The organism is Mesorhizobium sp. WSM4887 (assembly GCF_029625865.1).
Taxonomy (GTDB): Bacteria; Pseudomonadota; Alphaproteobacteria; order Rhizobiales; family Rhizobiaceae; genus Mesorhizobium.
This window is the reverse complement of sequence record NZ_JARTVP010000016.1, coordinates 1-55,429: the sequence shown is the minus strand read 5'-3', so window position 1 is coordinate 55,429 and position 55,429 is coordinate 1. Positions and strand designations below refer to the sequence as shown.

Below are 55,429 nucleotides of genomic sequence, written 5' to 3'. Positions count from 1 at the left end.
TGATGCACGCCGCCAAGCGACAGCATCTGCGAGCCATATTCGCCAGTGGTGACGTGGCCGATCGCCTCGCCTTCCGAGCGCACCGTCGCCGTCTCGTCGCCGATGTGGCGGTCCGTATCGATCTTCACCTTGACGCCGCAATAGGAGAAGATGCCCTCGGTGACGACGGTGACGAGATCGACGCCCTCGACCTCCTGGCTGACGATGAAAGGTGCGGGCTTGTAATCCGGGTAGGTGGTGCCGGCCCCGATCGCGGTGACGAAGCGGCGGCCGGTGTTGACCAGCTCGCCACCCCACTCCTCGCCCTCGGCGACGAATGGCACGACCGCGCCGCCGGTCTCGGCCGCGTGGTCGAGGATGGTCAGGGGATCCATGCGCACGATGCGCCCGCCGACATTGCCGTAGCGGTCGCAGGCGCCGGTGCGGCCGTCGGCGATGTAGCACATCACCGGACAGGCATCGCAGCGGATCTTCTCCGCCACCTGCTTCTCACCGGGATCGTGGGTTTCGAAACGTTCGGCAAGCTCGCTCATCGGCGCGCCTCCTTTTCGCGGATCGCCGCCAGGATGCGGCTCGGCGTCGCCGGCACTTTGGTGACCAGCACGCCGGTGGCATGTCGGATGGCGTTGAGGATCGCCGGCGCGGTCGGGATCAGCACATGCTCCCCCAAACCCTTGGCGCCGAAAGGTCCTTCCGGGTCCGGAACTTCCACCAATATGTGCTCGACCGGCGGCACGTCGCCGATGGTCGGGATGAGGTAGTCGTGCAGGTTCTCGGTGCGGCCGGGGATATATTCCTCCATCAGTGCCATGCCGATGCCTTGCGCGATGCCGCCCTCGATCTGCCCCTCGACCAGTACCGGGTTGATGGCCTTGCCGACATCATGCGCGGCGGTGATCTTGAGCAGCTTCACCGTGCCCAGCTTGAGATCGACCTCAAGCTCGGCGATCTGGGCGCCATAACCATAGACGGCGTAGGGCTTGCCCTGGCCCTTGGCGTCGAGCGGCAGCGTGGGCGGATCGTAGGTCTCTTCCGCGACGAACACCAAGCCATCGGCATCGATCTTCAGTGTACGCAGATCGATGCGTCGCGTCGCATCCACCTCGCGGATGGAGATGCTTGCGCCGTCGAGCGCGATCGTTGCTTGATCGGACACATTGGCGAAACGCAGGATCTTTTCGCGCAGCGCGCGGCCCGCCTTCTCCGCCGCCTTGCCGGTGACAAAAGTCTGGCGCGAGGCGGATGTCTTGCCGGCGTCGGGCGTGATGGCGGTGTCGGCGCTCTTCAGCCTGAACTTGTCCAGCGGCAGGCCGAGCGCGTCGGCGCAGATCTGGCTGATGACCGTGTTGGAGCCTTGGCCGATGTCGACGGCGCCCTGGTGCAGCACGACATCTCCGGAGGCCGAGACGCCGACCTTGATCGTCGAAGGATTGGGCAGCGAGGTGTTGCCGCAGCCATACCAGCAGGAGGCGACGCCGACGCCGCGCTTGCTTGCCGTGTTGATGGCGTTGAAGGCTTCCGCATCGCCAAGCGCGCGCGCCCAATGCTGCTGAAGCCTCTCCAGGCATTCACTGATGCCGACGCCCGACTCCAGCCGTTGGCCCGTGACCGTTTCGCAGCCGTTTCGAAGGCAGTTCTTCAGCCGGAAATCGAGGCGATCCATGCCAAGCTTGCCAGCGAGCGCGTCGTAGAGCGTTTCCTGCATAATGGTTGCCTGCGGCACGCCGAAGCCGCGGAAGGCGCCGGCGATCGGGCCGTTGGTATGGATGGCCCTGCCCGTCGCCCGATAGTTCGGCGTCTGATAGGGGCCGGAGGCATGCACCGGCACGCGGTTGGCAACCGTCGGGCCCCAGCTTGCATAGGCGCCGGTGTTGAAATCGCCCTCAAAGATCATTCCGGTGACGCGGCCCTCGGAATCGGCACCGATGGTCGCCTCCATTTCGGCCGGATGGCGCTTGGTGGTCGACATCATGGATTCGTTGCGCGTGTAGGCGAGTGCCGCCGGCCTGCCGGTCTTCATCGCCACAAGGCCGATCAGAGGCTGAAGCGAGACATCGAGCTTCGAGCCGAAGCCGCCGCCAGTGGCGGTCGGCACGATGCGCACCTTTTCGACCGGGAGGCCTAGCACCTTGGCCGTGTCGTCGCGATCCATGTAGGGCGCCTGGGTGCAGGCGACGATGACGAGCGTGTCGCCATCCATGTAAGCGAAGCCGGCCTCCGGCTCGATATAGGCATGCTCGACGAAGGAAGTCTCGATGGCGCCGGAGACGGTGACAGCAGCGGCGGCAAGGGCACCGTCGGGATCGCCACGCTCGACATAGCCGGAGGTGAGCAGGTTCGCCGGGCGATGCCGGTGGATCAGCGCCGCGCCGTCGGCTTTCGCCTCACGGGGCTGCAGCACATGCGGCAGCTCCGTCCAGGCGATCGGAAAATCCGTCAGGTCGAGGTCGAGGATGGCTTCGCGCTCGCCCGCCACCAGAGCCACCGCCTCGCCGCGCAGGCGCGCGAAACCTTCGGCGAGAGCCGGCTGATCAGCAAAGGGGCCGATGACCCCGAAGCAGTTCTTGCCCGGAATGTCGGCGGCGGTGAAGACGCCGGCAATGCCGGGAAGCGCTTTGGCCCAGGCGTCGAGATCCCCGAAGCTGAAACCGGCATGATAGTAGGGCGAGCGGACGACCAGCACCGACAGCGCGTCGTGCGGAAAGGAATCGCCGCCGAATTTTTCGTCGCCGGTAACCTTCGGCACGCCGTCGAGCCGGATCGGCGAGGCGCCGACGGCGCGGCCGACCTCCGGCAGGCGACGGTCGAAACCGTCCATATGCTGCGAGGCATGCATCACCGCCGCGACGATTTTCCGATACCCCGTGCAGCGGCAGAGCACGCCGCCCAGCGCATCCTGCGTCTCGGCCTCACTCGGCGTTGGGTTGCGCTCCAGCAGCGCGGTAGCCGCCACCAGCAGCCCCGGCGTGCAGATGCCGCATTGCGCGGCGCCGTGTTCGAGGAAGGAGGCCTGCAAGGCCGACAACCTGCCGTTGGCGAGGCCCTCGACCGTCGTGACGGCCGCGCCGGAGACCGAGGCCGCCGGCACAAGGCAGGCGCAGACGGGATTGCCGTCGACCAGCACGGTGCAGGCGCCGCAATCGCCGGCGTCGCAGCCGACCTTGGTGCCGGTCAGCCGCAACTCGTCGCGGAGAACCTGCGAGAGCCGCCGCACCGGCGGCACCGACACGCTGACAGCCGCGTCGTTGACCTCGAAGGCAATGTCGGTGCGCTCCATTGTCATGCGGCCACCTTGCCTTCGCCCAGGCTGGTCGCAGCGCACACTGCGCGGACAACGATCTCGCGCGCCGCATGCTCCCGGTATTCGGCGCTGCCGCGCACATCGGCGATTGGCGACAGTTCGTCGATCGGCGCGGACAGCACCGCATCGGCGAGCGCGGCGGTAACCGGCTGGCCGCGCAGGGCCGCCTCGACGCCGGCAAGACGACGGGCGACGGCGGAGCAGGCGCCGACAGCGATAGCAGCATCGGCGACCACGCCATCTTCGATCACGAGACGCGCCGCCGCCATGGCGATCGAGATCACGAGATAACGCCGCGCGCCAAGCTTGACGAAGGCGGACGAGCCGACAGCCGAACGTTTCGGCACACGAATGGCGGTAACCATCTCGTCCTGCTGCAGCGCCGTGCGGCGATTGCCGAGAATGAACCCGCCAAGCGGCAGGTAGCGCGTGGCTTTCGCCGACCGCAATTCGACTTCGGCATCGACCACCTGCAGCGCCGGAACGCCGTCGGCGGCGGGCGAGGCGTTGCAGAGATTACCGGCGACCGACGCGACGTTCTGGATCTGGACCGAGCCGACTTCGCGCGCGGCCGCCTTCAGCGCATCGAACGCCCTGGGCAGGTTGTGGCGCACGACGTCGGTCCAGGTGGTGCGGGCGCCGATCCACCAATAGTCGTCCGTCTCGGCGATGCCGCGCAGCGCGGCGAGACCATTGATGTCGAGAATGTTGTCGCGGAATGGTTTCGCGCCCTGCGCCGGATAGAAATCGGTGCCGCCGGCCAGAATGCGCCAGCAGTCCTCGCCAAGCAGAGCGAGCGCCTCGTCGACCGTGGTGGGTTTCGCGTAACGGATCACGCTTTGCCTTCCCAGAAAGGGGCCTTTCCGAGGGAATCTGCCGCCGTCCAGCCGGGCAAATTCATTCGTATGCAAATGATATCAACTTCGCCGCGATTGTCAAAGCGAAGTGGTCGGCCACGGCTTTGTTATGCCTGTGGAGGTTGACGCAGCCGGCCATCTGGTCAAGGTTCCGTGTCCGGTCGCGTCAACTGGAGCCCAAGCCGAGAAAGAAGGGAGGCCGCATGGCCGACGAAGCGCTCATCGTCATCGACCTGCAGAACGACTTTTGCCCCGGCGGCGCGCTGGCCGTGGCCGGGGGCGACGAGATCGTGCCGCTGGTCAACGACCTGATCCGGCGGACCGATCACGTGATCCTGACGCAGGACTGGCATCCGGCCGGCCATTCGAGCTTCGCTTCCAGCCATCCAGGCAAGCAGCCCTTCGAAGCGATCGAGATGCCCTACGGGCCGCAGACGCTTTGGCCGGATCACTGCATCCAGGGCAGCCTTGGATCCGATTTCCATTCCGGGCTCGCCTGGACCAAAGCGGAACTGGTCATCCGCAAGGGTTTCCGCACCGCGATCGACTCGTATTCGGCTTTCTTCGAGAACGACCACACGACCCCAACCGGCCTTGCCGGCTATCTCAAGGAGCGCGGCATCGACACCATCACCTTGGTCGGCCTGGCCACCGATTTCTGCGTCGCCTTCTCGGCACTCGATGCCGCCAAGCAAGGTTTCAAGACGACGGTGCGGCTGGATGCCTGCCGGGGCATCGATCTCAACGGCTCGGTCGGCACGATGCTGAAACGGATGCGCGAGGCCGGGGTGATGCTCGAAGATCACCTTTCGGACTGACCGCGCCGTGAGGCATCGAGGGGGCTTTGCGACATTGGCGAAGGCGCTGGCGGCAACCATGACGGCCGCACTCCTTCTCGCCTTTCCACAAGCGGTTTTCGCAGCCGAGGCGCATGAGCTGCCCGGCGCGGCGATGTCGCTCTGGTGGGCGCTGCCCTTTGCCGGCCTGTTGCTGTCGATCGCGACCGGGCCGCTGCTGTTCCATCATGTCTGGGAGCATCATTACGGCAAGATCGCCGCCGCGTGGGCGGCACTTGCCGTGGTTCCGCTGGCGATCGCTTTCGGCATGCCGGCGGCAAGCGAGGCGGTGCTGCACACGCTGCTCACCGAATATCTGTCCTTCATCATCCTTTTGTTCGCGCTGTTCACCATTTCCGGCGGCATCCTGGTCGCCGGCAACATCCACGGCACGCCGCTGGTCAATTCAGGCTTGCTGCTGATCGGCGCGATCCTCGCCTCGGTCATCGGCACGACGGGCGCCTCGATGATCCTGATCCGGCCGATGCTGCGCGCCAACGATAACCGCCCGTTCAACGCGCATGTGGTGATCTTCTTCATCTTCCTGGTTTCGAACATCGGCGGCTCGCTGACCCCGCTCGGCGACCCGCCGCTCTTCGTCGGCTTCCTGCGCGGGGTCGACTTCTTCTGGACGACCGCGAACCTCTGGCGCGAGACGCTGTTCACCGGCGGGCTGGTGCTGATCATCTTCCTGGCGCTCGACATCGTGCTGCATCGCCGCGAGGGCGGCTTGCCGAAGATCAAGGACCCGACACCGGACACGAAGGTGCGCCTGCGCGGCCTCGCCAACCTGCCGCTGCTGGCCGGCGTGATCGGTGCGATCCTGCTTTCCGCCAGCTGGAAGCCGGGCATCAGCATCCCGATCCTCGGCATCGGCCTGGAACTGCAGAACCTGGTCCGCGACGCGATCATCCTGGCGCTGGCCTTTCTGTCGCTCAAAGTCTCGTACAAAAACCACAGGCAAGCGAACGGCTTCAGTTGGGGGCCCATCGCCGAGGTGGCGAAACTGTTTGCCGGCATCTTCATCTGTATCGTGCCGGTTATCGCCATCCTGAGAGCCGGGCACGATGGCGCGCTGGCGCCGCTGGTTTCGCTGGTCACCTCGGCGGACGGCCAGCCTGACGATCTCGCCTATTTCTGGCTGACCGGAGCGCTGTCGTCCTTCCTCGACAACGCGCCGACCTATCTGGTGTTCTTCGAGCTTGCCGGCGGCGACGCCAGGCACCTGATGACGGAGGCGGCCTCCACGCTCGCCGCGATCTCGGCCGGCGCCGTGTTCATGGGCGCCAACACTTATATCGGCAATGCGCCGAACTTCATGGTCTTTGCTATCGCCAGACATCGCGGCTTCAAGGTGCCGGGCTTCTTCGGCTACATGGCGTGGTCCGGCCTGGTGCTGATCCCGACGTTTTTGATCGCGGGGTTTTTGTTTTTTAGATGAAGCGGTGCAGAGCTTTACCTCCCCTTGTGGGGAGGTCGGGCCAGGTCCGGGTGGGGGTCGGCGCCAGCTCCCGCTGCTTCGCAGTGACCTTCAGCCCACGCCCACATAGCGCCGAACCGCGGAGGGGTCGGCGCGCAGTTCCTCGACATCGACGGTCTCGCGGTTGCGGCCGTTCTCGATGAATGAGATGCGGTCGGCGACCGACAGCACGGCGTCGACGCGCTGCTCGACCAGGATCGTCGAGACGCCCAGATCGCGCAGCTTCGCCACCGTCTCGCGGATCTTGGCGATCATCGACGGCATCAGCCCTTCGGTGGGCTCGTCGAGAAGAAGCACCTGCGGCTCGAGGCAGAGCGCACGCGCCATGGCAAGCATTTGCTGCTCGCCTCCGGAAAGCGTGCCGGAGCGTTGCTTCAAGCGCTCTCGCAACAGCGGGAAAAGCTCGACGACGCGTTCCCGCGTCGCCTTGCCCTTGCCGCGGGCCATCAGGCCGATCTCGACGTTTTCCGCCACCGTCATGTCGGCGAATAATCGCCGGCCCTGCGGCACATAAGCGACGCCCGTCTTCGGCACGTCATGCGCGGCAAGCCCGGTCAGCTCCTTGCCGGCCAGTCTGATCGAACCGGCAGCGGCCGGAACCAGCCCCATGATCGCCTTCAGCGTCGTCGTCTTGCCGGCGCCGTTGCGGCCGAACAGGCAAAGCACTTCGCCCTTGTTGAGGACAAGGTCGAGCCCGTAGAGCACCTGCACCTCGCCGTAAAAACAGTCGAGGCCGGAAATGGCGAGCAGCCCGCTCTCGGTGCCGGGGAGATCAGCCATGGGTCGCTCCCAGATAGGCATCCTGTACCTCGGCATTGGCGCGGATCTGCTCGGGCGTGCCCTCAGCGAGAATCTTTCCCGAATTGAAGACGGTGATGCGGTCGGCAAGCTGCATGACCACCGGCATGTTGTGCTCGATGAGCAGCACGGTGGCATGCTTGGCGATCTCGCGCACCAGTAGGACGAAATTGTCGATCTCGCTGTCGGCCAGCCCTTGCGTCGGCTCGTCAAGGATCAACAGGCGCGGCCTCAGCGCCAGGCCCATTGCCACCTCCAGCAGGCGCTGGTGGCCGTAGGAAAGCTGGCCGGCCGGCGTGCCGGCGCGGTCGGCGAGGCCGGTGCGTTCCAGCGCCGCCATGACGCCGCTCCTCACCTGCCCCTTCGAGCGGCCGTCGGTCAGCGTGCGCTGCACCGGCAACGCGACATTGTCGTAGGCCGTGAGATTGGCGAAGACGCTGGTGATCTGGAAGGTGTAGGCAACGCCGAGGCGAACCCTTTTGTAAGCCGGCATGGTCGTGATGTCGGCGCCGTCGAAGACGATCATGCCGGAGGACGGCTGGATGCGGCCGCTGAGCAGACTGACGAAAGTTGTCTTACCGGCGCCATTGGGGCCGATGATGGCGCGGATTTCGCCCGGCATCAGCGCGAAATCGACGCCGTCGACGGCGCGCAAGCCCCCGAAACGGCGCGAAAGACCCTTGGTGGTGAGCAGCGGCATCACGGCAACCATCCGAGCCAGCGCTGGCGGACGCTGCCCAGAACGCCCTTCGGAAAGAAGAGCACCAACACGATCAGCGCCACGCCGACGATCAAAAGATAGGCGGAGGTGAAGCCGCTGGTGATGTCGGTGACATAATACATGAACAGCGTGCCGATGAGCGGCCCGAGAATGGTCGCGGCGCCGCCGAGCAGCACCCACAGCAGTGGCAGGATCGAATACTGCACCGACGCGAAGCTCGATCCAATATAGCCGAACAGCAGCGCGTAAGCCGCACCGGACGCGGCGCAGATGGCGCCCGAGGCAATGACGGCGACGAGCTTGTTGGCGACGGTGTCGTAGCCCAGCATCTTCGTGCGCTCCTCATTCTCGCGAATGGCGACCAGCACGCGGCCGAAGCGGGAGCGAACGACGGCAAGCGTGATGAGCAGCACGACCGAGAACAGCGCCAGAGCGCTCATGTAGCGCACAGTCGGATTGGTCAGGTCGAGCGATGCGCCGCCGATCGCGATTATTCTCGACGGCTGCTGGATGACAAGGCCCTGGTCACCGCCGGTCCAGGCGGCGAAATAAAGGATGAGCAGATAGAAGACCTGCGCGAACATCATGGTGACGATCATGAAGGCCACACCCGATGTGCGCAGCGCGAGCAGGCCGATGACCAAGGCAAGCAGGGCGCCGCAGGCAACCCCGGCGACGAAGGCTTCCGGCACGCCCCAGCCCAATTGATAGACAGCCAGCCCGGCACCATAGAGGCCGGCCGAGAAGAACATGGCGTGACCGAGGCTGAGCAGGCCGACATAGCCGAAGAGCAGGTTGTAGCCCATGGCGAAGACGGCAAGCGCCATGATGCGCGCGAACAGGCCCTGATGATAATCGGGCAGGACGAAATTCAGCGCGAACAGGAGCGCGATGACGCCGATATGCAGCGCGTAGGTCTTCGCGGGGGAAGCATCCTTCATCGTGCCGTCGTCCCGAACAGGCCTTGCGGCCGGAACACCAGCACCATGGCGACCACCAGCGTGGCGATGATCTTGGCCAAGGTCGGCGAGAAGAACACCGAGACAATGCCGTCGGAGAGGCCGATCAGAATGGCGGCGACCACCGTGCCGCGCAATGAGCCGAGGCCGCCGATGATGACGACGATGAAGGACAACAGCAGCGGGTCCTGCCCCATCAGGTAGTGCGCCTGGCTGATCGGCACGATCAGCACCGCCGCGATTGCCGCCAGCATGGCGCCGATGACGAACACGCCGGCATAGACACGCTCGACGGGGATGCCGAAGGCCTGCGCCGTCTCGCGGTCATACTGGGTGGCGCGCATGATCAGGCCGATTTTCGTCCGTGTCAGCACCAGCCAGGTGATCACCAGCAGAACCGCGGAGGCGGCAATGACCGAGAGCTTGTAGCCTGAATAGCCGAACCACGGCAGCAGGATGCGGTAGTTGAAGGGCGGCTCGACCGGGCGCGCTTCCGGGCCGTAGAAGGTCAGCGCCAGCTGCTGGATGATATAGAGCATGCCGATGGTGGCGACGATGGTGCCTTCTGGATTGTAGTTCAGCCGGCGCAGCACCAGCCATTCGGCAAGAAACGCGACCAGCCCGACCAGCAACGGCGCGATCACCAGCGCGGCGACGAAGCCGATCGCGGGATGGCCGGAAATCGCCGTCGAGATCGCCCAGGCAAGCACTGCGCCCAACATGAAGAACTCGCCATGCGCGACATTGACGATGCGCATGACGCCGAACACCAGCGACAGGCCAAGCGCCGTCAGCGCCAGCACGGCGGACGTGACGAGGCCTTCCAGGGCGGCGAGCAGGAGGTGGGGTCCGAAGTGCATGGGCTAGATACCGGCGGATGCGCGAGGCATCCCCCACTGCCCTGCCGGACTGTCCGGCAGGACAGAGGGGGGTGGCTTGGCGCTCACGCTCGGTGAAACGTCGAAGCTCACAGCGCTTGCGTCGTGTAATCCCCTTCCGGCTCGTAGAGGCCGTCCTCGATCTTGGTCTTGTGGACGACCTTCAGCTTGCCGCCTTCGACCTTGGAGATGTTCTGGATGCCGAAGCATTGGTGGATCTTGCCGTTAAAGGTTTTCGGACCCTGCGGATGCTCCGGCCCTTCGGCGAATTCCTTCAGCGCTTCGGTTGCCTCGACCAGCTTGGCGCGGTCTTCCGGCCCCTTATAGCCGGCATCCTCCATCGCCTTCTTGATGACATAGAGCGTCTCCCAGCAGCCGAACATGTGGGCAGCGGTGGAGACGTCCTTGGGATCGCCGACGGCGGCGCCATTGTCGTCGATGCCGACGGCGGCGCGATAGGCCTTCTGCGCGGCCGAGTCATCGGGCTGCGCGTAGCGCGGCGAGCCTTCCCAGAAATGGCTGCCGTCGAGGAATTCGAGGCCGGGGCTGTTGATGTCGACGGCTTCGAGGGAGTCGATGAAGCCGAAGAGCTGCGGCCTTTGCGAGCCGTAGAACTCGCCGAGCTCCTTGACGAAGGTGAGCACGGCCGGACCCACCATGACGTGGTAGATCACCTCGGTCTCGGCCGGGATCTGCGGGAAGTATTTGGTGAAGGACGACTCCGTCGGCGGGATGGCGATCTGCGCGATCACGTCGGCGCCTTGCGCCTTCAACGCCGGCGGCAGGTAGTCGCGATGGTCGTAGCCGAAGGCGAAGTCGGGGAAGATCTGCGTCACCTTCTTGCCGGCATTCGCCGCGATCCACGGCGCCATCGACTGGATCTGGCTCTTCACGTCGGTGATGCCGGGCTGGAAGACGTAGCGGTTGAGCTTGGTCGAGGCGACGTGGTGGCCTTCGCTGACCACGAAATAGGGGATCTTGTTTTCGCCGGCGGCGGGCGCCGAGCCGATCACCACATGCGAGAACAGCGTGCCGAAGATGATATCGGTCTTATGCTGCGTGGCGAACTTGCCGACCACCTCGGCGCCGCGGGCAGGATCGGTGCCATCATCTTCGATCACCAGCTCGACCTTGCGGCCGCTGATACCGCCGGCATCGTTGATCGCCTTGACGGCGGCAGCGCTCGTCTTCTCGTACCAGCGGCCGTAGGCGGCGCCGATGCCGGTGCGGTGCGACTGGAAGCCGATCTTGATCGGCGCCGAACTCTGCGCCTGGCTGTAGCGAACGAAGCCGGGCGCGAGCGCCAGGCCGGCGCCGGCGGCGATGCCTTTCAGCGCTGTGCGGCGGGAAAGCGTGCTTTTGGAGAGGTCGAAAAATCCGTTCTTGTCAGCCATGTCCGTTCCCCTGTTTTCAGTTTTTTGACCAGCGATAAGGCGGCTCGATCCTCCGCGCTCGGAGGACGCGAAAATTGCATGTGTACAAACTAAATCACCAAAGCTGTGACGTGGCAAGCGAGCTTCCACCCGACCCGATTTTCGGGGCCATGCGCGCGTCATGACGGGCCCTTGTCTCATCCTGCCGTCGGCGTGGCAAGCAGCCATAGGCCGAATATGGTGTAGGCGATCATCAGAAGCGTCAGCGGCAGCTGGCTGAGCGCCGCGCGCGACGGCTGCGGGTGGAGTCGCCAGGCTAGGCCGTGTGCGATCAAGACCGCCAGCACATGGCCGACGATGATGACGCCGGCCTGCAGATTCCAGAGCCACCAGGCCGACTCGGCGCCGACGACAACGCCCGCCTCGACCATCCTGTCGGCGGTGCCGAACAGGTTCCAGCCGAGTGCGAACGGGTCGGACAAAGCGACCAGCGCGTATTGGCCGTCGACGAGCAGCGCCGTGAGGTAGTGGGCGATGTGGTAGGCGAGCGCGATCGGCACGATGGACCAAATCAGGAGGCCGGCGGCTTTCTCGAAGGCTTGCCCGTCGCCGGCAAGGCGCTGGCCGAGTGAAACGGCAAGCGCGAACACGGCCGCCAACAAGATGAATGTCAGCACCAAGCCAAAGCTGCCGATGCCGATCAACGCGGTACGGCCGGGAAACTCCAGCGGATTGACGCCGAACAGGCCGAGCCAGAAGAAGGTTTTGGAAAGACCGTCGAAGGATACGGACGAGAGCGCCAGCAGCAGGAACGCCGTGCCGCTTGCCGGCAGCGACGAGGCGGAAAGCAGCTTCGCACCGGGCCAGCCGAGGTCGAGCCGGCCTTTTTCGCGCTGGACCGGCGCGAAGCGGGCGACGATGGAGAAAAAGACGGTCAGGAATTCGCCGCGCCGACTCCAGTCTTCGTAGCCGAAGACGCATATGGCGGCGAAACTGAGCAGCCAGTAGATGCCGGCGGCGAAGGCCAGGCGCGACGGATCGTCGGGCGCGGGATCGATGAGCTCGAACCAGGCGAAGCCGAAGAACAGGACGAACGCCGGCCAGTAGCCGAGCCATTTGGGAAGGCGCGATGGCTCGGCTTCGTCAGTGCGAAGGTTGAAGACGCGAGTTGCAACGCGCCAGGGGCCGTACCACGGGTTGAGCCAGGACCAGAGATCGCCGAATACCCCCTGCAGCAGCGTGAAACCGGCCCAGAGCAGCGTCCAGATCACCAGAGGCAAGGGGTTGGAGAGTGGATCACGGCTGCCGAACAGGCCGGTGGCGATGAGAAGCACGAAGCCGGCAAAGGAAAGCAAGCTGAGGACGGTGCGCGGGTGGTCGCTGACAGTGAACAAAGAGAGGCGTCGGCGCCAGAAGCGGTCAAGAGCGGCGGGCGGCAGCAGCGCCAGCGTCAGAAAGCTGACAGCCACCGCAAGCGCGCCACCAGCGATGTAGTAGCCCGTGGGAAGAAGCAGGACATGGCCGCGGTCAGAGGCGTGGGCGAAGGCGGGGGTGGGGAGGAGAGGTATGAATGAGGCCGCCATTGCGAAGGACGTATTTCGAAGCCGTCGATTTCCACCGACGTGCTCCTTCGCACCCCCCTCTGTCCTGCCGGACATCTCCCCCGCAAGGGGGGAGTTCGGATGTCGCGCGCGATTTCGCCAATTTTGACCGCCGCAGAAAGAGGCAGATTGCGCGAAACTGCCAATCTCCCTCCTTGCGGGGGAGATGTCCGGCAGGACAGAGGGGGGTGGGCGGGAACTCAAGTTATCCGGTTATCCGAAATTCTATTCGAGCAGTCCTCACACCTTGACCAGCTGCTCCACCCGCCCCTTCTCGCCGAAGATGCGCAAATAACGCTTGATCTCCTTCTCATCGCCGGTCGACTTGGCGGGGTTGTCGGAGAGCTTGACCGCCGGCCGGCCATTGGCTTCGCTGACCTTGCAGACCAGCGAGATGGCGTCGAGGCTGTTGGTCTCGGTCGGCGCGCAGCCTTCGAAATCATTGGTGAGGTTGGTGCCCCAGCCGAAGGACATGCGCACCTTGCCGCGGAAATGCTTGTAGGTCTCCTCGATGGTCTCGACCTCGAGCCCGTCGGAGAAGATGAGCAGCTTCTGTTTCGGATCCTTGCCCTTCTCGCGCCACCAGGCGAGGATCTTCTCGCCGCCTTCGATGGGCGGCGCGCTGTCGGGGCGGAAGCCGGTCCAGTCGGCGATCCAGTCCGGCGCGTCGCGCAGGAAAGCGGACGTGCCGAACGTGTCGGGCAGCACGATCAGCAGATTGCCGCCATAATAGCGCTGCCAGTCCTGCAGCACCTTGTAGGGCGCCTGCCTCAGCTCCTCAACGGAATTGGCAAGTGCCGCAAACACCATAGGCAGCTCGTGCGCATTGGTGCCGAGCGCCTCGAGGTCGTTGTCCATGGCCAGAAGCACGTTCGACGTGCCGGTGAAAGCCTCGCCGATGCCTTCCTTCAGCGCCTCGACGCACCAGCGCTGCCACAGGAAGGAGTGGCGGCGGCGGGTGCCGAAATCGGAAATGCGGATGCCGGGCAGTGCCTTCAGCCGCTCGGTCTTGGCCCACATCTTGGCCTTGGCGCGGGCGTAGAGCACGTCGAGCGCAAACTGGCCGAAGGAGCGCATGGCGGCGCGCGAGCGCAGTTCGTTGATGATGGCGAGCGCCGGTATCTCCCACAGCGTGGTGTACATCCAGGGACCGGGGAAGGACAGTTCGTACTGGCCGTCGCGCTTGGTGAGTTCATAGTCGGGAAGGCGGAAATCCTCCAGCCAGGCGAGGAATTCCGGCTCGAAGATCTGCTTGCGACCATAGAAGGTGTTGCCGCCGAGCCAGATCATCTCCTTCTTGGTGAAGCGCAAGGTGCGAGCGTGGTCGAGCTGCTCGCGCAGTTCGCCTTCGTCGATCTCGTCGGCGAGCCGCACCGAGGTCGTGCGATTGATCAGCGTGAAGGTGGCGTCGACGTTGGGGTACATGCCCCAGATCATCTGCAGCATCAGAAGCTTGTAGAAATCGGTGTCCAGCAGGCTGCGGACGATGGGGTCCAGCTTCCAGGTGTGGTTGTAGACGCGCCGCGCTATATCGGTTCGTGCCATATCTGCTCACCCAAAAAGCGCGTCGCGCTTGCGTGATTCCAAGCGCGGCGCCTCAAGTCCCTGTTATGAAGCATTCCGGACGGAAAACCGCCGCGCAGCTCCCAGAATTGTTAACCAGCTGCGGTCTTAGCATTGTATTTTTGAAAGCGCTTCCTGCTTTGCAAGCTGGCCCGACAAAAAGCAGCTATGCAAGTCCAGCGATCATGACGCTGCGCCAGAGCATTTCACCGTTGCACGGCAACCGCGAAATGCTCTTGGCTTTCTTGTTGTTGACGCGAATCTCCGGACGGAAGACCGCTCACACTTTTCCTGGAATCGCTCTAGCCCCGATCACCTTGAGCGCCGGGCGCTTCCTGCGGCTCGGCACACGGCCGGCGACCGGGGCATCGGCGCGGCCCTCGTCCTGCTCCTTTTCGGCAAACAGCCAGTCGATGAAAAGCTGGACGATCGGCGCCGAGCGCATCTCGTTGCGGCAGACGACATAGAAGTCATCGACCGCCGGCACCGACAAAGCGAAGGGCGAGACGAGCATGCCTCTGGCGAGCAGGGCGCGCGCGGTCACGGAATCACCGAGCGCCACGCCGTGGCCGTGGACGGCGGCCTCCACCGCTATGCGCGCGTCGCCGAGGTGATGGCGGCGGCCGCGCTCCAGGTCGAGCGCGTCGGCGGCGGCCAGCCAGGTGTGCCACTCGCGGCCGTCGTCGCCATGCAGGAAAACGTGGTCGGCAAGGTCGCGCACACTGCGGATCGGGCGGTTGTTGATCAGCGTCGGGCTGACCACCGGAAACAGCTCGAGACCCGACCATTTGCGTATCCAGCAGTCGCTCCAGCTGCCATCGCCATAATGCACGCAGACGTCGATGTGCGGCGCGCGGATGTCCCTGGCGTCGTTGGAGGGGATCAGCGTCAGCTGGATGTCGGGATATTGCGCGGTGAAGGAGCCGAGCCGCGGCGTCATCCACAACAGGAGCAGCGCCGGCACGCAGGACACCGACAGCACACCGGTGCTTGCGGGGCGTGTCATGCGTTGCGTCGCGGCGGCGATGCCGTCGAAGGCCGCCGAAACCGCCGGCAGGAACTCAGCGCCGTGCGGCGTCAGCTTCACGCGCTGACCCGCGCGCTGGAAAAGCTTTACGCCGAGCGATTGCTCGAGCGCCTTGATCTGGTGGCTGACCGCGCCATGCGTGACGTTGAGCTCGCCTGCCGCCTTGGTCAGCGAGGCATGTCGCGCCGTCGCCTCGAAAGCGCGCAACGGGTTCAACGGCGGCAAGCGCTTGGCCAAGGACAGCTCCCGACTTTGTGAGATTTTCTCACAGCAAAGACCCTAACAATATCAATTGATTTTTCAATACAGTTGCCCGACACTTTTGCCCGGAACAGCTCAACAGACGTAGATTTCGCAGGCGCCGGCGGGCAACGATCAGCCGGATGACTGCTGGCTTGGCAGCCGTCGGTGCAGCCGCCGCGCTGCAAGCAGTCACGGAGGAGGACCGGACATGGGTTACGATCGCGGCAAGCTCGAAGCGTTGCGCCGCAAATATGGCGAGAGCCATGGCGGCGAGATGTTCGATCCGAAATTCCGCAAGGTCGCCGACAAGATCTTCAGCAAAAGCGGCACCCGGCTAGCGCCCTATTCCGGCATCCCGACCTTCCTTGCCGCGCCGTACCGGCAGGTGGCGGCCGACAATCCGGATTTCGGCGACTTGCAAGTGGCGATGATCGGCGTGCCGATGGACCTTGGCGTCACCAACCGGCCGGGCTCACGCTTCGGGCCGCGGGCGCTGCGCGCCATCGAGCGCATCGGCCCCTACAATCACGTGCTGGAATGCGCGCCGACGCATGAGCTGCGCGTCGCCGACATCGGCGACACGCCGTTCCGCAGCCGTTACCGGCTGGAGATCAGCCACGAGGACATCGAAAAGCGCACCAACCAGATCGTCGACGCCGGTGTGCTGCCGCTTTCGGTCGGCGGCGACCACTCGATCAGCCATCCGATCCTGAAGGCGGTCGGTAAGCAGGCTCCGGTCGGCATGATCCATATCGACGCCCATTGCGACACCAGCGGGCTGTTCGACATGACCAAGTTCCACCACGGCGGACCGTTCCGCAACGCGGTCCTGGACGGCGTGCTCGATCCCACCCGCACGATCCAGATCGGCATTCGCGGCTCGGCCGAGTATCTGTGGGAGTTCACCTATGAATCCGGCATGACGGTGGTCCATGCCGAGGAGGTGACCGGCCTCGGCATACCCGCCATCATCGAGAAGGCGCGGAAGATCGTCGGCGACGGCCCGACCTACATCTCCTTCGACGTCGACAGCATCGATCCGGCCTTCGCCCCGGGCACCGGCACGCCTGAAGTCGGTGGGCTGACGACGCGCGAGGTGCTCGAGCTGCTGCGCGGCCTGAAGGGACTCAACATCGTCGGCGGCGACGTCGTCGAGGTGGCGCCGCAATATGACGCGACCACCAACACCGCCCATGTCGGCGCGCAAGTCCTGTTCGAGATCCTGAGCCTGATGGTGTTCAGCCCGGCAATCAAGAAAGGCTGACACGAGAGCGTTTCACCGCTTCATGGAATCGGCGAACCGCTCTAACGCTTTGTTTCTACGCAATTCCGGACGGAAGCTATACGAAGTCGCCAAGCGTAGACCGCTTCCCGCTTTTCCTGGAATTGCTAACCAGTACGGCCGTCGCGCTGGAGCCGGCGGCCGGTTTCAACAACAAGCTTCCAGCAGGGGAACTAAAATGACTCTTCGAAACACACTGAAATCCGCACTTGCGGCACTCATCATGCTCGGCGCCGCCGGTCTTGCCTCGCAGGCCAAGGCCGACGCCATCGACGACATCACCAAGGCCGGGGCCATCAATGTCGGCATCTTCTCCGACTTCCCGCCTTTTTCCTCGGCCAGCGCCGACATGAGCATCAAGGGCTATGACATCGACGTCGCGCAGGCGATCGCCGATTCCTTGAAGGTGAAGCTGAACCTCGTCAGCGTCACCGGCCAGAATCGCATCCCGTATCTCACCGACAAGCGCGTCGATATCCTGATGAGCGTCGGCTATTCGAAGGAGCGCGAGCAGGTGATCGATTTCGCCGCCGCCTACGCGCCCTATTACATCGCCGTCATCGGCCCGGCCGAGCTTGCCGTCAAAGGCAAGGACGACCTTGCCGACAAGTCGATCGCCGTCAATCGCGGCACGCTGGAGGATACCTCGCTCACCCAGGCGGCGCCCGCCTCGGCCGACATCCGCCGCTTCGACAACTACAATTCCGTCATCCAGGCCTTCATCTCCGGACAGACGCAGCTCATGGTGGTCGGCAACGATGTCGGCGCGCAGGTGCTGGCCAAGCAGGTTGCATTGAAGCCCGAGCAGAAGTTCCAGCTGCTGACCTCGCCCTCGCATATCGGCCTCAACAAGAACGAGGATAGGCTGAAGAAGGCGGTGAACGATGCGGTCACCAAGATGCTGGCGGACGGCAAGCTGGACGAGAGCTCGAAAGCCTGGCTGAAGACGCCGCTCAATCCCGACAACCTCAAGGATTGATCTCGCTTGGCGGTTCAGCGCGCATGAAGCGCTGAACCGCTCCCGTACTTTTTTCTTGCGCTACACGCTTTCCAACAGGGCCAATCGCGATGGGCTACAGCCTGGACTTCGGCTGGCTTGCGGGTGCAGCGGGCGTGATCGCGCGCGGCGCGGCGATGACGCTGCTTCTGATCGTCGTCACCACGCTGGCCGGCACTTTCCTCAGCATCCTGGGCGCCGCCGGACGCCGGAACGGCCCGAGGCCGCTCAAGCTGGCGATCGGCTGGTATGTCGAGGTGATGCGCAACACTCCGTTCCTGGTGCAGCTGTTCTTCATCTTCTTCGGACTGCCCAGCCTCGGCATCCGACTCGATCCGATCCTGGCCGCCATGCTGGCGATGACGCTCAACATGGCGGCCTACACGATCGAGATCGTCGGCGCGGGTCTGGACGCGGTGCCGCGCGGGCAGACGGAGGCAGCACTTGCGCTCGGGCTCAGGCCCAGGCAGGTGTTCATCAAGATCGTGCTGCCGCAGGCGCTGAAAGTGATCTATCCGGCGCTGACCAGCCAGATCGTCATCATGATGCTGGAATCGGCCGTGGTGTCGCAGATCGCGGTGCGTGAACTGACCTACGAGGCCGACATGCTGCAGGCGCGCACCTTCCGCGCCTTCGAAACCTATCTGGTGGTGACCATGGTCTATCTCGGCCTGTCGATGGGGCTGCGCCGGCTGCTGGTCAGCGGCGGACGCCGCGCACTCGGAGCCGGCGTGTCATGATCGAATTCACCCTCTGGGACATATTGCGCAACCTTCTGCTCGCCGCGCGGTGGACGGTGCTGTTGTCGCTTGCCGCCTTCGTCGGCGGCGCGCTGGTCGGGCTGGTCGTGCTGTTCTTCCGCATAGCCAAGAACAAATGGATCAAGCGGATCGCTTCCGGCTATATCGCGCTGTTCCAGGGCACGCCGCTCCTCATGCAGCTTTTCCTGATGTTCTTCGGCCTGCCGATGTTGGGGCTGCGCATCGAGCCATGGACCGCCGCGGCGCTCGGCCTCACCTTCTTTGCCAGCGCCTATCTCGCCGAGATCTGGCGCAGCGGTGTCGATGCGCTGCCGCGCGGCCAGTGGGACGCCGGCGCCAGTCTCGGACTGCATTATCTGCAGGAACTCAGGCTGATCATCCTGCCGCAGGCCTTCGCCATCACGCGCGCCCCGACCGTCGGCTTCCTGGTGCAGCTGATCAAATCGACGGCGCTGACCTCGATCATCGGTTTCGAGGAGTTGGTCAGGACCTCCAACGCCATCAACAACGCGACCTTCGAACCCTTCACCGTCTACGGGCTGGTGGCGCTGATCTTCTTCGTGATGTGCTTCCCGCTGACGCAATATGCGCGGCGGCTTGAGCGTGTCGCCGCACACTGAAGGTCGACGAGGGCCGCCGCCTGACCGGCGGCCGCTCTTCTCAATGGCTGAACGACAGCGCCGGCGCGATGCGATCGCGCCGCAGCCAACGGACGAGCAGGAGCACCGCCACCACCGCCAGGCCTGACGAAAGGCCGATCCAGATGCCGACGCCGTTGAAGCCGAAATGGAAGGCGAGCAGCACGCCGAGCGGAAGGCCGACCCCCCAATAGCCGATCGCGGCATAGATCATCGGCACCTTGGTATCGTGCAGGCCGCGCAGCATGCCGGCGGCCACCGCCTGCGCGCCGTCGAAGATCTGGAACAGCGCGGCAAACACCAGGAAGGACACGGCAAGCGTGATCAACCTGGCATTGGCCGGATCGGCGAGATCGATGAAGGCGCTGATCAAAAGATGCGGCCATAGGATCATCACCAGCCCCATCAGCGCCATGAAGGAGACGCCGATGACAAAGCTGGTCCAGCCGGCGCGCGAGACGCCCTCGGGATTGCCGGCGCCATGTGCCAGGCCGACGCGCACGGTGACCGCCTGGTTGAGGCCGAGCGGCACCATGAAGGAGATCGAGGCGATCTGGATGGCAATCGCGTGGGCTGCCAGCGAATCCGCGTCGATCAGACCCATCAGCAGGGCTGCCGCATTGAAGATCGTCACCTCGAAGGCGAGGATGCCGGCGATCGGCAGGCCGAGCCTCAGCAGGCCGCGGAAGCGCGGCCAGTCGGAGCGCCAGAAGCGGCCGAAGAGGTGATAGCGGCGGAATTTTTTCTCCAGCACCACCACGGCCGCCAGTCCAACAAACATCAGCATGCTGGAAAGCGAGGTGGCGAGGCCCGAGCCGGCGATGCCCATCGGGCGGACGCCGAGGTTGCCGAACATGAAGACCCAGTTGAAGAAGGCGTTGCAGGCGACGGCGACGAAAACGATGATCAGCGCCCAGCCGGGCCGCTCCAGCGCCGAGATGAAGGAGCGCAGCACGATATAACCGTAAAAAGGCAGCACCGCCCATTGCAGCCAGTGCAGGTAGATGCCTGCCTGGTGCGCGAGGTCCGGCTTCTGCCCCATGGCCAAAAGCACTTCTTCGCCATGCCAGAGGAACAGCCAGATCGGGATCGAGACGAGGACCGCCAGCCAGAGTCCTTGGCGCACGGTGCGGCGCAGGTCGCGCACCGAATGGCGGCGGCGGCCGAGCTCGGTCGCCATCATCGGCGAGGTGGCGAGCATCAGGCCAAGCCCGAAGATCAGCGGCATGAAATAGAGGTTGGAGCCGAGCGCGCCGGCGGCCAGCGTGTCGGGTCCCAAACGGCCCATCATCATGACGTCGGTCGCGGTCATGGCGGTCTGGCCGAGATTGGTGAGCACCATCGGCCAGGCAAGCGACAATGTTGCCCTGATTTCCTGACGCCAAAAATTTTCCGGCGCGCGAGCGCCGGCTTCGATCGCAGACATTTTCCGCTCTTCAGACCACGGCGCGTCGGGACTCGCCCGGAAGCCGCACGCAAACGGCGCAAAATGGCGCCGTTTGCGCCGTCTTGTGAACGAAATGCGACATATTGGCAAGGAGGAGGAGCGGCGACCTATTGAGCCAGCGGGAAGCGCAAGAGCCGGGCCTTCTATTGGATGGTGTCGAGCGCCTGCCGCTGGCGGTGCATTTCGAGGAAGATGCGATAGTCGCGGTCGAAGCGAGCGCCGGCGGCCGGATTCGGGGGCCGCGTCCTGCCGCCCTGCTGCATGGCCACGCAAGCGGCGTTCAGGTCGGGGTAAAGCCCAGCGGCGGTCGCAGCGACCATGCCGGTGCCGAGCAGCACCGCCTCGTCGGCCAGCGGCTCGATGACGGTGCAGCCGGTGGCATCGGCATAGAGTTCCATCAAGAGCGGGTTCTTGGTGTGGCCGCCGGTGACGTGCAGCGTGTCGATCAAATAGCCGTTCTCGTTCAGCGCCTCGAGCACATGGCGCACGCCGAGCGCGATGCCGACGGCGGTGCGCCAGTAGAGCTTGCACAGGCTGTCGAAGGAGGAATCGAGTGTCAGCCCGCTGACGACGCCAACCGCGTGCGGGTCGGCGAGCGGCGAGCGATTGCCGTGGAAATCCGGCAGCACATGCAGCCGCGCCGCCAGCGCGTCGCCCTCGGCGGCGCGCAGTTCGGCGACGCGCTTGGCGATCCTGGCATGCATTGCCGCATCCGGCTCGCCGCCGGCGCCGTGCCAGCGGATGATGTGGTCGAGCAGAGCGCCGGTCGCCGACTGACCGCCTTCCGACAGCCAGAGCTTTGGCAACGCCGCGCCATAATACGGTCCCCAGACGCCGGCGAAGGGCTGCGGATCCTGCGACATCGCCATGACGCAGGACGAGGTGCCGGCAATCAGCGCCAGGTGCCGGCTGATGTCCTTCTCGTCGCCGGCAAAGCCGCCGAGCACGCCGAGCGCGCCGGCATAGGCGTCGATGACCCCGGCGCCGACCCGGCATTTCTCCGTCAGGCCGAGATCTGCCGCTGCATCGGCCGTGAGTTGCCCGATATCGGTGCCGACGGGGCTCGCCTTGTCCGGGAGATTGCCATGCTCGAAGAGATCGCCGATGCCGACGAGCTTGAAGAAATCGCGCCGCCAGCCCGTCTCCTCATGCGCGAGATAGGTCCATTTGGCCGTAAGCGTGCATTGCGAGCGGGCGAGCGATCCGGTCGCTTTCCAGGTCAGGAAATCGGCGAGATCGAACAGATAGCCGGCTTCATTCCAGGTTGCGGGCAGGTTGCGCTTCAGCCACATCAGCTTCGGCGTTTCCATTTCCGGCGACATCACCCCGCCGATATAGTCGAGCACCGCATGGCCGCTTCTGGTGCATTCGTCGGCTTCGGCGATGGCGCGATGGTCGAGCCAGACAATGGTGTCCCAGCGCTTCTCGCCGGTGACCGAGACGCTCAGCTGATCGCCCTGCCTGCCGCGCACCACCAGCGAGCAGGTGGCGTCAAAAGAGATGCCGACAATATCCGATGCGGCGACGTTCGTCTTCTCGCGCGCGGCCCGCACGGCGGCGCAGACTGCCGACCAGATATTTTCCGAGTCGTGCTCCGCGTGATCGGGCTTAGGCTGGTGCATGGCGATCGGCCGCTCGGCGCGGCCGAGCAGATTGCCATGCGAGTCGAGAATGCCCGCGCGAGCGCTCCCGGTGCCGACATCGACCGCGCAAACGAAACTCGTCAAGATGCTTTTACTCTCGCTCCCAGGTCTGCAATCAGGTCGGGCAATTGCAGCATGTCAGCGAATATAAAGTCCGGTTCGGTCGACGCAAGCCGCGCCTTGAGCGCAGGGTTGTTTGCATGCGATCCGCCGGTGAAGGCAAAGACACGCATCCCCGCCGCCCGCGCCGCGGCGATGCCCGCCGGGCTGTCCTCGATGACAAGGCATTTGCCCGGATCAGCGCGCATCGCGGCGGCGGCATGGAGGAACAGGTCCGGCGCCGGCTTGCCGCGCTTGACCATGGCGGCGCTGAAGAGGTGCGGCTCCAGCAGGCCCAGCAGGCCGGTGACCTCGAGCGCGTAGCGGATGCGCTCCAGCGTGCCGGAAGAGGCGACGCAATGGGGCAGGCCAAGCTTCGGCAGGATCTCCTTGATGCCGGGGATCGGCTTCAGCTCCTCGCGGAACTTGCGCATCAGCTCGACGCGCATGGCGGTGAGATGCTGGTCGCTGATCTCAAGCCCGAAATCGCTGCCGAGGATCTCGCGCACGCTCTTCATGCTCTTGCCGAGGAAATGCTCGTAGGCGGCGTCCTCCGAGACCGTGCCGCCGGCGAGCTCGATCATGCCCAGCAACGCGGACACCGAAAGCGCCTCGCTGTCGACCAGCACGCCGTCACAGTCGAAGATGACGAGCTCGGGCGTCATTGCGGCTGCGTCCAAAGAGCTTCAGAGCTTATCGGCGAGATAGCGCGTCAAGGTTTCGCGCGCGCCGTTCGCCCACAATTCGTTCAGCGCATGGGCGAAGGCTTCGGCAAAGACGGCGGAGCGGCCGACATCGCCATAGATGTCGTCCATCGCCAGCCAGGCCTGGGGCGAGTTCTTCGCCGCTTTGGCGGTCGCCTGCATCCGGTCCCAGCTCGGATCGTTCGGCTCGATGACGGCACCGCTGTCGGTGGTGCCGAAGCAGTAGCGGCACCAGAGCGCGGACTCCAGAGCCAGGCCGGCAACACCTTTCCCCGCCTTCAGTCGGTCCGCGGCGGTCGGAATTATGAATTTCGGCTGGCGGTTGGAACCGTCGAGGCAAAGCCTTCGGATGGTGTCGCCGATCTTGGGGTTGGAGAAGCGGCGCTCGATGAGCTGGTAGTAATCCTCGAGCACCGTGTCCGGCACCGGCGGCACGGTCGGGATGATCTCGTCGCGCTCCAGCTTGGCGAGGAAGCCGCGCACCAGCGGCTCCTGCATCGCCTCATGCACGAAATGGATGTCCATCAGGCCCGCCGGATAGGCGATTGCTGCGTGGCCGCCGTTCAAGATGCGGATCTTCATCAGCTCGTAAGGCGAGACATCCTTGACGAACTGGACGCCGGCCCGTTCCAGCGGCGGCCGGCCGGCGGTGAAACGATCTTCCAGCACCCACTGTTTGAACGGTTCGCAGAAGACCGGCCAATTGTCCTCCAGTCCGAAATCATTGGCCAGAATGCTGCGCTCGCGATCGGTGGTGGCCGGCGTGATGCGGTCGACCATGCCGTTCGGGAAAGCGACGTTGTCCCTCACCCAGTTGGCCAGAGCCTCGTCGATCAGCCGGGCAAGGCCGATGACGCCGTCGGAGGTGACGTGGCCATTGTGGGGGATGTTGTCGCAGGACATGACCGTGAACGGCACGATGCCGTCGGCGCGCCGGCGCACCAGTCCGGCAAGAATGATGCCGAAGACCGTCTTCGGTGCCGCACCGGGCTGGGCATCGGCGACAATGTCGGGATGGGCCGGATTGAACTTTCCGGAGGCCGGATCGATGAAATAGCCGCCCTCGGTGATGGTCAGCGACACAATCTTGATCGCAGGGTCGGCGAGCTGCTCGACGATCGCCTCAGCATCGCCCGGCATCAGGAAATCGACCATGGCGCCGGTGACGCGGGCGCTCATATGGCCCTGGTCCTGCTCGACCACGGTGGTCAGCCAGTCCTGCTCCTGCAGCCTGGCGCGGCCGGCCTTCTCGCCCTCGAACACGCCGGCGCCGATCAGCGCCCAGTCATGGCCGAGGCCGGAATTGAACAGGTCGTCGAGATAGACAGCCTGGTGCGAGCGGTGGAAGTTGCCGACGCCGAAATGCACAATGCCGGCCTTCAGCGCGGCGCGATCGTATTTCGGACCGGAAACCTTCGACGGAAGCTTTGCGAGGTTCGAGGAAGAGAGTTTCACGGTCATCTTACTTACCCTTTGGCCGAGTGCAGCAATCCAACCCCCAAGTCACCCGCTTGGGGCGAGCGGTGAGGGGCAGCATCCGTTTGCCGGTATGCGCCCCTCACCTGCCCCGCGACGCGTCCTCCCCGGAGGAAGGGGGGGCGCGCTTCCCCCTCAACTCATCCATTGACCGCCATCGACGTTGTAGGTCTGGGCGACAATGTATTCGGCTTCTTCACTGGCGAGGAAAACCGCCATGCCAGTCAGATCTTCGGCTCGACCCATGCGGCCATAGGGCACGCTTTCGCCGACGAGCCTCTTCTTCTCGCCCTTCGGCCGGTTCTCATATTTGGCGAACAGCGAATCGACGTGATCCCAATGCTCGCCGTCGACGACGCCCGGTGCGATGGCGTTGACGTTGATGCGGTGCTTGATCAGGTCGAGTGCGGCCGACTGGGTAAGCGAGATGACGGCGGCCTTGGTGGCGCAATAGACCGCGACCAGCGGCTCGCCGCGGCGCCCGGCTTGGCTCGCCATATTGATGATCCTGCCGCCCCGGCCGGCAGCGATCATCGAGCGGGCCGCCGCCTGCAGCATGAACAGCGTGCCGGCGACATTGACGGAGAAGAGCTTGTCGTAGCTCGCGCGGCTGATCTCGACGATGGGCGCAAGGTCGAACAAGGCGGCATTGTTGATCAGGATGTCGAGGCCGCCCGCCTTCGCTTCGACGGCTTTCACGCCGGCCTCGATCGAGGACTGGTCGGTGACGTCGAGGCGGATCGCGTAGGCGGCAGAGCCGATATCCTTCGCCGTCGCTTCCGCCGCTTCGAGATTGATGTCGGCAATCGCCACCCTGGCGCCTTCGCGAATATAGGCTTCGGCGAAGGCCCTGCCGATGCCGCGCGCCGATCCGGTGATCAGCGCCGATTTGCCTTTGAGCCTCACTGCGCCAGCGCCTTGCCGTCGGCGCCGAAGCGATGGAGCTTGGCCTTGTCGGGCGTCAGGTAGACGGTGTCGCCGTGCTTGACGGCAACCTCGCCGTCGGCGCGCACATTGATCGTGCCGATGCCGTCGGTCTGGACATGCAGGAAGGTGTCGGAGCCGAGATGCTCGGCAACGCCGACCGTCGCCTTCCAGTCGCCGGCAGTGGTCGAGATGTTGATGTGCTCGGGCCGGATGCCGATGGTCTTGGCGCCGTATTTGTCGGCCGGCGCGCCTTCGATCAAGTTCATCTTCGGCGAGCCGATGAAGCCGGCGACGAACAGGTTCTTCGGCGTCTTGTAGAGTTCCATCGGCGAGCCGACCTGCTCGATGTTGCCGGCATTGAGCACGACGATCTTGTCGGCCATGGTCATGGCCTCGACCTGGTCGTGGGTGACGTAGATCATCGTCGTCTTCAGCTGATGATGCAGCTCGCTGATCTCCAGCCGCATGGTGCCGCGCAGGGCTGCGTCGAGGTTGGACAGCGGCTCGTCGAACAGGAAGGCCGAAGGCTGGCGCACGATGGCGCGGCCGATGGCGACACGCTGGCGCTGGCCGCCGGAGAGCTGGCCCGGGCGCCGCTCGAGATAGTTGGTGAGGTTCAAGACACGCGCCGCGTCCTTGACCTTCTTGTCGATGGTCGCCTGGTCCTCGCCGGCCATCTTCAGCGGGAAGGCAATGTTCTTGGCGACCGTCATATGCGGGTAGAGCGCGTAGGATTGGAAGACCATGGCAAGCTTGCGCTTGGCCGGCGCCTCACGGGTGACGTCGCGGCCATCGATGCTGATGGTGCCGCCGCTGGTGTCCTCCAGCCCGGCGATCAGCCTGAGCAGCGTGGACTTGCCGCAACCCGAGGGGCCGACGAACACGACGAACTCGCCGTCCTCGATGGCGAGGTCGATGTTCGGAATGATCGTCGTCGACCCGAAGGACTTGGAGACGTTCTTGAGCGTGATGTTTCCCATGGTTTCCTCCCCGGATTTCGCCCGCCGCTTACGGTTTACTTCACGGCGCCAAAGGTCAGGCCGCGCACCAGCTGCTTCTGGCTGAACCAGCCCATGATCAGAATCGGCGCGATCGCCAATGTCGAGGCGGCCGAGAGCTTGGCCCAGAACAGGCCCTGCGGACTGGAGAAGGAGCTGATGAAGGCGGTGAGCGGTGCGGCCTCGGTGGTGGTCAGGCGGATCGTCCAGAACGCCTCGTTCCAGGCCAGGATGATGTTCAAGAGCATGGTCGAGGCAATGCCGGGAACGGCCATGGGCGTCAGCACATAGATGATCTCGTTCCACAGCGAGGCGCCGTCCATGCGCGCCGCTTCGAGGATCTCGCCCGGGATCTCGCGGAAATAGGTGTAGAGCATCCAGACCACGATCGGCAGGTTGATCAGCATCAGCATGATGGTGAGGCCGATGCGGCTGTCGAGCAGGCCGGTGTCGCGGAAGATCAGATAGATCGGGAACAGCACGGCGACGGCCGGCATCATCTTGGTGGAGAGCATCCACATCAGGATGTCCTTGGTCCGCTTGGTCGGCGAGAAGGCCATCGACCAGGCCGCCGGCACGGCGACGATGAGCGCAAGGACGGTCGAGCCGACCGACAGGATCACCGAATTGAGGAAGAACTTGAAATAGCCGCTCTGCGCCTGCACTTCCGAATAGCTTTCGGTGGTGCCCGACGGGATCAGGGCGAAGCCCTGGATCGCCTCCTGCTCCGACTTGAAGGATGTGATGATCGTATAAAGGATCGGGAAGAAGATCAGCAGGGCGACGACCCAGGCCGCGACTGTTGCGATCGTCTTGTGCTGGGTGGTGACTGCGCGTGCCATGTCAGGTCCTCCCGTATCGGCGATGTTGGCGGCAGGGTCGACCCCCACTCCGGTTTGCTGCGCAAACCACCTCTCCCCCGATCGACGGGGTAGAGGAAGCGCGGGGCTTCGATGCAGGCGTTTCCTCTCCCCCGGGCAGGGGGAGAGGTGTCCCGCGCAGCGGGACGGAGTGGGGGTGGTTCAGCGCAAGTGGCATCGTCTTGCCCCTACTTGTCCAGGTTCCTGCCGACCGCGCGCATGACGAAGAAGGCGACGATGTTGGCGAGAATGACCGCGATGACGCCGCCTGCCGACGCCTGGCCGATTTTGAATTCCAAGAGCGCCTTCTGGTAGACGAGGAACGGCAGGTTGGTGGAGGCGTAGCCGGGACCGCCATTGGTGGTGACCAGGATCTCGGCATAGACCGAGAGCAGGAAGATGGTCTGGATCAGGATGACGACGGTGATGGCGCGCGACATGTGCGGCAGCGTCAGATACCAGAAGCGGCTGAGGAAGCCGGCGCCATCCATCTCGGCCGCCTCTTTCTGCTCACCGTCAAGCGATTGGAGCGAGGTGAGCAGGATCAGCGTCGCGAAGGGCAGCCATTGCCAGGCGACGATCAGGATGACGGCGGTCAGCGGGTGCTGACCGAACCAGTCGATCGGGTTGGCGCCGAAGAAGCGGGCAATATCGGCAAAGACGCCGTATTGCGGGTGCATGATCATGTTCTTCCAGACAAGCGCCGCCACCGGCGGCATGACGAAGAACGGCGAGATGACCAGGATGCGCACGAAGCCCTGACCCCAGATCGGCTGGTCGAGCAGCAGCGCCAAAAGGATGCCGCCGATCACGGTGATGACCAGGACACTGACGACGATGGTCAATGTGTTGAGGATCGACTGCAGGAAGGCGGGGTTGGAATAGAAGAGCTTGTAATTGGCGAACCAGACGAACCCATCGCGGATCGGATTGAGCGGGTTGTACTGGAGGAACGAGAACCACAGCGTAAAGACCAGTGGCACGATCATCCAGACGAACAGCAGGATCACCGACGGCGCCATCATGAAACGGGCAAGCGAACGGGTTTGCTGAGTAGCCATGACGGTCACCCTCCCAAGGTCAGCCGGATTTTAGACTTGTGCCAGAATTCCTGATTGCAAAGGTGGCCGCCCGAACTGGGTTTCGGGCGGCCTATGCCGGTCATGATCCGCTACCGGCGTTCGGCACCGGGAGGAGCCTTACTTGAGGTAGCCGCCTTCGGTCATCGCGGCAGTCGCCGCGTCCTGGGCCTGCTTCAGCGCATCATCGACGCTCGACTGGCCGGCAAGAGCGGCGGAGAAGAGCTGACCGACGGTGGTGCCGAGGCCCTGGAATTCCGGAATGGCCACGAACTGCACGCCGACATAGGGCACCGGCTTGACGGTCGGATGCGTCGGGTCGGCGGCATTGATGGAGTCCAGCGTCATCTTCGCGAAGGGCGCTGCCTTCTGGTACTCCGGATTGTTGTAGAGCGAGGTCCGCGTTCCGGGCGGAACGTTGGCCCAGCCTTCCTTCGAAGCCACAAGGTCGAGGTAGTGCTTCGAGGTCGCCCAGGAGACGAACTTCTCGGCGGCGTCCGCCTTCTTGGTGCCGGCGGGGATGGCGAGAGACCATGCCCACAGCCAGTTGCCGCGCTTGCCGAGACCCTTGTCGGGCGCCAGCGCATAGCCGACCTTGTCGGCGACCTGCGAGGCCTTCGGGTCGGAGACGAAGGACGCGGCGACGGTGGCATCGATCCACATGCCGCACTTGCCCTGCTGGAACAGCGCAAGATTCTCGTTGAAGCCGTTGGAGGACGCGCCCTCAGGACCATCTGCCTTCATCAGGTCGACATAGAACTGCAGCGTGTTCTTCCATTCCGGCTGGTCGAATTGCGGCTTCCAGTTCTCATCGAACCAGCGGGCGCCGAAGGAGTTCGACATGGCGGTCAGGAAGGCCATGTTCTCGCCCCAGCCGGCCTTGCCGCGCAGGCAGATGCCGTTCACGCCATTGGCCCGATCGGTCATCTTGTCGGCGGCCTCCTTGATGAAGTCCCAGGTCGGCGCGTCGGGCATTTTAAGCCCCGCCTTCTCCATCAGGTCCTTGCGGTACATGACGAAGGAGCTCTCGCCGTAGAAGGGCGCGGCATAGAGCTTGCCGTCGACCGAAAGGCCGCCGGCAATGGCCGGGATGATGTCCTTGACGTCGTAGTCGTCGCCGAGCTTCTCGAGCGGCAAGAGCCAGCTCTGCTTGGCCCAGATCGGAACCTCGTAGGTGCCGATGGTCAAGACGTCGTACTGGCCACCCTTGGTGGCGATGTCGGTGGTGACGCGCTCGCGCAGCACGTTCTCTTCGAGCGTGACCCAGTTGAGCTGGATGTCGGGATTGGCCTTCGTGAAGTCGTCCGTCAGCTTCTGCATGCGGACCATGTCGCCGTTGTTGACGGTGGCGATGGTGATGGATTCGGCATGCGCGGCGAATGCAAGGGCGCTGGCCGACAACAGGCCCAGGGTGAGCGTGCGAAGTTTCATCAATTCCTCCCTAAAACCAAGATGAGCATTTGCCTTGGCTGTGGGCAATTACTCACTAAGTGTGAATTATGTCAAGCCGGAATCGATGCTGCAGCGCAGCACAAATCGATGCCGCGCCCGTCTGGGCGATGCGTAGCGGAGACGGCAGGCTGTGATGCCGGTCTACTGACAGGCGATCTCGGCGAGAATCCAATCGCGGAAGGCGCGGATCTTCGGCACGTTGCGCCGGGCCGTGGGATAGACGAGCCAGTAAGCGTGGCCGTCGTCTCCTACAAGGTCGAAGGGCTGGATCAGCCTGCCGTCGGCAAGCTCGTTCTTAAACAGGGCGCTGGTGACGATCGCAACACCTTGCCCGGCCATCGCGGCATTGGCCTCATAGGCCTGCGCGCCCATGCTGGTGCCGGGGCGGATGGCTAGTTCCTCCGCGGGCAGGCCGGCGAGCGCGAACCATTCCTGCCACCAGATGTCGCCGGGATCGAGGATGGGGAGCTTGAGCAGGTCGGCCGGCTCCTTGACGCCGCCGATGCTCGCCGCAAGCCTGGGGCTGAGCACCGGGGTGAAGTCGGCCCTGAACAGCATATGCGTTTCCACGCCGGGCCATTTGCCGCCGCCGGAACGGATGGCGATGTCGACGTCCTCACGGGCGAAGTCGACGACCCGGTTCGAGGTGTCGACGCGCACGGCAAGCGAGGGGTGCGCGACCTGAAAGGATCCCAGATGCTGCGCCAGCCAGTTCGAGGCGAAGGTGAGCAGGGTGGAAACGCAAAGCACGCCGTCGGCGCCGGCTCGTGCGGCCGCATAGGCGCCGCTCAGCAGCGCGAATGCCTCGCTGACAGCCGGCGCAAGACGCTGGCCGGGTTCGGTCAGCTCGATCTGCCGTGGACGGCGCAGGAACAGCGGCGCGCCGATGCGCTCTTCCAGAAGCTTGATCTGATAGCTCGCGGCGGCCTGGGTCATGCCGAGCTCCTCGGCGGCCTTGGTGAAGGAGAGGTGTCTGGCCACGGCCTCGAACACCCGAATCGCCTGCAGGGGCGGGAGCTGGACATTCTGCCGGGAGCTCAGATCGGGCATAAGGCCTCTTTATGGGTCATGATCGACGTTTGATTGGAAGCACGTGCCGATCAGCCCGATATTTGGGGTCGACGATCACTCCAGTTCAAGCATAGCGAAGGCTGACGATCATGACCCCGATGCAGGAAAAACTCGATTCGACCCCGATACATGGATGGATTTCGCTGCTGGCGCGGGAATTCTCGTGGTTCGCCAGCCGCAGGCGCGGCTATGTCGATGTCCGAGAACTGTCGGAGCACCTGCAGCGGGACATGGGCTTCCTCGATGGCAACGATCCGCATGGACGCTACAAATAGCCGGGTTTCTTTTTATCGCCAACGGCTCGTCGCGTCAGATTCGGCCCGAGCCCAGCATCACGATCACGCGCCGCCGAGCAGGGCGGTGGCTGTCCGTTCGTCGGTGATGAGGCCGTTGACCAAACGCCGGTTCACGGCGGCGAGGATGCCCGGCAGCTTGCGCTCGCCCATGGCAAGCGCGATGACCAAGGACTTCTCGCGTGACGGCAAGGCGGCGGACGAAACGCGGTCGTTGGTGATGCCTTCGATCATGCGGCCTTCGCGGTCGAAAACCCAGCCGACGATCTCGGCGACGCCGCCGGCTTTCTGCAGCGCCTTCAGTTCCCTCTCTGAGATGAAGCCGTCCTCATAGAGCGGCGCCTTCGGGCCGAGATCTCCGATGCCGACGAATGTGACGTCGGCCTCCGCGGCCAGCGCCAGCGTCGGCTGGATCATCGGCTGGCTGAGCAGCATGTCGCGCTCTTCCGGCGAGGAGGCGATGACCGGCAGCGGCATCGGGAAGGAGCGCGCCTTGACCCGATCGGCCATGGTGAAGATGACGTTGTAGAAGGCGGCCGAGCCGTCGGGCGAGATGTTGCCGGTCAAGGACACCACCTTGTGCTGCGGGCACTCCATCGGCGGCAACAGCTCGATCGCCGCCTTCAGGGTGCGCCCGGTGCCGATGGCCATGACGATGGGGGCGGCGGAGCGCAGCCGCCGCTCGATTTCGGCAGCCGCCGCCTCGGCGACGCCGATCGTCGTCGAGGACGAGGTCGGATCGCTCGGCACCACCTCGACGAGATCGAGCGCGAAACGCGACTTCAGCCGCGCGGCAAGGTCGAGGCAATTGGCGATCGGATGATCGACGCGGACCTTGATCAGCCCTTCCGACATCGCCAGCGAGACGAGCCGCTGCGCCGTCTGCCTGGAAATACCGAGCTTGGCGGCGATCTGATCCTGGGTGTTGCCGGCAACATAGTAGAGCCAGCCGGCCCGCGCGGCGTCGTCCAACCTGGTGCTGCCGGTTTCCTGTCGCGCGTTCACATTCTGCCTCCCCAAGCCCGACAATAGCGGGCCCTCTAGATTACAGCGAAAGCGGCCCTGCGCAATTGTCAAGTTGAAAGAGCAATTGCTTGCGCCGCTGCCGACCAAGGTTGGCCCTGTTCGGGACTCGCTTCAAGCATTTGCCGGGAGAGCGGTTTATCTCTGACCGGAAACCCATTAAGGGATCGGCAAAAGGAGCCTTGCATGACGCCGAAAGCGGTTTTCTGGGACATGGACGGCACGCTGGTCGACAGCGAGCCGCTGCACGAGGCAGCACTTGTGGCCGCTTTGCGCAGCGTCGGCATCACGCCGCCGACCGACCTGCACGAACGCGTGCTGGGCGTCGCGGCATGGCCGGTCTACGAAATGCTGCGCGACCAGTTCGGCCTCGACCTGCACTTCGATGACTGGATCGTGCGCAAATACGACCACTATCTGCCGATGGCCGAGACGCTCAAGCCGCGGCCCGGCGCGATCGAGGTGTTCAACCAATTGCGCGCGCTAGGCGTCGAGCAGGCGGTGGTGTCCAATTCCGACCGGCTGATCGTCGACGCCAATCTCGGCGCGGTCGGTCTCGTCTATCCCGGCATGCACACGGTGAGCCGAAACGACGTACGCCAAGGCAAGCCGCATGCGGAACCCTTCCTGCGCGCGGCTTATCTCGCCGGCGTCGATCCGGCCGACGCGGTCGCGGTCGACGACAGCCGCACCGGCGCGATGGCCGGCCTGGCTGCCGGCATGAAGACGATTTTCTGGCCGGAAGCGCCGATGGAAGGACCGCCCGGCGCAATCGTCATCAACAGCGCCGAGGAACTGCGGGCGCAATTGGGTCTCTAAGAAGACGTGCCAACGCCGGCGCTGCCCCTCATCCGCCTGCCGGCACCTTCTCCCGTGACTACGGGGAGAAGGGACACGCTCCGACGCTGGCGATCCCCCTCTCACCGCCCTTCACGGGGAGAGGGTAAGGGTGGGGGCAGCGCCCGGCTTCGAAAATAGGCGAAGCCAAGCCTCCAGTGTCACCCACAACCGCGGCTCAGTTCCTGTAGACCGGCTCTTCCTCGTCGAGGATTGCCTTCAGCTCCGCAAGGTGGCGCTCGGCCTGGCCGGGATAGTCGTCCATCTCGCTCGCCGTCTTTTCCGCGATCTCATCGGAGAGCGTGCGCAGCGGCCGACCGGTCCACAGCGCCTTGATGTAGGTCTCGGCGGCACGCTCGAAATAGAACATGCGATTGAAGGTGTCGGCGACAGAATCCCCGATGACCATCACGCCGTGATTGCCCATGACCATCACCTTGACCTTGGGATCGACGAGCAGTCTCGAGCAGCGCTCGCCCTCCTCTTCGAAGGCCAGCCCGCCATAATGAGGGTCCACGACATGGCGGTTGAAGAACATGGCCGAGTTCTGGTCGATCGGCGGCAAGGTGGAGTCGGCCAGCGAGGCAAGCACCGTGGCGTGGATCGAATGCACGTGCATGGCGCAGCGCGCATGCGGCACGTTGCGGTGGATGGCGCCGTGCAGGCCCCAAGCCGTCGGGTCGGGCGCGTTAGGGCCGGAGAGCGTTTCGGGATCGTTGGCGTCGATCAAAAGCAGATCGCTCGCCTTGATACGCGAGAAATGCACCTGGTTCGGGTTCATCAGGAACTTCGTGCCGTCCTCGTTGACCGACAGCGAGAAATGATTGGCGACCGCCTCATGCATGTTGAGCCGCGCCGTCCAGCGGAAGGCGGCGGCGAGATCGACCCGCTCCTGGTAATAAGGCAGGTTGGTCAGCGTTTCCTTCTGTAGACGGGCAAGGCTCATCGAAAATCCTCCGGTTTGGCCGAGCATGCCGTGCATGGCGGCTGCCAGCAACCGCAAACTGATGGGTCAGACGGCAGGCCGCGCCGTTTGCAGCCCGCCCAACTCGACGATGAACTCGATCACTTCCTGCAAACCCTTGCCGCGCGACAGATCGGTGAAGCCGAAAGGCCGCTTGCCGCGCATGCGGGCGGCGTCCGCCTGCATGACGTCCAGGTTGACGTTCACATAGGGCGCCAGATCGCTCTTGTTGATGACGAGGAAGTCGGAGCGGGTGATGGCCGGGCCGCCCTTGCGCGGTATCTCCTCGCCCTGGCAGACCGAAATGACATAGAGGGTCAGATCGGCAAGGTCCGGCGAGAAGGTGGCGGCGAGATTGTCGCCGCCGGATTCGATGAAGACGATGTCGAGGTCGGGGAATTTGCGGTTCAACTCGGTGATCGCCCGCAGGTTGATCGAGGCGTCCTCGCGGATGGCCGTGTGCGGACAGCCGCCGGTCTCCACGCCGACGATGCGCTCCTCCGGCAGTGCCTGCAGGCGCGCCAGCATCATGGCGTCTTCCTTGGTGTAGATGTCGTTTGTGACGACGGCGATCGAGAACCGGTCGCGCAGCGCCTTGCAGAGCTTTTCGGTGAGCGTCGTCTTGCCGGAACCGACGGGGCCGCCGATGCCGATGCGCAGGGGACCATTGGGTTGGCTCATGCCGGAAACTCCGTGATGGCGAGGATTGCGAAGCCCAGCCCGATCAACAGGCAGAGCGGCGAGTAGATGCGCTGGTCGAGCCGGGCGAAGGGCTGCTCCGGCGTCAGCCCGCGCCACCAGGGCGTGAAGCCGGCGATGCCTCGCCCGAAGAAAACGATGCCGAAAAGCAGCGCCGTAGCGGCAAGGCCCTGCCTGGGAAAGGGCGAGGCGAAGACGCCTTCAAGGGCCAGTGGCCATAGGGTGGCGAGCGCCAGGCACGCGGCGACGGCAAAGCTCGCGACGGGCGAGGGCATGTCATCGACGCCGCGAAAGCCGACGACCGCGCGGGCGCAGGATTTCGCGTCCTTTCCCGGCCAGATGCCGCCTATGCCCCAATAGACATGCAGCGTGGTGATCAGCAGCAGGATGAGGGAGAGGAGAAAGGCAAGAATGATCATGAGCGGAACAGACGCGAATATTGGGTTTCGTGCTTCATCGCCGCAATGTCGGATATCAAGGCCGAGCCGCCGAGATCATCGAGCGTGGAGTTCGCGGCGCGAGCAGCTGTCGCGAGCGCCAACGGTTCGAAGCCGGCTAACAACGCTGTGGCATCGACCTGTCCTACAACGCCGAGCCGGATAGCGGCCTGCACGAGGTTGGAGAAGAAGGCCTGCAGGAAGGCCGACAGCGCTTCCGCCAGGCCGATGCCATGGCTGCCAGCGATCGCGCCGACGGCGACGCAATAGGGGCAATCCGCAGGCAGGCGCTCGAGTGCGGGACAGGGCCAGGCAGAGGCGGCTTTTTGGAAGGCGGCGCCCTGGAGCATGGTTTCCATGTGACGCTGCTGCGATCCGGCAAGCGCCTCGGCAAGCGCGGCGACTTCCGCGATATCGCCGCCGTCACGCGCGCGCCGCCAGCTTTCGGCAAAGAGCACCGCATCGTTCCAGCCCGAGCCCATCTCGACCAGCGTCTCCAGCCACTCGGCGAGATCCCCGCGATCGGCGACAAGTCCGTCATGCACGGCCCTTTCGAGGCCATGACTGTAGGAGAAGCCGCCGACCGGAAAGGACGGCGACAGCCAGGCCATCAGCCGCAGCAGTGCGGTACCGGACGGCTGGTCAGCCATGGTGATCGTGGTCGTGGTCATGATGGCCATGCGCGTGATCATGATCGTGATGGTCGTGGCCGTGATGATCATGCGCATGGCCATGGTCGTGGCCATGTCCGGAATAGGCGCCGCGCACGGGACTGAACGGTTCCAGCACCTCGCTGACCGTGGCGCCGAGCCCTTCCAGCATCGCCTTGATGACGTGGTCGCGCAGGATGAGGATACGGTCCGCCTCGATTGCCGCCGCGAGGTGGCGGTTGCCGATATGCCAGGCAAGCTCGGTGAGATGCACGGTGTCGCGGGCGCGGATGTCGTAGACCTCTTCGGGCGCGGCGACGATCTCGAGCTGGCGGCCGTCCTCCAGCACCAGCCGGTCGCCATTGCCGAGAGCCACCGGCTCGGGCAGATCGACCAACAGCCTGTCGCCGCCGGCGGTTTCGATGGCGCGACGGCGCAAATGCCGCTCGTCATGCGGCAAGATGGCCTTGTCGAAAGGTGTCGCCGCTCCGCCCTCGCCGGCCGGGAGCACCGAGACGGCGCGCGGAAATTTGGTGAAATCGGTGTTGATGTTGAGCTTCATTTCATGGCTCCGCCATTGGCTTGCGCCCGCGCCCGGGCGGGTCGCGACAGCACGCGATCGAAATAGGCGTTGACGCGATCTGAGTCGACCGAGAACCGGCCGGCGCGCGCCCAACCACCCATATCGCCGAGCAGAACGTCGACGGCGGAAAAGCGGTCGCCGAGCGCAAAAGGCTTGTCGCCGAGCCGGCGGTCTAGTGCCTTGACTTCCGAAGCGAAATCATGGGCGGCGGCAGGGCCGACATCGACGCGCAGCTCCTTGGGCAGGATGAAGCGGTGGCGCAATTTGTTCCACAGCGGCGCTTCGAACTCGCTCTGCGCGAAATGCATCCAAGAATCCAACTCGGCGCGGCCGGCGAGCCCGGGATCGGCGCCCATTCCCTTATCGGCATGCTTGTGCGCCAGATAGACGCAGATCGCCGCCGAATCAGTGATCGTCAGCTCGCCGTCGATCAGGATCGGCACCTTGCCGGAAGGGTTCAGCGCATAGGTCTCGGGCGAGCGCAGCTTCACCTCTACGAACTCATAGGATTGCCCGAGCTCCTCGAGCATCCAGAGCACGCGGCTGACCCGGGAACCTCGTGATCCGACGGCCTTGTACATGGTTCGAATCCTGCCTTTTCCCGGAGCCTAGACCATCCAAGCCATCAGCCCAATGACGATCAGGCGATGAGGTCGAAGAGCCGCAGGAATGAAATCCGGTAGCTAAAACAGAAAATACCGCTGCGCCATCGGCAGCACCGTCGCCGGCTCGCAAGTCAAGAGCTCGCCGTCGGCGCGCACCTCATAGGTTTCAGGGTCGACCTCGACATGCGGCGTGGCGTCGTTGAGCACCATCGAATGCTTGCCGATGCCGCCGCGCGTGTTCTCGACCGCGACCATCGCCTTCTCTACGCCAAGCCTGCCCTGCAAGCCGGCATCAAAAGCCGCCTTGGAGACGAAGGTGACCGAGGAGTTGGTCAGCGCCTTGCCGTAGGCGCCGAACATCGGCCGGTAGTGCATCGGCTGCGGCGTCGGGATCGATGCGTTGGGATCGCCCATCGGGGCGGCGGCGATTGTGCCGCCTACCAGCACCATCTCCGGCTTCACGCCGAAGAAGGCCGGGTTCCACAGCACGAGATCAGCGCGTTTCCCGGCCGTCACGGAGCCGATCTCCTTCGACAGGCCATGCGCGATCGCCGGGTTGATGGTGTATTTGGCGATATAGCGGCGAACCCGGAAATTGTCGTTGTCGCCCGTCTCCTCAGCCAGCGCGCCGCGCTGGCGCTTCATCTTGTCGGCGGTCTGCCAGCAGCGGATGCCCACTTCGCCGACGCGGCCCATGGCCTGGCTGTCGGAGGAGATGATCGAGAAGGCGCCGATGTCGTGCAGGATGTCCTCGGCCGCGATCGTCTCCTTGCGGATGCGGCTTTCGGCAAAGGCGATGTCCTCGGGAATCGACGGCGACAAATGATGGCAAACCATCAGCATGTCGAGATGCTCGGCCAGGGTGTTGACCGTGTAAGGCCGCGTCGGGTTGGTCGATGACGGGATGACGTTGGGCAGGCCGCAGACCTTGATGATATCGGGCGCATGGCCGCCGCCGGCGCCCTCGGTATGAAAGGCGTGAATGGTGCGGCCCTTGATCGCTGCAACCGTGTTCTCGACAAACCCGGACTCATTCAGCGTGTCGGTGTGGATCATCACCTGCACGTCATAGTCGTCGGCGACCGAAAGGCAGCAGTCGATCGCGGCCGGCGTCGTGCCCCAATCCTCATGCAGCTTCAGCGAGCAGGCGCCGGCGAGCACCATTTCCTCCAGCGCTACCGGCTTTGAGGCATTGCCCTTGCCGGACAGCCCGATATTCATCGGGAAAGCGTCGAAAGACTGGATCATGCGCGCCATGTGCCAGGGGCCGGGAGTGCAGGTGGTGGCCAAGGTGCCATGCGCCGGACCGGTGCCGCCGCCGAGCATCGTGGTGATGCCGCTCATCAGCGCTTCCTCGATCTGCTGCGGGCAGATGAAGTGGATATGCGCGTCGAAGCCGCCGGCCGTCAGGATCTTGCCTTCGCCGGCGATGATCTCAGTGCCGGGACCGATGATGATGGTGACGCCATCCTGGGTGTCCGGATTGCCTGCCTTGCCGATCGCGGCGATGCGACCGTCCTTCAGGCCGATATCGGCCTTGACGATCCCGGCGAGCGCGTCGACGACCAGCGCGTTGGTGATGACGGTGTCGACGGCGCCGCCCGCCCTAGATACCTGGCTCTGGCCCATGCCGTCGCGGATGACCTTGCCGCCGCCGAATTTCACTTCCTCGCCATGGACGGTAAAATCCTTCTCGACCTCGATGAAGAGTTGGGTGTCGGCAAGCCGCACCTTGTCGCCGACCGTGGGGCCGTACATCTGCGCATAGGCGGCACGGGAAATTCTTGCCATCAGCGATTGCTCCCAAAAGCGAGTTTGTGTGGGCGCGGAGCGCACATTGTCGCCATCCAATGGTCATGCAATGACCCGCTCGACGACACCTTCCGATCCCATTTGGCGGTTGAGGTGACCGAGTCAGCCCAAAACGACCGTTTTCCAAACCGAGGGAAGGAATATCCATGCGAAAGACGATACTTTTGGCGGCCGCCGCCAGCTTGATGATGGCGGGTGCGGCCGGCGCGCAGCAGCAGCCCGCGCCGCAGCCGAGCCCGGCGCCTGCGGCACCTGCTGCCGCCGCACCCAAGGCGCCGGCGATCGAGAGCGTCAGCATCGTCGATATTACGGAACTGCCAAAGGACACGCAGACGCAGGTCAATCAGATCGTCGCCCAACGCGGCGACGCCGGCCTGCAGACCCTGCGCAAATCGATCGACGCGACACCCAAGGTGAAGTCCGCGCTCGAAGCCAAGGGAATGAGCTCGGCGCAGGTGATCGCCGCCAGCCTGCAGCCCAATGGCGCGCTGACGCTGATCACCAAGAAGGCGAGCTGACGACCAACGCTGGCGGGCCGGTTGCAGGCCCGTCAGCATCATCGCGAACGGAACCTCCCGCAAACAAGACTCGTTTCGCCTTTTTCGCCCCGCCACAAGTTCAACCAGGAGCGAGCGATGGCGAGCGCCCCGTGCCCCGGAACAGGATTTCCAGCCCTTGTCTTTCCAGCCCTTGTGGTGGCCATGCTTCTCGTGGTCGCCGCCCCAGCGTTCCCCGCGCAGCCGGCGGACGGCAAGCCGCCACTGGACAGCACCAAGCCGGGCGCGACGATCGTCGATTCCGATGTGCGGCAGGAGGAGGCGCTGTCGAAGACGGAGGCCGGCAAGGTCATCACCGCCATCGACCGCACGCGCGACAATATCGGCACCGTGCGCAAGACGACCAAGCTGGATACCGTCGATATCGTTTTCCTGACGGATGCCGCGCGCAGCGAAGGCGGGCCGCCGCCTGCGATCGAGAACAAGGTAAAGCAGCATCAGGAAGACGTCGCGGAGCTGCGGCAGGAGATCGAAGCGAACGCCCTGCTCTTCAACGCCATCGATTCGCGGCGCGTGCAGGCCGAGGACGTGCTTGCCGTCGAGTTCGACAATCCCGGGAAGGTCGTCATTTACGCGGCCGCCAAGCCGCCGAAGTGATTTGAGCGCGCCGCCACGCCTCACAGCTTGCCCATAACCTTCTGTTGAAATCCATAGACCTCGCGCCTGCCGCCGAGCGGCACCAGCGTGACGTCACGTTCCTGGCCCGGCTCGAAGCGCATGGCCGTGCCGGCGGCGATGTCGAGCCGCATGCCGCGGGCGCGTTCGCGGGCGAATTTCAGTCCCTCGTTGGTCTCGAAGAAATGATAGTGGCTGCCGACCTGGATCGGACGGTCGCCGCTGTTGGCGACCTTGAGCGTCACCGTCGGCAGGCCCTTGTTCAACTCGATGTCGCCCTTTGCCGTAATGATTTCGCCGGGGATCATCGCGGCCTCACATCACGCCGAAGGCAAGGCCAGCGCCGACCGTCGCGCAGGCGGCGCCGGCAAGACGCGCCAGGGCGCGGAAGCGGAGCCCAAGTCCGAGCGCGGCCGCGATGCCGATGCCATGAAGAAGCGCCGTCGCCACGGCGAAACCCGCCATATATTCGAGGCCGCCGGCATTCTCCGGCACTTCAGTGCCATGCGCATGGCCGTGGAACAGGGCGAACAGGCCGATGATGGCCACACCCGCCGAGACCGGCAGGTCGACCGCCAGCGCCACCAGCAACCCGAGGGCAACAACCGAAGCGAGGATACCCGGCTCGACGAAAGGCACCGGCACCTGCAGCATGCCGAGTGCTGCGCCCGCCACCATCGCGCCGACAAAGGCGAGCGGCCATGCCCACACCGCCTTGCCGCCTTTCATCGCCGCCCACAGGCCGACCGCGATCATGACGGTCATATGGTCGAGGCCCGACAGCGGGTGCATGAAGCCCGCCGTGAGGGACGAGGTCGTGCCGACGCCGACATGGGCGTAAGCCGGCATCGCCGCCGCCAGGAAGAGGATCGCGGCAAGCGCGGTGCGTTTCGTCGAAGCGGAAGTCATGGGCGGGTCCTTTTCGAATTGCCGACTCAGGCGGCCTTGCGGGGGCCGCAGCCCCCGGCCTTGAGCACGCGTTTGGTCGAGGCCGGGTATTTCTTCAACTTTGCCGCCGGCCGGATCGGCCGCGGCGCGAAATTGCCGCCGCAGTTCGGGCAGACGCCGCCGAGAACATCTTGCGCACAATCGGCGCAGAAGGTGCATTCGAAGGTGCAGATCAGCGCATCCGCCGCCTCGGGCGGCAGATCCTTGTCGCAGCATTCGCAATTGGGTCTGAGTTCCAGCATCGGATCCTGCTCACCGGATCGGTTCGTGCACGGTCACCAGCTTGGTGCCGTCGGGAAATGTCGCCTCGACCTGGACGTCGTGGATCATCTCGGCAATGCCGTCCATGACCTGGGCGCGCGTGACGACATGGGCGCCGGCTTCCATCAGCTCGGCCACCGAGCGGCCGTCGCGGGCGCCCTCAACGACGAAATCGGTGATCAGCGCGATCGCCTCGGGGTGGTTGAGCTTGACGCCGCGTTCCATTCGCTTGCGCGCCACGATCGCCGCCATGGCGATCAGCAGCTTGTCCTTTTCACGCGGCGTCAGGTTCATGCGTCTTCTCGGTACTCAAGATCAAAGTATTCGAAGGTCAAAGTGACCATAATTTGGGCAGGCCAGCCCGTCCGTTGAGCAGCTCGACGAGCGGAACCAGCCGCTTGCGGAGCTGGTAGCCGTCGCCGGCGGTGAGCCTCGCAAGAAGCTTGCCAGATTGCCCGACGCTCCAGAAACTGGCGCCACCCCGATCACCGATAATCGCGCGGGCAGGCTCCAGCATGGTTTCCGCACGCGGGGAGACGAGAAGCATCGTTGCAATTGCAAGCGCGCCACCGGCCACGGCCTGGCGCTGGAGCCCGGCCGCGATATCCGGGCCGATACGAAAGTCCTCGGCGTGGATGAGCCTGCCACCCTGGCGAACCCGCCAGCGGTCATGGAAATTGCCCAGGACCGTCCGTTCGCCCATCCCAAGCCGGCCGAACAGCGTCGCCTCCAGGAGCAGCGCCTCGGCCTCGACCGCCAGCTCGACATGCAGCGCGCGGGCAAAGACCGCGCGGTTGAAAACGATGGTTTCCTGCGGCAGCCAGGCAATGCTGCCGCCGGCGCCAACCGTGAGGCTGACCTTCGTCTCGGCCCGGTCGGATGCGGCGCGATAGATCTTCTCGCAGGCCTGGGTGGTGATCGATGCCGAGGCGCCCTCGCCGACCTCGATCTCCCAGCCAAGCCGGTCGCCGCCGGTCAGCCCACCGGCCGTGTTGATCAGCACGGCCTCGAGCGGGTCGCCTTGCACCGCCGGCATGCGAATCTTCGCCGATCCGTCCTGATAGAGACGTTGAAGGCGGGTCCTGCCGCCGCTCTTGCCGCAGAAAAGCCTGCCTCGCCCGGCAACACGTTGCGCGGCAGGCAGCGAAATCAGGATATCGTCGATCGTGTCCACGGCGCCAACGTTAAGCACTCCACCGGCTTTGTCGATATATAGCTTGTTGCTTGACATCGTTTCGGTTTCTATAGAGGGAGCCACCTTGGAGCGGTCACACGGATTCCTGGCGAGGTAAGGGGCGACGACGTTTGTGAATCCGGGGACACAGGGGCGCTGATCAGTTGGCGTCGGAAAACGACAGGGGAAGGAACCGAATGGCTGACCAGCTGACGACCGAAATCATCGAAAAGATCAAAGCGCATGCCGAACCTGGCGGCGAAGAAATCACGCCGAGCACGGATCTCAACACGCTGGGGATCCATTCGCTGGAATTGACCGAGATCATCTTCGATCTCGAGGAGAAGTACGGCATCGAGATCGAGATGAACACGGTCGACGCCTGGAGCAACCTCAAGAACGTCGGCGACATGGTCGAGGCGGTTCGCGAACTGATCGCGAAAAAAGCCTGACTGCATGCTCAAGCGCGTCGTCATCACCGGCATTGGCGGAATATGCGGGCTCGGCACCGATGTGCCGGCGATCTGGGACGCCATGCGCGCCGGCCGCTCGGCAATCGGCCCGATCGACAATCCTTCGCTGCATGACCTGAAGGTCAAGGTCGGCTCCGAAATCAAGGCGTTGCCCGATCACGGCATCGACCGCAAGCAGGTGGTGTCGATGGACCGCTTCAGCCTGCTGGCGGTGATCGCGGCGCGCGAAGCGATGCGGCAGTCCGGACTGGTCGCGCATACCGACAACACCTATCGGATGGGTGCCGTTGTCGGCGTTGGCGTCGCCGGCTTCGAAACGATCGAGGAGAATTACCGCGCGATCCTGATCGAGGGGCGCAACCGCGCTGCTATCTTCACCGTGCCGAAGGTTATGCCAGGCGCGGCCGCCGGCCAGGTCAGCATGAGTCTCGGCCTGCGCGGACCCGTGTTCGGCGTCACTTCGGCCTGCGCGTCGGCCAATCATGCCATCGCCTCGGCCGTCGACCAGATCCGGCTCGGCCGCGCCGACGTCATGGTCGCCGGCGGCACCGAGGCGCCGCTGGTCTGGGGCGTGCTCAAGGGCTGGGAGGCGCTGCGCGTGCTCTCGCCCGACACCTGCCGGCCGTTCTCTGCCGACCGCCAGGGCCTGTCGCTCGGCGAAGGCGCCGGCATGGCGGTGCTGGAAAGCTACGACCACGCAATGGCGCGCGGCGCCACTATCCTTGCCGAGATCGCCGGCGCGGGCCTCTCGGCCGATGCCTCCGACATCGTCGCGCCGACCGTCGAGGGACCGGAAGCGGCGATGCGCTTCTGCCTGGTGGATGCAGGGCTCAATCCCGAGGACGTCGACTATCTCAATGCGCATGGCACCGGCACCAAGGCGAACGACCAGATCGAGACCGCGGCGATCAAACGCGTCTTCGGCGAGCATGTGAGCGCACTCTCGGTCTCCTCGACCAAGTCGATGCATGCGCATTGCCTTGGCGCCTCGGGCGGGCTGGAGATGATCGCCTGCGTCATGGCGATCCGCGACGCCATCGTGCCGCCGACTGCAAATTTCCGCGAGCCGGACCCCGAATGCGATCTCGACGTGACGCCGAATGTGGCGCGCGAGCGCAAGGTGCGCGCAGCACTGAGCAACAGTTTTGCCTTCGGCGGCACCAATGCCGTGCTGGCCTTCAAGGCGATCTGAGACGGGCGATCTGAGATGGGCGACCCGACGCGGGCGCTCGCCGGCGCCGGACGCGTTCCCATCCTTGCGGGTGCCGGTTGACTGACCGTCCATGGGGGGCGATTGCCGGCCATATTGATCCCAGAGGGCCGGGGTCCTAAGTCTTGCCCACCCGCCACGCGCGCCGCCACGCGCCCATCCGCATCCGGAGCCCCGATGACCGACCTGTCCCCCTTTCCGATCGCCAAGCGCTGGCCGGCCAAGCATCCCGATCGCCTGCAGCTCTATTCATGGCCGACGCCCAACGGCGTGAAGATTTCGATCGCGCTGGAGGAGATCGGCCTGCCCTATGAACCGCATCCGGTCGACATCGGCAAGAACGAGAGCTGGACGCCGGAGTTCCTGTCGCTCAACCCGAACGGCAAGATACCGGCGATCATCGATCCGAACGGGCCCGGCGGCAAGCCGATCGGGCTGTTCGAATCCGGCGCCATCCTGCTCTACCTCAGCGACAAGACCGGCAAGCTGATCCCGGCCGATCCCATCCGGCGCTACGAGACGATCCAGTGGGTGTTCTTCCAGATGGCCGCGATCGGCCCGATCTTCGGACAGGTCGGCTTCTTCAACAAATTCGCCGGGCGCGAGATCGCCGACAAGCGCCCGCTGGAGCGGTATCGCGACGAGTCGCGGCGCCTCATCGGCGTCCTGGAAACGCGGCTCAAGGGCCGGCAATGGATCATGGATGACGAGTTCACCATCGCCGACGTCGCAACGCTCGGCTGGGTGCGCAATCTAATCGGCTTCTACGAAGCGCGCGATCTGGTCGGGTTCGACGATTTCCCCGGTGTCGCGGCATGGCTGGAGCGCGGCCTCGCACGGCCCGCCGTGCAGAGGGGCCTGACCATCCCGGCCAGGGGCTGAGTCGCTCTATTTGGGCTTGGCTTTGGCGCCGCCCCGGCCGAGCACCGATGCCGCAAGCCGCGCGGTGGCCACCACCGCGCCGGTCGCGACGCTTGCCACAGTGCGGATCGGCCCCGACCTTGCCGCCGGCTTATGAGGCTTGGCGGGAGCCTTGTGCGCCGTGCCGGGCACGACCTTCTTGGGCGCCGCCTTGCCGAAGCTTGGCTTGGCGTCCTTGGAGCGCTCGGCGGTCGCCGGAGCGGCACCAGCTCTGGATTGATTGGCTCTGCTTCTTGCAGGCGCGGGTTTTCTGGTCTTGGTTGCCATAAGACGGTTTCCTGTTATTCGCGCAATTCCGGAAACCGTTACACACTTTCCTGGAATCGCGTCAGTGCCGGACAATTCGGGTCATGGAGATAACGACCTGTAAATCTTAAGGTTCCCGCCCGAAAATGGTGAAAATTGAGCAGGTTAACCAATCACCAGGTCGGCCTCCCTGCGGCGCGCCAGCACGCGCTCGATATTGGGCATGTCGTTGGAGGCGATCCAGGCGCGGGCGTCCTCGTCGGACTTGCCATGGCCGCGCCAGCGCTCCATCAGCCGGCGCTCGAGCTCGTCGCGCGGGACATCGACGAAAATGGTGAAATCGAACAGCTCTGCCAGCCGCGACCACGGCTCCTCGTCGAGCAGCAGATAGTTGCCCTCGACCAGGATGAACTTGGTGTCGGCGGATATGATCTCGGCGGCGGCGCGCGAGAGTTCGATGGTGCGGTCGAAGACCGGAATGGCAATGTCCGGCTCGCCGGAGCGGATCCGCTTCAAAAGCGTCTCGAAGCCGGCAAAATCGAAGGTTTCCGGCGCCCCTTTTCGCGCGCGCAGGCCGCGCCGGTTGAGCACGATGTCGTCATAGTGGAAGCCGTCCATCGGCACGACTTCGGACGTGCCCTCCGGCAGCAATTCATGCAGCCTGCCCGATATGGTCGACTTGCCGGCTCCCGGCGGGCCGGCAATGGCAACGACGAAACGCCTGGCCTTGCCGGCGCGCTTGAAGATGGCGGCAGTGATATGGGCTAAGTCGGACATCAGCGCCTCTTCGCTAGCGACTCCGGCCGCATCTTGGCGGCACTGGGGAGAAATTTCAAACGGTTATAAGGCTCTGCCGCGCGCCCTTGAGATCGGTCGGCATCCTATGGCGGAGCAAGGGCCTCAGGCGGGTATGGAACGGCCGATGCGCAGGAACTCGCCGTCGAACGGTATCTCCTTCGCTGAGCCATTCGGGGTAAGGACGCGCAATCGGTCCTGCGCGGTTTCGATGCTGCCCGCAGGTTCGACGTCGGCTGCCGGAACCGCGCCGATGACGTGGCGGAAGGAGACGCTGCGCCCTTCGGCAAGCGCGAAGGCCGTCGCCACGCCTTCATGCTTCAGCCAGTTGTCGCCGAGCGAGGCGGCGTGGCCGACCGCGGCGCGGCCGTCCTCGATGCCGAGCACGCCGACATGGCGGCCGCCCCAGGGCGCATAGTCGCGCCCGCCATTGCTGAACCACAGCATGGTGACCGGCAGCTCGGCCGGGTTCTTCAGCACCAGCACCAGATCCTGCTCGGCGCGGCGGGCGAGCGCCGTCCAGCCCGGCCCGCCATGATCGTCCTCGACGAGGGTGATGAAATCCTCGCGCCGGTCTTCCATGCGGTAGTCGGCGAGAACGGCGGTGCCGCCGGCCGCGAGCGGGAAACGGGTTAGGTCGGTGGCGCGGGCGGGATAGGCCAGGCGAAACCGGCCGCGCGCCGGATCGGGCTCCAGAGGGGTCTCAGGCGTGACCGCCAGACGTTTCGGCGAGAAGGCGAGCCGGCCGCCGTCCTGCATCGCCGTCATCGGATGGTGGGCGACGGAAATGGCGCCGGAACCGCCGGAGAAGATGTGTTCCTGGTAGAGGAAGGGATGGTTGTCGCGGAGCGTGAAGACCTTGTCGACGGAAGCACCCATCACCTTGCGGCGCAAGCGGAAGACGGCGCGCCAGCCGCCGGAGATGGCACTGCTTTCGACGACATCCCACTCGCTGTTGGCCGTCCAACCGTGGAGGGGAGCAGCTTCGACATCGCTGGTGGAGAACGGCGCGCAGAGGAAGTCGCCGGACAGGCGCACCGTGCCTTCGGGGAGGTTTTCCGGCAACGTCGCGCGCGGCGAGCCGACCCAGGGCGCACGGTGCAGCGGCTTCAAGCGGCGGCCATCGGCCTCGATTTCCAGGGCGGCGATGTGGCCGACGGCGAGATCGAGGGAGACCGAGATGCCTTTTGCGTTGATCGTGAGGGTGTCCATTGCCAAACCTCGAATCTTCGGTGACAACAAAGCCTGACCGGCGGCAGCGGCGCAAGCAGGGCGATAGGCATTTTGCATCAGGCGAATACCACCAATTCTCGAACTCGGCGCTGCCGACCTTGAAGGCAATGCAACCTCCTGCAAACCGCCAAAAGCTGGGCAAATGCCTCATTCCCGCCGTTAACCAGTTGGACGGGGCGGATGCGGTACGCTAGCTTCGCCGCATCTCAGCAACCGTTTTTGAACAATCTTGTCCACTCCGCTTTCGCTCCTCCAGAAATTGATGACCGCGCTGGTGCTGCTGCTCCTCATTGCCGGCTGCACCACCGCCGCGCCGCCGGAAACCGTGCTGACCGTGCCGGCGCAGCCGCAGAAATATGCGGCGATCGTGGTCGACGCTTCGACCGGCAAGACGCTGTTCGAGGTCAATTCGACGGCGCAACGCTATCCGGCGTCGTTGACCAAGATGATGACGCTCTACATGCTGTTCGAGGCGCTGGAGAGCGGCCGGGTGAGCAAGGAGACGCAGATCCCGGTATCCAACCACGCCGCCGCGCAGCCGCCGACGAAGCTGCGCTTCAGGCGCGGCGAGATGATCGACGTCGATTCCGCCATCCGCGCCATGGTGGTGAAGTCGGCTAACGACGTGGCGGTGGCGGTGGGCGAATATCTCGGCGGCGGCAGCGAGGGGCAGTTCGCCGCCATGATGACCGCCAAGGCGCGCCAGCTCGGCATGACCAGCACCCACTTCCGCAACGCCTGCGGCCTGCCCGACGACGGCCAGGTGACGACGGCGCGCGACATGGCGGTGCTGGGCATCGCGCTCCAGCGCCGCTTCCCGCAGCATTTCCACTATTTCTCCGAAAGCGATTTCATGTTCCGCGGCCGGCTGGTGCGCGGCCATAACGACATGCTGGGACGGGTGCGCGGCGTCGACGGCATCAAGACCGGCTATATCCGCGCCTCCGGCTACAACATCGTCACCTCCTACAATGCCGACGGCAGGCATCTGATCGTGGTGGTGATGGGCGCCCAAAGCGCGCGCCAGCGCAACGACCATGTCGAGGCGCTGATCCAGCGCAGCTTGGCGCCGATGAGCGCCGATGCCCAGACGCGGGTGATGTACGCCGGGCAGCAGCCGGCCGGTTCGGCGCTTCCGGGTTTGCCCGCGCCAAGTTCGTCGCTGCCCGGTTTGCCGGCGCAGTAGCGAAGCCCGAGTGGCGGCGCTTGTTCAAGCGACCGCCTTGGCCCTGATGCGGTTTGGCGGGGCGGCCGCCCACAGGGCCAGGATAGGCCAGCCGGCGGTGACCATTGGCGCCAGTGAGGCAGGATTAATGCTTTCGACGGTGGCGCTGCCCCGAGAGATTTGCTGTTGCTCAGCAAGCCCTTTCAGCCAAATCTTCCCAGAATTGGATCTATGTCTTTGCGCGCCAAAAGCACATCCATCCATCACAACAACTTGTTCGGTCACACCAGCTTCACAGTCGCGATGGATATGCCGCGCCGGCTCGGCGTATCGTATCGAAGCCCGAGAAGAGGAGCACTGAGCATGGCCGGCGACCCAAAGGCATCCGCGCAGACAATAGCCGACAACGAAAACGACTCGGGCGGCGAATACCTCGAGGCGGCCACCGTGCCGGAAGATCAGCATGAGGCGGCGGACGAGATCCTCGAAGCGCCGGAGGTGCCGGATTCGGAGCCGCAGCTGCCCGGCGCGGCGCGCGCAAAGCCCAAGAAAAAACCGTCGGCGATCAGCGGCCGAAAGTTCCGCAAGCGCGACCTGGTGCGCGTCGACGACCTGAGGCCGAGCCTCGCCGACCGCATCCGCTCCGACCATCCCGACCTGCCGCGCGGCGCCCGCATCAGCCGCGAGGAGCTCGCCCGCTACCGCATGCGCTACATGGAGGAATTGCTGCAGCAGGAGCATGGCGAATTCTCCGAGCTCGACCGCCAGGTGGTGGAATCGATCGCCAGACAGGACACGATCTCGGAAAACTCGGAAGAAGAGTTCGAGGAGCGCCGCTCCTTCGCCGACCGCGTCTCGGACGACATGGCGGCCTTCGGCGGCAGCTGGTGGTTCCTGATCTCGTTCGCGGCGGTGCTTCTGATCTGGATCGGCCTCAACCTCTTCGAGGGCGCGGCCGCCGCCTTTGATCCCTACCCATTCATCTTGCTCAACCTGCTCCTATCCTGCATCGCCGCCATCCAGGCGCCGATCATCATGATGAGCCAGAAGCGGCAGGAGGCGAAGGACCGGCTGCGCTCCTTCAACGACTACCGGGTGAACCTCAAGGCCGAGCTCGAAGTGCGGCACCTGCACGAAAAGCTCGACTACCTGATCTCACGCCAATGGCAGCGCCTGGCCGAGATGCAGCAGATGCAGCTTGATGCCATGCACGAGCTGACCGCGAAGAAGCAGAAGCGGGCGACGCGCGGGGTGCAGCGGAGGGTGGCGAAGAGCGAGGTGGAGGGGTGAGGGCTGGCGAGAGCTTGCGCCTGAACAACGCTCGGAAGTCGCGATGCATTGCCGAAGTGGGGCCGCCGGCCTCCGAGCCTACATCAGTTGGGACCGCTCGTTCTCGACTCCAGCACCTCCATCGGACGAATGCGAGCCTGTCCGCTACGGCGAATATTCCGCCAAGCCAATTGCCCGTTGAAGCCCGGAGCGGCTTCCGCTAAGAAGCCGTGGCTGGCCGGCTCACCGGCTGGTTCGTTTTCCGGTTTCCCGGGAAGCACCCGTAGCTCAGCTGGATAGAGCGCTGCCCTCCGAAGGCAGAGGTCACAGGTTCGAATCCTGTCGGGTGCGCCATCTATTGGCACCGCTGGCTGCTGGCACTGGCCGGCTAGGCGACCGCAGTTCCCGCGACGCCGTCCGCGCGCAGCTCAGATGGCGCTGAAGGTCAGGGCACGATGCCGCGGCAGGCCCAGGCGACGCTGGCGAAAGACCTCGGCCCATCGGCACGACCGGCCTCATAGGCATCGCGTACTGCAGCCTCCGTGCGGGTCCGCTCGGCTGCGTCGAGCGTGGTCATATATTTGCCGAGCGGGCCTTCGCCGGCGGCAATCGGCGCCCAGTAGTCGTCGAAGTTCTGGTAATCCATGCGGACCATCAGTTCGGTTTCGGTGACGTCGGCGAGGCCCTGTTCGACAAAGGTCCGCTTCATTTCGCCGGGCTGCAGCATCGGCTGGAAGCAGTAGCGATTGCGCATCTGGCGGCCGCTTTCGCTGAGCGCGGCAACGGTGTCGATCATCATGCGCATGGCCGGCATGCCGCCAAGATGGTCCCACACAACGGCGGCGACCACGCCGCCCGGCCGCGTTACGCGGCGCATCTCGGCCACCGCCTTGCCGCTCTCCGGCACGAAGTGAAGCACCAGCAGCGCCAGCGCACGGTCGAACACATTGTCCTCGAAAGGCAGCGCCGTGGCGTCCGCCTGCTCAATAGTGATGCGCGGATCGGTGTTCCTCTCCTTCGCCGCCGCGACGAAGACGGATGAGAAGTCGATGGCCTGGATTTCGGCGAGATCGCGCGACTTCGCCAGTTCGAAGGTCAGGCTGCCGGTGCCGCAGCCGACGTCGAGGATCTTCTCGCCGCCGGCCAGGCCGACGAAGTCGATGAACTTGGGCGCGAGCCTGCGGCTCCAGCGGCCCATGAGTTGCTCATAGCCGAATGCGGCGTGAACGGTGAAGCTTGATGTCATCCCGTCCTCCCTTGCTGGTTTCAGCCTAGACCCACGCGGGAACCATGCCAAGCAACGAAACCAGCCTCGGTCCCGAGATCGCACAGGTGGGCGTTGGCAGGAGCATACGATACCGAGGCCGAGCGCCAGTCCGCTCTATCGCAAACAGATTGCCGCCGAGCGAGCCCGGATCGCCGAGATGAACGCGCCGGCGGAGGCGTTGCCAGTCCGCCGCCGAATCCAGTCATGGCCCGGCTTTTCGCCGCCGCAAGCGAGGATGCCGACGTGTTTCCGCAGCGTGATCGAGATCGCCATGTGCGCTTCGCAGCCGCAGATCACCAGAGCGCATATGGCGGCAAAACTGGCCGAGTTGGGCGGCCGCCCCATGCCGCCCATGCCAGCATCATCGATCGCGCCCGGATGGCATGCCTGCCTGCCGGCCGATCTTTTCGCAGTCCGGATTGCAACCTGTCCGCGGCGTCTACGAGTGGAGACTTCGCTCACGCAGGCGTCGTTTTGCCGGTCGAGAGCGCTTCGAACACCTCACCGGTTTCGGCCACGAGCGTCTGCATCAATTCGCCGGCAGGAAGCTCCCGGTTCAAGGCGGCCGCCTGCCCATAGAGATGAAAGGCGAAATCTCCTTTTGCACCGGCCTCGCCGAGCGGAGCGCTGAGCGCAACCATTTGCGGAAAGTCGGGGAGGCGCGCCCGGTTCACCTCCATCTCCAAGGCGAAGCGGGTGCGTCTTGCCCGCGCCGCGCGGCCGGTGAAGGCATCGGTGACCATCGTGTCCATGTCCGTGGCGGCGCGGATCAGGGCTCGGCGCGGTCCGTCGGTGCCGGCCTCGTCGCAAGACAGGAAGCCGGTGCCGATCTGCACGCCGCTGGCGCCAAGCGCGAAGGCGGCCGCTATGCCGCGGCCGTCGGCGATGCCTCCGGCGGCAATGACCGGCAGCTTGACGGCATCCACGACCTGGGGAACCAGCGCCAACGTTCCCACGCCGTCACCGGGACGGTTGGGGGCGTGCGATCCCCTGTGGCCACCTGCCTCCCAGCCCTGCGCTATGACCGCGTCGGCTCCGCCGTCGGCGAGTTGGCGCGCCTCGGCGACATTCGTCGCGGTGCTGAGAACCACGATCCCCGACTGCTTCAACTTGGCGACCGCGGCCGCGTCCGGAATGCCGAAATGGAAGCTGACGACCGGTGGCCGGATCTCGAGCAGCAGTTCAAGCTTTTCTTCGTCGAAACCCGGTCCGCTCGGCGGAAGCCTCCGCGAGGGTTCGTCGAGCGACAGCTCCTCGTAGTAGGGCCGCAACCTGTCGATGACCTGGGTCAGTACGGCGTCGCTGGTGTCCGGTCTGGGAAAAACAAAGAAATTGAGGTTGAAGGGACGCTCGGTCGAGGCGCGCAGCTGGCGCGCAGCGGTGCGCAAGCCGTCCGGCAGCATCGATGCGCAGCCGAGCGATCCCAGCCCGCCGGCGTTGCTCACTGCGGCGGCGAGTTCCGGAGTCGCCGAGCCGGCCATCGGAGCCTGGATGATCGGGTGCTCGATCTTTAAGAGATCGCATAAACGACGGTTCGGCCACACGAGCGTTTTTCCTGTGTCGGGAAAGGAACACGCGCAATCCATCATAGGCCTGGATCAAGACGGGGTCACCGGAATTGTGCGAGGCACGCTCCCACGCTCTCCCGCTCCACCAGCGGGCATTCAAGCTTGGTGATGGGATAGCGGCCGCGGCCGGGCGTCGGCGGTGCCTCCAATTGCTCGATCGCCCATTGGCCCATCGCCAGATGCGGCAGGATCGATGTGGTCAGCGGCGGGAAGAGGTGGCGGGCGATCTCCTCGTCGTCATAGCCGATCACGGAAATGTCGCCGGGGATATGCAGGCCGGCCTCCTTCAGCGCTTCGTAACAGCCGATCGCCGTGCGGTCGTTCTGGCAGAAGATGGCGGTCGGGCGGTCCTTCAGCGCAAGCAGCTTCACCGTCGCGGCATAACCGGCGCTGGCCGACCAGTCGCCCTCCACCACCAGGTCCGGATCGAAGGGGATGTCGGCGGTGGCCAAAGCGCGGCGATAGCCCTTCAGCCGATCCTGCGCCGCCTGCATCCACGGTTCGCCGGTGATGGTGGCGATGCGGCGGTGGCCGCGGCTGATCAGATGCCGCGTGGAGCTCTGGCCGCCGGCGATCTCGGAAGGCACCACGGCCGGGAAGGCATAGTCGGCGGTGTAACAGTTGAGCAGGATGACTGGAATGTCGAGGCTGTAGAGGAACTCGGGCGCGGTGATCTCACGGGTGAAGATGGTCATGTAGATCAGCGCCGAGAGGCCGCGCCGGGTGAGCGCCTGGATGGCACGCGGCTCCATGACGGCGTCACCTATGGTCTGCGCCACCAAGAGCACGTTGCCGGCATTCCAGGAGGCCTGCCGCGCGCCCTCGATGGCCACAACCGCCTCGGGGCTGGTGGCGAGCTGATCGACGGCAAAGCCGATGACGCCATCCAGCCCTTCGAAGGGCGTGACGGGCGGACGCAAAGCTGAAAAGACCGGCGGCGAATAGCCCAGCGCTCTGGCTGCCTCGATCACACGGTCGCGCGTCTGCTGCGACAGCCTGATGCCCGGCGAATTGTTGAGCACGAAAGAGACCGTCGCCTGCGAACAGCCGGCGGCCCTCGCTATATCGGTCATGGTGACCCGGCCCTTGGGCTTGGCCGAGGCCTTGCGGCGTCTGGACGTTTCCCGTGGATCGCGCAGTTGCGTCGGTTCGCTCATGGTCTTTTCCCAAACCTGCCGGGCTGTTCCGCAAAGCCCGCCACCGAGCGGGTATGCTTATAACTATTATCACTAACAAGGGCGTTGGCACCAGCCACGGCACGCGGCGGCAAAATGGCCAAAAAGGTCAGCAAAGCTGTCAGTTTTGCCGAGTTTTGCCGACCCGACCAGCGCAAATCCTGCTTCCGCCGGCGCCCACCGCGGCACCCGGTTCGCCGTGGCTGGGGCGCCGGTCCGATCCCGCGACTAATACTATTTACTAATATCGGTAAGCGATCTACTGTCAACGCGTCGCCGGGCGAGCTGCGGCGACGGCATCTGGGAGGAGCGCAGGTTCGCTGCCCGGCAATTTGCCGGAAGAGGGCTGCCCTCATCCTCACGAAAATGTCAGACAAATCGGACTATTTACGAACGTCAAATCTGTGTCTAGTGTTTCGGTCGCGGCTGGATCGGCCCCGGACTTAGGTGCCAGACCCTTGAGGAGGAGGGCGTCCAGGCCGCAGCCGAGACAGCAGCGATGAGTTTCAAAAGGGAGGTTGAAGCATGAAATCCATGATACGCAACGCGTCCGTCGCCGCGGCGGCCTTGGCTATTGGCCTGACGGCCAGCGCAGCCGTGCGCGCCGACGACAAGCCGACGCTGGCCTTTGTCGTCAACGGCGCGTCAGACTTCTGGAAGGCCGCGGAAGCCGGCGTGAAGAAGGCGCAGGGCGAACTGCCCGACTACAATCTCGAGCTGAAATATCCCGAGCAGTCGTCGGTCGCCATCCAGCAGCGGCTGATGGACGACCTGGTGACGGCCGGCGTGAAGGGCATCATGGTGTCGGCAGTCGACCCCAAGACCTCGACCGACGGGCTGAACAAGATCGCGTCCGAGACCGCTCTGTTCACCACCGATAGCGACGCCCCGCAGACCAAGCGCGTCGCTTATATCGGCTCGTCCAACGTCGATGCCGGCAAGCAGGCGGCCGAGATCGCCAAGAAGGCGATGCCGAACGGCGGCAAGTGCCTGGGCTTCGTCGGCCTGCTCGGCGCCGACAATGCCAAGGAGCGCATCGAGGGCATGAAGGAGGGGCTTGCCGGCAGCAAGATCGAGCTGGTGGACGTGCGGGGCGACGACATCGACCAGGCACGGGCCAAGAAGAATGTCGAGGACGCGCTGGTCGCCAGCCCCGACATCACCTGCATGGTCGGCTTCTACTCCTACAATACGCCGCGCATCTATGAGGCGCTTCGCGACGCCGGCAAGCTCGGCCAGATCACCGTCGTCGGCTTCGACGACGATCCGATCACGCTGGGGGGCGTCAAGGAAGGCACGGTTGCCGCGACCGTGGTGCAGCAGCCCTTCGAATGGGCCTATCAGGGCATGAAGCTGATGGCCGCCTACCTCAAGGGCGACAAGTCGGGCATTCCGGCCAACGGCTTGATCATCGTGCCGACCAAGATCATCGGCAAGGACGATGTCGACGCCTATGCCGCCAACCTGAAGGCGATGGCCGGCAAGTAATCGATGCACAGTTGCGGGGGGGGGGGGGGGGGGGGGGGGGGGGGGGGGGGGGGGGGGGGGGGGGGGGGGGGGGGGGGGGGGGGGGGGGGG

57 protein-coding genes and 1 tRNA gene (1 of these 58 cut by a window edge) are annotated in these 55,429 nt (G+C 64.8%); 17 read left to right on the top strand and 41 right to left on the bottom strand.

Features of this window, described 5'->3' with window-relative positions; translation table 11 throughout:
• The 3 genes in view from P9230_RS30190 to P9230_RS30180 are tightly spaced (each overlapping or abutting the next) and all read right to left on the bottom strand, a layout consistent with a single transcriptional unit that may run on beyond the window.
• Positions 1-533 carry the start of a 6-hydroxynicotinate reductase gene (locus P9230_RS30190; RefSeq protein WP_278121571.1) on the bottom strand. It extends 1,009 nt beyond the left edge of the window, so 533 of the gene's 1,542 nt are visible here — the first part of the coding sequence; it begins with the start codon at positions 531-533; its stop codon lies beyond the left edge, outside the window.
• A complete protein-coding gene (locus tag P9230_RS30185; RefSeq protein ID WP_278121569.1) occupies positions 530-3,283 on the bottom strand; it encodes a molybdopterin-dependent oxidoreductase in 2,754 nt (917 codons plus the stop codon). Before P9230_RS30185 ends, P9230_RS30190 begins: the two co-directional genes overlap by 4 nt.
• A complete protein-coding gene (locus P9230_RS30180) occupies positions 3,280-4,137 on the bottom strand; it encodes a xanthine dehydrogenase family protein subunit M (protein ID WP_127247894.1) in 858 nt (285 codons plus the stop codon). The genes P9230_RS30185 and P9230_RS30180 overlap by 4 nt, the downstream gene beginning before the upstream one ends.
• 224 nt (positions 4,138-4,361) lie before the next feature.
• Here P9230_RS30180 and pncA point away from each other — a divergent pair, with 224 nt between their 5' ends.
• Both pncA and P9230_RS30170 read left to right on the top strand, forming a co-directional pair.
• Positions 4,362-4,976: a bifunctional nicotinamidase/pyrazinamidase gene (gene pncA / locus P9230_RS30175; RefSeq protein ID WP_066996170.1), complete on the top strand. Its 615-nt coding sequence runs from the start codon at positions 4,362-4,364 to the stop codon at positions 4,974-4,976.
• Between the two features lie 58 nt (positions 4,977-5,034).
• Positions 5,035-6,435 (top strand): sodium:proton antiporter, encoded by a 1,401-nt coding sequence (locus P9230_RS30170; RefSeq protein ID WP_278121567.1) that lies wholly within the window; start codon positions 5,035-5,037, stop codon positions 6,433-6,435.
• Between the two features lie 90 nt (positions 6,436-6,525).
• On the opposite strand, the gene P9230_RS30165 is transcribed toward P9230_RS30170, so the two are convergent.
• The 8 genes from P9230_RS30165 to gcvA (P9230_RS30130) form a co-directional block, all read right to left on the bottom strand.
• On the bottom strand, positions 6,526-7,254 hold the full coding sequence (locus P9230_RS30165) for an ABC transporter ATP-binding protein (protein WP_278121566.1): 729 nt from the start codon (positions 7,252-7,254) through the stop codon (positions 6,526-6,528).
• Complete coding sequence (locus P9230_RS30160; protein WP_067324686.1) at positions 7,247-7,975, bottom strand: ABC transporter ATP-binding protein; 729 nt, start codon at positions 7,973-7,975, stop codon at positions 7,247-7,249. Before P9230_RS30160 ends, P9230_RS30165 begins: the two co-directional genes overlap by 8 nt.
• Complete coding sequence (locus P9230_RS30155) at positions 7,972-8,934, bottom strand: branched-chain amino acid ABC transporter permease (RefSeq protein ID WP_095799110.1); 963 nt, start codon at positions 8,932-8,934, stop codon at positions 7,972-7,974. The genes P9230_RS30160 and P9230_RS30155 overlap by 4 nt, the downstream gene beginning before the upstream one ends.
• The gene (locus P9230_RS30150; RefSeq protein ID WP_278121563.1) at positions 8,931-9,812 is read right to left on the bottom strand and encodes a branched-chain amino acid ABC transporter permease; all 882 of its coding nucleotides are present in this window, start codon (positions 9,810-9,812) and stop codon (positions 8,931-8,933) included. Before P9230_RS30150 ends, P9230_RS30155 begins: the two co-directional genes overlap by 4 nt.
• A gap of 107 nt (positions 9,813-9,919) precedes the next feature.
• A complete protein-coding gene (locus tag P9230_RS30145; protein ID WP_095825557.1) occupies positions 9,920-11,224 on the bottom strand; it encodes an ABC transporter substrate-binding protein in 1,305 nt (434 codons plus the stop codon).
• Between the two features lie 176 nt (positions 11,225-11,400).
• Positions 11,401-12,861: a hypothetical protein gene (locus P9230_RS30140; RefSeq protein ID WP_278121561.1), complete on the bottom strand. Its 1,461-nt coding sequence runs from the start codon at positions 12,859-12,861 to the stop codon at positions 11,401-11,403.
• 183 nt (positions 12,862-13,044) lie between these two features.
• Complete coding sequence (pncB, locus tag P9230_RS30135) at positions 13,045-14,349, bottom strand: nicotinate phosphoribosyltransferase (RefSeq protein WP_127324382.1); 1,305 nt, start codon at positions 14,347-14,349, stop codon at positions 13,045-13,047.
• Positions 14,350-14,647: 298 nt separating this feature from the next.
• On the bottom strand, positions 14,648-15,631 hold the full coding sequence (gene gcvA / locus P9230_RS30130; RefSeq protein WP_095799105.1) for a transcriptional regulator GcvA: 984 nt from the start codon (positions 15,629-15,631) through the stop codon (positions 14,648-14,650).
• Between the two features lie 214 nt (positions 15,632-15,845).
• Here gcvA (P9230_RS30130) and speB point away from each other — a divergent pair, with 214 nt between their 5' ends.
• The 4 genes from speB to P9230_RS30110 all read left to right on the top strand — a co-directional run bounded on the left by speB (position 15,846) and on the right by P9230_RS30110 (position 19,297).
• Positions 15,846-16,901 (top strand): agmatinase, encoded by a 1,056-nt coding sequence (gene speB, locus P9230_RS30125; protein ID WP_095782179.1) that lies wholly within the window; start codon positions 15,846-15,848, stop codon positions 16,899-16,901.
• Positions 16,902-17,097: 196 nt separating this feature from the next.
• On the top strand, positions 17,098-17,898 hold the full coding sequence (locus P9230_RS30120; protein ID WP_278121559.1) for a transporter substrate-binding domain-containing protein: 801 nt from the start codon (positions 17,098-17,100) through the stop codon (positions 17,896-17,898).
• 89 nt (positions 17,899-17,987) lie between these two features.
• Positions 17,988-18,656, top strand: a complete 669-nt coding sequence (locus P9230_RS30115) for an amino acid ABC transporter permease (RefSeq protein ID WP_095799104.1) — start codon at positions 17,988-17,990, stop codon at positions 18,654-18,656.
• Positions 18,653-19,297, top strand: coding sequence for an amino acid ABC transporter permease (locus tag P9230_RS30110; protein WP_066999193.1), 645 nt, complete (start codon positions 18,653-18,655; stop codon positions 19,295-19,297). Before P9230_RS30115 ends, P9230_RS30110 begins: the two co-directional genes overlap by 4 nt.
• Positions 19,298-19,337: 40 nt before the next feature.
• Here the strand turns inward: P9230_RS30110 and P9230_RS30105 are convergent, their stop codons facing one another.
• The 10 genes from P9230_RS30105 to gcvA (P9230_RS30060) all read right to left on the bottom strand — a co-directional run bounded on the left by P9230_RS30105 (position 19,338) and on the right by gcvA (P9230_RS30060) (position 31,050).
• Positions 19,338-20,741, bottom strand: coding sequence for an MATE family efflux transporter (locus P9230_RS30105; RefSeq protein ID WP_095825552.1), 1,404 nt, complete (start codon positions 20,739-20,741; stop codon positions 19,338-19,340).
• A 164-nt stretch (positions 20,742-20,905) separates the two neighbouring features.
• Positions 20,906-22,492 (bottom strand): FGGY-family carbohydrate kinase, encoded by a 1,587-nt coding sequence (locus P9230_RS30100; RefSeq protein WP_278121587.1) that lies wholly within the window; start codon positions 22,490-22,492, stop codon positions 20,906-20,908.
• Positions 22,486-23,169, bottom strand: coding sequence for an HAD family hydrolase (locus tag P9230_RS30095; protein WP_127240211.1), 684 nt, complete (start codon positions 23,167-23,169; stop codon positions 22,486-22,488). The genes P9230_RS30100 and P9230_RS30095 overlap by 7 nt, the downstream gene beginning before the upstream one ends.
• 21 nt (positions 23,170-23,190) lie before the next feature.
• Positions 23,191-24,669: a mannitol dehydrogenase family protein gene (locus P9230_RS30090; RefSeq protein WP_278121555.1), complete on the bottom strand. Its 1,479-nt coding sequence runs from the start codon at positions 24,667-24,669 to the stop codon at positions 23,191-23,193.
• 150 nt (positions 24,670-24,819) lie between these two features.
• Positions 24,820-25,590, bottom strand: a complete 771-nt coding sequence (locus P9230_RS30085; RefSeq protein ID WP_278121553.1) for an L-iditol 2-dehydrogenase — start codon at positions 25,588-25,590, stop codon at positions 24,820-24,822.
• Entirely contained in the window at positions 25,587-26,591 is a 1,005-nt protein-coding gene (locus P9230_RS30080) for an ABC transporter ATP-binding protein (RefSeq protein ID WP_066999175.1), read from the bottom strand. Before P9230_RS30080 ends, P9230_RS30085 begins: the two co-directional genes overlap by 4 nt.
• A 35-nt stretch (positions 26,592-26,626) precedes the next feature.
• Positions 26,627-27,451: a carbohydrate ABC transporter permease gene (locus tag P9230_RS30075; protein ID WP_067323984.1), complete on the bottom strand. Its 825-nt coding sequence runs from the start codon at positions 27,449-27,451 to the stop codon at positions 26,627-26,629.
• A gap of 206 nt (positions 27,452-27,657) precedes the next feature.
• Positions 27,658-28,530, bottom strand: a complete 873-nt coding sequence (locus P9230_RS30070) for a sugar ABC transporter permease (protein ID WP_127404037.1) — start codon at positions 28,528-28,530, stop codon at positions 27,658-27,660.
• A 138-nt stretch (positions 28,531-28,668) separates the two neighbouring features.
• Entirely contained in the window at positions 28,669-29,979 is a 1,311-nt protein-coding gene (locus P9230_RS30065; protein ID WP_095831914.1) for a sugar ABC transporter substrate-binding protein, read from the bottom strand.
• A 162-nt stretch (positions 29,980-30,141) separates the two neighbouring features.
• Positions 30,142-31,050, bottom strand: coding sequence for a transcriptional regulator GcvA (gcvA, locus tag P9230_RS30060; protein WP_278121550.1), 909 nt, complete (start codon positions 31,048-31,050; stop codon positions 30,142-30,144).
• Positions 31,051-31,160: 110 nt separating this feature from the next.
• On the opposite strand from gcvA (P9230_RS30060), the gene P9230_RS30055 reads away from it, so the two are divergent.
• Positions 31,161-31,346: a hypothetical protein gene (locus P9230_RS30055; RefSeq protein WP_095782167.1), complete on the top strand. Its 186-nt coding sequence runs from the start codon at positions 31,161-31,163 to the stop codon at positions 31,344-31,346.
• Positions 31,347-31,409: 63 nt separating this feature from the next.
• Here the strand turns inward: P9230_RS30055 and P9230_RS30050 are convergent, their stop codons facing one another.
• Positions 31,410-32,369: a sugar-binding transcriptional regulator gene (locus tag P9230_RS30050; protein WP_278086095.1), complete on the bottom strand. Its 960-nt coding sequence runs from the start codon at positions 32,367-32,369 to the stop codon at positions 31,410-31,412.
• Positions 32,370-32,573: 204 nt separating this feature from the next.
• Here P9230_RS30050 and P9230_RS30045 point away from each other — a divergent pair, with 204 nt between their 5' ends.
• The gene (locus tag P9230_RS30045) at positions 32,574-33,206 is read left to right on the top strand and encodes an HAD family phosphatase (RefSeq protein ID WP_066999155.1); all 633 of its coding nucleotides are present in this window, start codon (positions 32,574-32,576) and stop codon (positions 33,204-33,206) included.
• Between the two features lie 196 nt (positions 33,207-33,402).
• Here the strand turns inward: P9230_RS30045 and P9230_RS30040 are convergent, their stop codons facing one another.
• The 7 genes from P9230_RS30040 to ureC all read right to left on the bottom strand — a co-directional run bounded on the left by P9230_RS30040 (position 33,403) and on the right by ureC (position 38,956).
• The gene (locus P9230_RS30040) at positions 33,403-34,170 is read right to left on the bottom strand and encodes a class II aldolase and adducin N-terminal domain-containing protein (RefSeq protein ID WP_067324682.1); all 768 of its coding nucleotides are present in this window, start codon (positions 34,168-34,170) and stop codon (positions 33,403-33,405) included.
• 66 nt (positions 34,171-34,236) lie between these two features.
• On the bottom strand, positions 34,237-34,869 hold the full coding sequence (ureG, locus tag P9230_RS30035; RefSeq protein WP_095799095.1) for an urease accessory protein UreG: 633 nt from the start codon (positions 34,867-34,869) through the stop codon (positions 34,237-34,239).
• The gene (locus P9230_RS30030) at positions 34,866-35,306 is read right to left on the bottom strand and encodes a DUF3995 domain-containing protein (protein WP_095799094.1); all 441 of its coding nucleotides are present in this window, start codon (positions 35,304-35,306) and stop codon (positions 34,866-34,868) included. Before P9230_RS30030 ends, ureG begins: the two co-directional genes overlap by 4 nt.
• Entirely contained in the window at positions 35,303-35,974 is a 672-nt protein-coding gene (locus tag P9230_RS30025) for an urease accessory protein UreF (protein ID WP_278121585.1), read from the bottom strand. The genes P9230_RS30030 and P9230_RS30025 overlap by 4 nt, the downstream gene beginning before the upstream one ends.
• Positions 35,967-36,536 (bottom strand): urease accessory protein UreE, encoded by a 570-nt coding sequence (gene ureE, locus P9230_RS30020; protein ID WP_278054968.1) that lies wholly within the window; start codon positions 36,534-36,536, stop codon positions 35,967-35,969. The genes P9230_RS30025 and ureE overlap by 8 nt, the downstream gene beginning before the upstream one ends.
• On the bottom strand, positions 36,533-37,138 hold the full coding sequence (locus tag P9230_RS30015) for a glutathione S-transferase family protein (RefSeq protein ID WP_127240515.1): 606 nt from the start codon (positions 37,136-37,138) through the stop codon (positions 36,533-36,535). The genes ureE and P9230_RS30015 overlap by 4 nt, the downstream gene beginning before the upstream one ends.
• A gap of 102 nt (positions 37,139-37,240) precedes the next feature.
• Positions 37,241-38,956, bottom strand: a complete 1,716-nt coding sequence (gene ureC, locus P9230_RS30010; protein WP_278121584.1) for an urease subunit alpha — start codon at positions 38,954-38,956, stop codon at positions 37,241-37,243.
• A gap of 164 nt (positions 38,957-39,120) precedes the next feature.
• On the opposite strand from ureC, the gene P9230_RS30005 reads away from it, so the two are divergent.
• Both P9230_RS30005 and P9230_RS30000 read left to right on the top strand, forming a co-directional pair.
• Positions 39,121-39,492, top strand: a complete 372-nt coding sequence (locus P9230_RS30005; RefSeq protein ID WP_278121546.1) for a hypothetical protein — start codon at positions 39,121-39,123, stop codon at positions 39,490-39,492.
• 117 nt (positions 39,493-39,609) lie between these two features.
• A complete protein-coding gene (locus P9230_RS30000; protein WP_245299678.1) occupies positions 39,610-40,128 on the top strand; it encodes a hypothetical protein in 519 nt (172 codons plus the stop codon).
• A 20-nt stretch (positions 40,129-40,148) separates the two neighbouring features.
• Here P9230_RS30000 and P9230_RS29995 read toward each other — a convergent pair whose 3' ends face one another.
• From P9230_RS29995 to P9230_RS29975, 5 genes are read right to left on the bottom strand one after another with little or no spacing between them, the layout of a single operon-like run.
• Positions 40,149-40,454, bottom strand: a complete 306-nt coding sequence (locus P9230_RS29995) for an urease subunit beta (protein WP_067323963.1) — start codon at positions 40,452-40,454, stop codon at positions 40,149-40,151.
• A 7-nt stretch (positions 40,455-40,461) separates the two neighbouring features.
• Positions 40,462-41,055, bottom strand: coding sequence for a HupE/UreJ family protein (locus tag P9230_RS29990; RefSeq protein WP_278121544.1), 594 nt, complete (start codon positions 41,053-41,055; stop codon positions 40,462-40,464).
• Positions 41,056-41,081: 26 nt separating this feature from the next.
• Positions 41,082-41,336, bottom strand: a complete 255-nt coding sequence (locus P9230_RS29985) for a DUF1272 domain-containing protein (protein WP_066999128.1) — start codon at positions 41,334-41,336, stop codon at positions 41,082-41,084.
• Positions 41,337-41,346: 10 nt separating this feature from the next.
• Positions 41,347-41,649, bottom strand: coding sequence for an urease subunit gamma (locus P9230_RS29980; protein WP_066999125.1), 303 nt, complete (start codon positions 41,647-41,649; stop codon positions 41,347-41,349).
• 37 nt (positions 41,650-41,686) lie between these two features.
• On the bottom strand, positions 41,687-42,529 hold the full coding sequence (locus P9230_RS29975; RefSeq protein WP_278121583.1) for an urease accessory protein UreD: 843 nt from the start codon (positions 42,527-42,529) through the stop codon (positions 41,687-41,689).
• A gap of 197 nt (positions 42,530-42,726) precedes the next feature.
• On the opposite strand from P9230_RS29975, the gene P9230_RS29970 reads away from it, so the two are divergent.
• From P9230_RS29970 to P9230_RS29960, 3 genes are all read left to right on the top strand, one after another.
• On the top strand, positions 42,727-42,981 hold the full coding sequence (locus P9230_RS29970; RefSeq protein WP_040975089.1) for an acyl carrier protein: 255 nt from the start codon (positions 42,727-42,729) through the stop codon (positions 42,979-42,981).
• Between the two features lie 4 nt (positions 42,982-42,985).
• Positions 42,986-44,194, top strand: a complete 1,209-nt coding sequence (locus tag P9230_RS29965; protein WP_067323955.1) for a beta-ketoacyl-[acyl-carrier-protein] synthase family protein — start codon at positions 42,986-42,988, stop codon at positions 44,192-44,194.
• A 195-nt stretch (positions 44,195-44,389) separates the two neighbouring features.
• A complete protein-coding gene (locus P9230_RS29960) occupies positions 44,390-45,094 on the top strand; it encodes a glutathione S-transferase N-terminal domain-containing protein (protein WP_278121543.1) in 705 nt (234 codons plus the stop codon).
• A 6-nt stretch (positions 45,095-45,100) separates the two neighbouring features.
• On the opposite strand, the gene P9230_RS29955 is transcribed toward P9230_RS29960, so the two are convergent.
• The 3 genes from P9230_RS29955 to P9230_RS29945 form a co-directional block, all read right to left on the bottom strand.
• Positions 45,101-45,400 (bottom strand): hypothetical protein, encoded by a 300-nt coding sequence (locus P9230_RS29955; RefSeq protein ID WP_278121541.1) that lies wholly within the window; start codon positions 45,398-45,400, stop codon positions 45,101-45,103.
• A gap of 144 nt (positions 45,401-45,544) precedes the next feature.
• Positions 45,545-46,156 (bottom strand): nucleoside triphosphate hydrolase, encoded by a 612-nt coding sequence (locus P9230_RS29950; protein ID WP_278121539.1) that lies wholly within the window; start codon positions 46,154-46,156, stop codon positions 45,545-45,547.
• A 123-nt stretch (positions 46,157-46,279) separates the two neighbouring features.
• The gene (locus tag P9230_RS29945) at positions 46,280-47,386 is read right to left on the bottom strand and encodes a hypothetical protein (RefSeq protein ID WP_278121537.1); all 1,107 of its coding nucleotides are present in this window, start codon (positions 47,384-47,386) and stop codon (positions 46,280-46,282) included.
• Between the two features lie 283 nt (positions 47,387-47,669).
• Between P9230_RS29945 and P9230_RS29940 the strand changes: the two genes are divergently transcribed.
• From P9230_RS29940 to P9230_RS29930, 3 genes are all read left to right on the top strand, one after another.
• Entirely contained in the window at positions 47,670-48,593 is a 924-nt protein-coding gene (locus P9230_RS29940; RefSeq protein WP_278121582.1) for a D-alanyl-D-alanine carboxypeptidase family protein, read from the top strand.
• 342 nt (positions 48,594-48,935) lie between these two features.
• A complete protein-coding gene (locus P9230_RS29935) occupies positions 48,936-49,862 on the top strand; it encodes a DUF1003 domain-containing protein (RefSeq protein ID WP_278121535.1) in 927 nt (308 codons plus the stop codon).
• A gap of 256 nt (positions 49,863-50,118) precedes the next feature.
• Positions 50,119-50,195 (top strand) — tRNA-Arg (locus P9230_RS29930).
• Between the two features lie 91 nt (positions 50,196-50,286).
• Here P9230_RS29930 and P9230_RS29925 read toward each other — a convergent pair.
• The 4 genes from P9230_RS29925 to P9230_RS29910 all read right to left on the bottom strand — a co-directional run bounded on the left by P9230_RS29925 (position 50,287) and on the right by P9230_RS29910 (position 53,833).
• Complete coding sequence (locus P9230_RS29925) at positions 50,287-51,087, bottom strand: class I SAM-dependent methyltransferase (protein ID WP_278121533.1); 801 nt, start codon at positions 51,085-51,087, stop codon at positions 50,287-50,289.
• Between the two features lie 135 nt (positions 51,088-51,222).
• Positions 51,223-51,462: a hypothetical protein gene (locus P9230_RS29920; RefSeq protein ID WP_278086082.1), complete on the bottom strand. Its 240-nt coding sequence runs from the start codon at positions 51,460-51,462 to the stop codon at positions 51,223-51,225.
• A gap of 104 nt (positions 51,463-51,566) precedes the next feature.
• Positions 51,567-52,652, bottom strand: a complete 1,086-nt coding sequence (locus tag P9230_RS29915; protein ID WP_278086081.1) for a nitronate monooxygenase — start codon at positions 52,650-52,652, stop codon at positions 51,567-51,569.
• 65 nt (positions 52,653-52,717) lie between these two features.
• On the bottom strand, positions 52,718-53,833 hold the full coding sequence (locus P9230_RS29910) for a LacI family DNA-binding transcriptional regulator (protein ID WP_278121531.1): 1,116 nt from the start codon (positions 53,831-53,833) through the stop codon (positions 52,718-52,720).
• A 543-nt stretch (positions 53,834-54,376) separates the two neighbouring features.
• Between P9230_RS29910 and P9230_RS29905 the strand changes: the two genes are divergently transcribed.
• Positions 54,377-55,339, top strand: coding sequence for a sugar-binding protein (locus P9230_RS29905; RefSeq protein ID WP_095776910.1), 963 nt, complete (start codon positions 54,377-54,379; stop codon positions 55,337-55,339).
• Positions 55,340-55,429: the final 90 nt, after the last annotated feature.

Coding starts and splice junctions, on each gene's coding strand:
- P9230_RS30080 (WP_066999175.1), bottom strand. CDS start 26,591: ATGGGAAACATCACGCTCAAGAACGTCTCCAAGTCCTTCGGGTCGACG.
- P9230_RS29990 (WP_278121544.1), bottom strand. CDS start 41,055: ATGACTTCCGCTTCGACGAAACGCACCGCGCTTGCCGCGATCCTCTTC.
- pncA (WP_066996170.1), top strand. CDS start 4,362: ATGGCCGACGAAGCGCTCATCGTCATCGACCTGCAGAACGACTTTTGC.
- P9230_RS29940 (WP_278121582.1), top strand. CDS start 47,670: ATGACCGCGCTGGTGCTGCTGCTCCTCATTGCCGGCTGCACCACCGCC.
- P9230_RS29945 (WP_278121537.1), bottom strand. CDS start 47,386: ATGGACACCCTCACGATCAACGCAAAAGGCATCTCGGTCTCCCTCGAT.
- P9230_RS29920 (WP_278086082.1), bottom strand. CDS start 51,462: ATGGGCGGCATGGGGCGGCCGCCCAACTCGGCCAGTTTTGCCGCCATA.
- P9230_RS30000 (WP_245299678.1), top strand. CDS start 39,610: ATGGCGAGCGCCCCGTGCCCCGGAACAGGATTTCCAGCCCTTGTCTTT.
- ureE (WP_278054968.1), bottom strand. CDS start 36,536: ATGAAGCTCAACATCAACACCGATTTCACCAAATTTCCGCGCGCCGTC.
- P9230_RS29955 (WP_278121541.1), bottom strand. CDS start 45,400: ATGGCAACCAAGACCAGAAAACCCGCGCCTGCAAGAAGCAGAGCCAAT.
- P9230_RS30025 (WP_278121585.1), bottom strand. CDS start 35,974: ATGGCTGACCAGCCGTCCGGTACCGCACTGCTGCGGCTGATGGCCTGG.
- P9230_RS30185 (WP_278121569.1), bottom strand. CDS start 3,283: ATGACAATGGAGCGCACCGACATTGCCTTCGAGGTCAACGACGCGGCT.
- P9230_RS30145 (WP_095825557.1), bottom strand. CDS start 11,224: ATGGCTGACAAGAACGGATTTTTCGACCTCTCCAAAAGCACGCTTTCC.
- P9230_RS29925 (WP_278121533.1), bottom strand. CDS start 51,087: ATGACATCAAGCTTCACCGTTCACGCCGCATTCGGCTATGAGCAACTC.
- P9230_RS30105 (WP_095825552.1), bottom strand. CDS start 20,741: ATGTCTGCGATCGAAGCCGGCGCTCGCGCGCCGGAAAATTTTTGGCGT.
- P9230_RS30005 (WP_278121546.1), top strand. CDS start 39,121: ATGCGAAAGACGATACTTTTGGCGGCCGCCGCCAGCTTGATGATGGCG.
- ureG (WP_095799095.1), bottom strand. CDS start 34,869: ATGAGCCAACCCAATGGTCCCCTGCGCATCGGCATCGGCGGCCCCGTC.
- P9230_RS29995 (WP_067323963.1), bottom strand. CDS start 40,454: ATGATCCCCGGCGAAATCATTACGGCAAAGGGCGACATCGAGTTGAAC.
- P9230_RS30165 (WP_278121566.1), bottom strand. CDS start 7,254: ATGGCTGATCTCCCCGGCACCGAGAGCGGGCTGCTCGCCATTTCCGGC.
- P9230_RS29970 (WP_040975089.1), top strand. CDS start 42,727: ATGGCTGACCAGCTGACGACCGAAATCATCGAAAAGATCAAAGCGCAT.
- P9230_RS29965 (WP_067323955.1), top strand. CDS start 42,986: ATGCTCAAGCGCGTCGTCATCACCGGCATTGGCGGAATATGCGGGCTC.
- P9230_RS29985 (WP_066999128.1), bottom strand. CDS start 41,336: ATGCTGGAACTCAGACCCAATTGCGAATGCTGCGACAAGGATCTGCCG.
- P9230_RS30095 (WP_127240211.1), bottom strand. CDS start 23,169: ATGACGCCCGAGCTCGTCATCTTCGACTGTGACGGCGTGCTGGTCGAC.
- P9230_RS29960 (WP_278121543.1), top strand. CDS start 44,390: ATGACCGACCTGTCCCCCTTTCCGATCGCCAAGCGCTGGCCGGCCAAG.
- P9230_RS30090 (WP_278121555.1), bottom strand. CDS start 24,669: ATGACCGTGAAACTCTCTTCCTCGAACCTCGCAAAGCTTCCGTCGAAG.
- speB (WP_095782179.1), top strand. CDS start 15,846: ATGGGTTACGATCGCGGCAAGCTCGAAGCGTTGCGCCGCAAATATGGC.
- pncB (WP_127324382.1), bottom strand. CDS start 14,349: ATGGCACGAACCGATATAGCGCGGCGCGTCTACAACCACACCTGGAAG.
- P9230_RS30055 (WP_095782167.1), top strand. CDS start 31,161: ATGACCCCGATGCAGGAAAAACTCGATTCGACCCCGATACATGGATGG.
- P9230_RS30155 (WP_095799110.1), bottom strand. CDS start 8,934: ATGAAGGATGCTTCCCCCGCGAAGACCTACGCGCTGCATATCGGCGTC.
- gcvA (WP_278121550.1), bottom strand. CDS start 31,050: ATGCCCGATCTGAGCTCCCGGCAGAATGTCCAGCTCCCGCCCCTGCAG.
- P9230_RS30040 (WP_067324682.1), bottom strand. CDS start 34,170: ATGAGCCTTGCCCGTCTACAGAAGGAAACGCTGACCAACCTGCCTTAT.
- P9230_RS30170 (WP_278121567.1), top strand. CDS start 5,035: ATGACGGCCGCACTCCTTCTCGCCTTTCCACAAGCGGTTTTCGCAGCC.
- P9230_RS29980 (WP_066999125.1), bottom strand. CDS start 41,649: ATGAACCTGACGCCGCGTGAAAAGGACAAGCTGCTGATCGCCATGGCG.
- P9230_RS30045 (WP_066999155.1), top strand. CDS start 32,574: ATGACGCCGAAAGCGGTTTTCTGGGACATGGACGGCACGCTGGTCGAC.
- P9230_RS30075 (WP_067323984.1), bottom strand. CDS start 27,451: ATGGCACGCGCAGTCACCACCCAGCACAAGACGATCGCAACAGTCGCG.
- P9230_RS29905 (WP_095776910.1), top strand. CDS start 54,377: ATGAAATCCATGATACGCAACGCGTCCGTCGCCGCGGCGGCCTTGGCT.
- P9230_RS30065 (WP_095831914.1), bottom strand. CDS start 29,979: ATGAAACTTCGCACGCTCACCCTGGGCCTGTTGTCGGCCAGCGCCCTT.
- P9230_RS29935 (WP_278121535.1), top strand. CDS start 48,936: ATGGCCGGCGACCCAAAGGCATCCGCGCAGACAATAGCCGACAACGAA.
- P9230_RS29910 (WP_278121531.1), bottom strand. CDS start 53,833: ATGAGCGAACCGACGCAACTGCGCGATCCACGGGAAACGTCCAGACGC.
- P9230_RS30110 (WP_066999193.1), top strand. CDS start 18,653: ATGATCGAATTCACCCTCTGGGACATATTGCGCAACCTTCTGCTCGCC.
- P9230_RS30150 (WP_278121563.1), bottom strand. CDS start 9,812: ATGCACTTCGGACCCCACCTCCTGCTCGCCGCCCTGGAAGGCCTCGTC.
- P9230_RS30030 (WP_095799094.1), bottom strand. CDS start 35,306: ATGATCATTCTTGCCTTTCTCCTCTCCCTCATCCTGCTGCTGATCACC.
- P9230_RS30140 (WP_278121561.1), bottom strand. CDS start 12,861: ATGTCCGGCAGGACAGAGGGGGGTGCGAAGGAGCACGTCGGTGGAAAT.
- P9230_RS30015 (WP_127240515.1), bottom strand. CDS start 37,138: ATGTACAAGGCCGTCGGATCACGAGGTTCCCGGGTCAGCCGCGTGCTC.
- P9230_RS30070 (WP_127404037.1), bottom strand. CDS start 28,530: ATGGCTACTCAGCAAACCCGTTCGCTTGCCCGTTTCATGATGGCGCCG.
- P9230_RS30120 (WP_278121559.1), top strand. CDS start 17,098: ATGACTCTTCGAAACACACTGAAATCCGCACTTGCGGCACTCATCATG.
- P9230_RS29950 (WP_278121539.1), bottom strand. CDS start 46,156: ATGTCCGACTTAGCCCATATCACTGCCGCCATCTTCAAGCGCGCCGGC.
- P9230_RS30115 (WP_095799104.1), top strand. CDS start 17,988: ATGGGCTACAGCCTGGACTTCGGCTGGCTTGCGGGTGCAGCGGGCGTG.